At 37.5% G+C, this 55021-nt stretch carries 69 protein-coding genes and 1 other RNA gene (1 of these 70 only partly in view); 31 read left to right on the top strand and 39 right to left on the bottom strand.

Translation table 11 applies throughout. The annotated features are described in order from the left end of the window. The 16 genes from HMPREF9071_RS10130 to HMPREF9071_RS10060 form a co-directional block, all read right to left on the bottom strand. Positions 1-27, bottom strand: the beginning of a protein-coding gene (locus HMPREF9071_RS10130; protein WP_009746545.1) for a phage antirepressor KilAC domain-containing protein. It extends 738 nt beyond the left edge of the window; the window shows 27 of its 765 coding nt (coding positions 1-27); its start codon is at positions 25-27; the stop codon falls past the left edge of the window. A gap of 100 nt (positions 28-127) precedes the next feature. Further along, positions 128-511: a hypothetical protein gene (locus HMPREF9071_RS10125; RefSeq protein WP_009746544.1), complete on the bottom strand. Its 384-nt coding sequence runs from the start codon at positions 509-511 to the stop codon at positions 128-130. 87 nt (positions 512-598) lie between these two features. Further along, positions 599-748, bottom strand: coding sequence for a hypothetical protein (locus HMPREF9071_RS12270; RefSeq protein WP_009746543.1), 150 nt, complete (start codon positions 746-748; stop codon positions 599-601). Next, on the bottom strand, positions 745-1308 hold the full coding sequence (locus HMPREF9071_RS10120) for a hypothetical protein (protein WP_009746542.1): 564 nt from the start codon (positions 1306-1308) through the stop codon (positions 745-747). Before HMPREF9071_RS10120 ends, HMPREF9071_RS12270 begins: the two co-directional genes overlap by 4 nt. A gap of 5 nt (positions 1309-1313) precedes the next feature. After that, positions 1314-1550, bottom strand: a complete 237-nt coding sequence (locus HMPREF9071_RS10115; RefSeq protein WP_009746541.1) for a hypothetical protein — start codon at positions 1548-1550, stop codon at positions 1314-1316. A gap of 19 nt (positions 1551-1569) precedes the next feature. Next, the gene (locus HMPREF9071_RS10110) at positions 1570-2010 is read right to left on the bottom strand and encodes a DUF3127 domain-containing protein (protein WP_009746540.1); all 441 of its coding nucleotides are present in this window, start codon (positions 2008-2010) and stop codon (positions 1570-1572) included. Next, the gene (locus HMPREF9071_RS10105) at positions 1989-2378 is read right to left on the bottom strand and encodes a hypothetical protein (protein WP_009746539.1); all 390 of its coding nucleotides are present in this window, start codon (positions 2376-2378) and stop codon (positions 1989-1991) included. Before HMPREF9071_RS10105 ends, HMPREF9071_RS10110 begins: the two co-directional genes overlap by 22 nt. A gap of 11 nt (positions 2379-2389) precedes the next feature. Next, positions 2390-3055 (bottom strand): MBL fold metallo-hydrolase, encoded by a 666-nt coding sequence (locus tag HMPREF9071_RS10100; RefSeq protein WP_009746538.1) that lies wholly within the window; start codon positions 3053-3055, stop codon positions 2390-2392. Beyond that, positions 3046-3264, bottom strand: coding sequence for a hypothetical protein (locus HMPREF9071_RS10095; protein WP_009746537.1), 219 nt, complete (start codon positions 3262-3264; stop codon positions 3046-3048). Before HMPREF9071_RS10095 ends, HMPREF9071_RS10100 begins: the two co-directional genes overlap by 10 nt. Positions 3265-3266: 2 nt before the next feature. Beyond that, complete coding sequence (locus HMPREF9071_RS10090; RefSeq protein WP_009746536.1) at positions 3267-4112, bottom strand: recombinase RecT; 846 nt, start codon at positions 4110-4112, stop codon at positions 3267-3269. A gap of 2 nt (positions 4113-4114) precedes the next feature. Next, the gene (locus tag HMPREF9071_RS10085) at positions 4115-4984 is read right to left on the bottom strand and encodes a DUF1351 domain-containing protein (protein ID WP_009746535.1); all 870 of its coding nucleotides are present in this window, start codon (positions 4982-4984) and stop codon (positions 4115-4117) included. Positions 4985-5004: 20 nt separating this feature from the next. Beyond that, positions 5005-5262 carry a hypothetical protein gene (locus HMPREF9071_RS10080; RefSeq protein ID WP_009746534.1) on the bottom strand — a complete coding sequence of 86 codons (258 nt, stop codon included), beginning with the start codon at positions 5260-5262 and terminating at the stop codon, positions 5005-5007. Between the two features lie 77 nt (positions 5263-5339). Next, positions 5340-5669: a hypothetical protein gene (locus tag HMPREF9071_RS10075; protein ID WP_162859681.1), complete on the bottom strand. Its 330-nt coding sequence runs from the start codon at positions 5667-5669 to the stop codon at positions 5340-5342. A gap of 1 nt (position 5670) precedes the next feature. Further along, entirely contained in the window at positions 5671-5889 is a 219-nt protein-coding gene (locus HMPREF9071_RS10070) for a hypothetical protein (protein WP_009746532.1), read from the bottom strand. A gap of 58 nt (positions 5890-5947) precedes the next feature. Continuing rightward, positions 5948-6184 (bottom strand): hypothetical protein, encoded by a 237-nt coding sequence (locus HMPREF9071_RS10065; RefSeq protein ID WP_009746531.1) that lies wholly within the window; start codon positions 6182-6184, stop codon positions 5948-5950. A gap of 5 nt (positions 6185-6189) precedes the next feature. Then, positions 6190-6429, bottom strand: a complete 240-nt coding sequence (locus HMPREF9071_RS10060) for a hypothetical protein (protein WP_162859680.1) — start codon at positions 6427-6429, stop codon at positions 6190-6192. Between the two features lie 149 nt (positions 6430-6578). Between HMPREF9071_RS10060 and HMPREF9071_RS10055 the strand changes: the two genes are divergently transcribed. From HMPREF9071_RS10055 to HMPREF9071_RS12265, 3 genes are read left to right on the top strand one after another with little or no spacing between them, the layout of a single operon-like run. After that, positions 6579-7778 (top strand): hypothetical protein, encoded by a 1200-nt coding sequence (locus HMPREF9071_RS10055; protein ID WP_009746529.1) that lies wholly within the window; start codon positions 6579-6581, stop codon positions 7776-7778. A 17-nt stretch (positions 7779-7795) separates the two neighbouring features. Then, positions 7796-8158, top strand: a complete 363-nt coding sequence (locus tag HMPREF9071_RS10050) for a hypothetical protein (protein WP_009746528.1) — start codon at positions 7796-7798, stop codon at positions 8156-8158. A 46-nt stretch (positions 8159-8204) separates the two neighbouring features. After that, positions 8205-8369: a hypothetical protein gene (locus HMPREF9071_RS12265; RefSeq protein ID WP_009746527.1), complete on the top strand. Its 165-nt coding sequence runs from the start codon at positions 8205-8207 to the stop codon at positions 8367-8369. On the opposite strand, the gene HMPREF9071_RS10045 is transcribed toward HMPREF9071_RS12265, so the two are convergent. Continuing rightward, positions 8362-8667: a hypothetical protein gene (locus HMPREF9071_RS10045; RefSeq protein WP_009746526.1), complete on the bottom strand. Its 306-nt coding sequence runs from the start codon at positions 8665-8667 to the stop codon at positions 8362-8364. The genes HMPREF9071_RS12265 and HMPREF9071_RS10045 overlap by 8 nt on opposite strands. A 28-nt stretch (positions 8668-8695) precedes the next feature. Here HMPREF9071_RS10045 and HMPREF9071_RS12400 point away from each other — a divergent pair, with 28 nt between their 5' ends. The 11 genes from HMPREF9071_RS12400 (at position 8696) to HMPREF9071_RS09980 (ending at position 16969) form a co-directional block, all read left to right on the top strand. Then, entirely contained in the window at positions 8696-9742 is a 1047-nt protein-coding gene (locus HMPREF9071_RS12400) for a S24 family peptidase (RefSeq protein WP_009746525.1), read from the top strand. A gap of 18 nt (positions 9743-9760) precedes the next feature. Further along, entirely contained in the window at positions 9761-10849 is a 1089-nt protein-coding gene (locus HMPREF9071_RS10030; RefSeq protein ID WP_009746524.1) for a type I restriction enzyme HsdR N-terminal domain-containing protein, read from the top strand. 118 nt (positions 10850-10967) lie between these two features. Continuing rightward, entirely contained in the window at positions 10968-11168 is a 201-nt protein-coding gene (locus tag HMPREF9071_RS10025) for a hypothetical protein (protein WP_040358546.1), read from the top strand. After that, positions 11153-11479: a type II toxin-antitoxin system YoeB family toxin gene (locus HMPREF9071_RS10020; protein ID WP_009746522.1), complete on the top strand. Its 327-nt coding sequence runs from the start codon at positions 11153-11155 to the stop codon at positions 11477-11479. Before HMPREF9071_RS10025 ends, HMPREF9071_RS10020 begins: the two co-directional genes overlap by 16 nt. Before the next feature lie 369 nt (positions 11480-11848). Beyond that, positions 11849-12472, top strand: a complete 624-nt coding sequence (locus tag HMPREF9071_RS10015; RefSeq protein ID WP_009746521.1) for a hypothetical protein — start codon at positions 11849-11851, stop codon at positions 12470-12472. A gap of 4 nt (positions 12473-12476) precedes the next feature. Next, the gene (locus HMPREF9071_RS10010; RefSeq protein WP_009746520.1) at positions 12477-13226 is read left to right on the top strand and encodes a hypothetical protein; all 750 of its coding nucleotides are present in this window, start codon (positions 12477-12479) and stop codon (positions 13224-13226) included. 11 nt (positions 13227-13237) lie between these two features. After that, the gene (locus HMPREF9071_RS10005) at positions 13238-13702 is read left to right on the top strand and encodes a DUF3828 domain-containing protein (RefSeq protein WP_009746519.1); all 465 of its coding nucleotides are present in this window, start codon (positions 13238-13240) and stop codon (positions 13700-13702) included. A gap of 15 nt (positions 13703-13717) precedes the next feature. Next, the gene (locus HMPREF9071_RS10000; protein WP_009746518.1) at positions 13718-14035 is read left to right on the top strand and encodes a transcriptional regulator; all 318 of its coding nucleotides are present in this window, start codon (positions 13718-13720) and stop codon (positions 14033-14035) included. Between the two features lie 138 nt (positions 14036-14173). Further along, complete coding sequence (gene creD, locus HMPREF9071_RS09990; RefSeq protein ID WP_040358103.1) at positions 14174-15526, top strand: cell envelope integrity protein CreD; 1353 nt, start codon at positions 14174-14176, stop codon at positions 15524-15526. A gap of 383 nt (positions 15527-15909) precedes the next feature. After that, a complete protein-coding gene (gene surE, locus HMPREF9071_RS09985) occupies positions 15910-16692 on the top strand; it encodes a 5'/3'-nucleotidase SurE (protein ID WP_009746515.1) in 783 nt (260 codons plus the stop codon). Continuing rightward, entirely contained in the window at positions 16679-16969 is a 291-nt protein-coding gene (locus HMPREF9071_RS09980) for a hypothetical protein (protein WP_009746514.1), read from the top strand. The genes surE and HMPREF9071_RS09980 overlap by 14 nt, the downstream gene beginning before the upstream one ends. A 254-nt stretch (positions 16970-17223) precedes the next feature. Here HMPREF9071_RS09980 and HMPREF9071_RS09975 read toward each other — a convergent pair whose 3' ends face one another. The 6 genes from HMPREF9071_RS09975 to HMPREF9071_RS09950 form a co-directional block, all read right to left on the bottom strand. Beyond that, positions 17224-18858, bottom strand: coding sequence for a DUF4139 domain-containing protein (locus tag HMPREF9071_RS09975; RefSeq protein WP_009746513.1), 1635 nt, complete (start codon positions 18856-18858; stop codon positions 17224-17226). A gap of 47 nt (positions 18859-18905) precedes the next feature. Continuing rightward, a complete protein-coding gene (locus tag HMPREF9071_RS09970) occupies positions 18906-19328 on the bottom strand; it encodes an META domain-containing protein (protein WP_162859678.1) in 423 nt (140 codons plus the stop codon). Between the two features lie 11 nt (positions 19329-19339). Continuing rightward, complete coding sequence (locus HMPREF9071_RS09965; RefSeq protein WP_009746511.1) at positions 19340-19687, bottom strand: DUF4298 domain-containing protein; 348 nt, start codon at positions 19685-19687, stop codon at positions 19340-19342. A 57-nt stretch (positions 19688-19744) separates the two neighbouring features. Next, positions 19745-20389 (bottom strand): suppressor of fused domain protein, encoded by a 645-nt coding sequence (locus HMPREF9071_RS09960; protein WP_009746510.1) that lies wholly within the window; start codon positions 20387-20389, stop codon positions 19745-19747. Between the two features lie 61 nt (positions 20390-20450). Continuing rightward, a complete protein-coding gene (locus HMPREF9071_RS09955) occupies positions 20451-21671 on the bottom strand; it encodes an ABC transporter permease (RefSeq protein ID WP_009746509.1) in 1221 nt (406 codons plus the stop codon). A gap of 66 nt (positions 21672-21737) precedes the next feature. Next, entirely contained in the window at positions 21738-22898 is a 1161-nt protein-coding gene (locus HMPREF9071_RS09950) for a cysteine desulfurase family protein (RefSeq protein WP_009746508.1), read from the bottom strand. Between the two features lie 108 nt (positions 22899-23006). Between HMPREF9071_RS09950 and HMPREF9071_RS09945 the strand changes: the two genes are divergently transcribed. From HMPREF9071_RS09945 to HMPREF9071_RS09925, 5 genes are all read left to right on the top strand, one after another. Continuing rightward, positions 23007-23513, top strand: a complete 507-nt coding sequence (locus HMPREF9071_RS09945; protein WP_040358102.1) for a hypothetical protein — start codon at positions 23007-23009, stop codon at positions 23511-23513. 323 nt (positions 23514-23836) lie between these two features. Then, positions 23837-26200 carry a TonB-dependent receptor gene (locus HMPREF9071_RS09940; RefSeq protein ID WP_009746505.1) on the top strand — a complete coding sequence of 788 codons (2364 nt, stop codon included), beginning with the start codon at positions 23837-23839 and terminating at the stop codon, positions 26198-26200. A 1-nt stretch (position 26201) separates the two neighbouring features. Then, a complete protein-coding gene (locus HMPREF9071_RS09935) occupies positions 26202-27044 on the top strand; it encodes a DUF4249 domain-containing protein (protein ID WP_040358101.1) in 843 nt (280 codons plus the stop codon). Between the two features lie 75 nt (positions 27045-27119). Then, positions 27120-28385, top strand: coding sequence for an aminotransferase class I/II-fold pyridoxal phosphate-dependent enzyme (locus HMPREF9071_RS09930; protein WP_009746503.1), 1266 nt, complete (start codon positions 27120-27122; stop codon positions 28383-28385). Between the two features lie 8 nt (positions 28386-28393). Then, positions 28394-28939 (top strand): alpha/beta hydrolase, encoded by a 546-nt coding sequence (locus HMPREF9071_RS09925; RefSeq protein WP_009746502.1) that lies wholly within the window; start codon positions 28394-28396, stop codon positions 28937-28939. On the opposite strand, the gene HMPREF9071_RS09920 is transcribed toward HMPREF9071_RS09925, so the two are convergent. Next, positions 28929-29495, bottom strand: a complete 567-nt coding sequence (locus HMPREF9071_RS09920) for a methylated-DNA--[protein]-cysteine S-methyltransferase (RefSeq protein ID WP_050784935.1) — start codon at positions 29493-29495, stop codon at positions 28929-28931. The genes HMPREF9071_RS09925 and HMPREF9071_RS09920 overlap by 11 nt on opposite strands. A 38-nt stretch (positions 29496-29533) precedes the next feature. Here HMPREF9071_RS09920 and HMPREF9071_RS09915 point away from each other — a divergent pair, with 38 nt between their 5' ends. Further along, on the top strand, positions 29534-30820 hold the full coding sequence (locus HMPREF9071_RS09915) for a replication-associated recombination protein A (protein ID WP_009746500.1): 1287 nt from the start codon (positions 29534-29536) through the stop codon (positions 30818-30820). On the opposite strand, the gene HMPREF9071_RS09910 is transcribed toward HMPREF9071_RS09915, so the two are convergent. Together HMPREF9071_RS09910 and HMPREF9071_RS09905 are read right to left on the bottom strand one after the other, a co-directional pair. After that, on the bottom strand, positions 30814-31347 hold the full coding sequence (locus tag HMPREF9071_RS09910) for an acyl-CoA thioesterase (RefSeq protein ID WP_009746499.1): 534 nt from the start codon (positions 31345-31347) through the stop codon (positions 30814-30816). The two genes, HMPREF9071_RS09915 and HMPREF9071_RS09910, sit on opposite strands and share 7 nt — an antisense overlap. Positions 31348-31432: 85 nt before the next feature. Continuing rightward, positions 31433-32362: a hypothetical protein gene (locus tag HMPREF9071_RS09905; protein ID WP_009746498.1), complete on the bottom strand. Its 930-nt coding sequence runs from the start codon at positions 32360-32362 to the stop codon at positions 31433-31435. Between the two features lie 238 nt (positions 32363-32600). Between HMPREF9071_RS09905 and HMPREF9071_RS09900 the strand changes: the two genes are divergently transcribed. The 9 genes from HMPREF9071_RS09900 (at position 32601) to HMPREF9071_RS09865 (ending at position 40769) form a co-directional block, all read left to right on the top strand. After that, positions 32601-33569, top strand: coding sequence for an alpha/beta fold hydrolase (locus tag HMPREF9071_RS09900; RefSeq protein WP_009746497.1), 969 nt, complete (start codon positions 32601-32603; stop codon positions 33567-33569). 41 nt (positions 33570-33610) lie between these two features. Continuing rightward, positions 33611-34231 carry an outer membrane lipoprotein carrier protein LolA gene (locus HMPREF9071_RS09895; RefSeq protein ID WP_040358536.1) on the top strand — a complete coding sequence of 207 codons (621 nt, stop codon included), beginning with the start codon at positions 33611-33613 and terminating at the stop codon, positions 34229-34231. Beyond that, complete coding sequence (locus tag HMPREF9071_RS09890; protein ID WP_009746495.1) at positions 34209-34814, top strand: hypothetical protein; 606 nt, start codon at positions 34209-34211, stop codon at positions 34812-34814. Before HMPREF9071_RS09895 ends, HMPREF9071_RS09890 begins: the two co-directional genes overlap by 23 nt. An 18-nt stretch (positions 34815-34832) precedes the next feature. Then, positions 34833-35198, top strand: coding sequence for a 3-hydroxyacyl-ACP dehydratase (locus HMPREF9071_RS09885; protein ID WP_009746494.1), 366 nt, complete (start codon positions 34833-34835; stop codon positions 35196-35198). Further along, positions 35192-35671 carry a hypothetical protein gene (locus HMPREF9071_RS09880; protein WP_009746493.1) on the top strand — a complete coding sequence of 160 codons (480 nt, stop codon included), beginning with the start codon at positions 35192-35194 and terminating at the stop codon, positions 35669-35671. The genes HMPREF9071_RS09885 and HMPREF9071_RS09880 overlap by 7 nt, the downstream gene beginning before the upstream one ends. Before the next feature lie 124 nt (positions 35672-35795). Then, positions 35796-36911 carry a hypothetical protein gene (locus tag HMPREF9071_RS09875; protein ID WP_253908277.1) on the top strand — a complete coding sequence of 372 codons (1116 nt, stop codon included), beginning with the start codon at positions 35796-35798 and terminating at the stop codon, positions 36909-36911. Positions 36912-37161: 250 nt separating this feature from the next. After that, entirely contained in the window at positions 37162-38205 is a 1044-nt protein-coding gene (locus HMPREF9071_RS09870) for an endonuclease/exonuclease/phosphatase family protein (protein WP_009746491.1), read from the top strand. A 287-nt stretch (positions 38206-38492) separates the two neighbouring features. Continuing rightward, positions 38493-38591, top strand: an RNA gene (gene ffs, locus HMPREF9071_RS12035) — signal recognition particle sRNA small type. A 51-nt stretch (positions 38592-38642) separates the two neighbouring features. Next, entirely contained in the window at positions 38643-40769 is a 2127-nt protein-coding gene (locus tag HMPREF9071_RS09865) for a suppressor of fused domain protein (protein WP_009746489.1), read from the top strand. A 12-nt stretch (positions 40770-40781) separates the two neighbouring features. Here the strand turns inward: HMPREF9071_RS09865 and cls are convergent, their stop codons facing one another. The 13 genes from cls to HMPREF9071_RS09805 form a co-directional block, all read right to left on the bottom strand. After that, positions 40782-42233, bottom strand: a complete 1452-nt coding sequence (gene cls / locus HMPREF9071_RS09860; RefSeq protein WP_040358100.1) for a cardiolipin synthase — start codon at positions 42231-42233, stop codon at positions 40782-40784. Between the two features lie 148 nt (positions 42234-42381). After that, complete coding sequence (locus HMPREF9071_RS09855; protein ID WP_009746487.1) at positions 42382-43314, bottom strand: malate dehydrogenase; 933 nt, start codon at positions 43312-43314, stop codon at positions 42382-42384. Between the two features lie 162 nt (positions 43315-43476). After that, positions 43477-44832, bottom strand: coding sequence for a peptidylprolyl isomerase (locus HMPREF9071_RS09850; RefSeq protein WP_040358530.1), 1356 nt, complete (start codon positions 44830-44832; stop codon positions 43477-43479). Continuing rightward, positions 44819-45673 (bottom strand): hypothetical protein, encoded by an 855-nt coding sequence (locus HMPREF9071_RS09845; RefSeq protein ID WP_009746485.1) that lies wholly within the window; start codon positions 45671-45673, stop codon positions 44819-44821. Before HMPREF9071_RS09845 ends, HMPREF9071_RS09850 begins: the two co-directional genes overlap by 14 nt. Before the next feature lie 82 nt (positions 45674-45755). Next, positions 45756-46283 carry a CvpA family protein gene (locus tag HMPREF9071_RS09840; protein ID WP_009746484.1) on the bottom strand — a complete coding sequence of 176 codons (528 nt, stop codon included), beginning with the start codon at positions 46281-46283 and terminating at the stop codon, positions 45756-45758. A gap of 39 nt (positions 46284-46322) precedes the next feature. Beyond that, entirely contained in the window at positions 46323-46544 is a 222-nt protein-coding gene (locus HMPREF9071_RS09835) for a DUF2795 domain-containing protein (protein WP_009746483.1), read from the bottom strand. A 191-nt stretch (positions 46545-46735) separates the two neighbouring features. Beyond that, the gene (locus HMPREF9071_RS12610) at positions 46736-46870 is read right to left on the bottom strand and encodes a hypothetical protein (RefSeq protein ID WP_256378933.1); all 135 of its coding nucleotides are present in this window, start codon (positions 46868-46870) and stop codon (positions 46736-46738) included. A 135-nt stretch (positions 46871-47005) separates the two neighbouring features. After that, the gene (locus HMPREF9071_RS09830) at positions 47006-47605 is read right to left on the bottom strand and encodes an NUDIX hydrolase (protein ID WP_009746482.1); all 600 of its coding nucleotides are present in this window, start codon (positions 47603-47605) and stop codon (positions 47006-47008) included. Between the two features lie 144 nt (positions 47606-47749). Next, positions 47750-50386, bottom strand: coding sequence for a hypothetical protein (locus HMPREF9071_RS09825; RefSeq protein WP_009746481.1), 2637 nt, complete (start codon positions 50384-50386; stop codon positions 47750-47752). Between the two features lie 28 nt (positions 50387-50414). After that, entirely contained in the window at positions 50415-51152 is a 738-nt protein-coding gene (kdsB, locus tag HMPREF9071_RS09820; RefSeq protein ID WP_009746480.1) for a 3-deoxy-manno-octulosonate cytidylyltransferase, read from the bottom strand. Positions 51153-51162: 10 nt separating this feature from the next. Beyond that, entirely contained in the window at positions 51163-51495 is a 333-nt protein-coding gene (locus tag HMPREF9071_RS09815) for an iron-sulfur cluster assembly protein (RefSeq protein WP_009746479.1), read from the bottom strand. A 3-nt stretch (positions 51496-51498) separates the two neighbouring features. Continuing rightward, complete coding sequence (locus tag HMPREF9071_RS09810) at positions 51499-51921, bottom strand: SufE family protein (RefSeq protein WP_009746478.1); 423 nt, start codon at positions 51919-51921, stop codon at positions 51499-51501. Between the two features lie 96 nt (positions 51922-52017). Continuing rightward, entirely contained in the window at positions 52018-53871 is a 1854-nt protein-coding gene (locus HMPREF9071_RS09805; protein ID WP_009746477.1) for a M1 family metallopeptidase, read from the bottom strand. A 313-nt stretch (positions 53872-54184) separates the two neighbouring features. Between HMPREF9071_RS09805 and HMPREF9071_RS09800 the strand changes: the two genes are divergently transcribed. Together HMPREF9071_RS09800 and HMPREF9071_RS09795 are read left to right on the top strand one after the other, a co-directional pair. Further along, positions 54185-54436, top strand: coding sequence for a hypothetical protein (locus HMPREF9071_RS09800; protein WP_009746476.1), 252 nt, complete (start codon positions 54185-54187; stop codon positions 54434-54436). Between the two features lie 235 nt (positions 54437-54671). Beyond that, a partial coding sequence (locus HMPREF9071_RS09795) for a DUF6291 domain-containing protein (RefSeq protein WP_253908276.1) occupies positions 54672-55021 on the top strand: 350 nt, incomplete at its 3' end.

Here is a 55021-nt window from a genome sequence, read left to right as displayed (position 1 = left end):
GTTGTAGTTGTAAACTTGATTATTCATTACTTATTTTCTTTTAAAACTTGCTTATTTTCTTTTTTACGTTGGTTTTTAGGTTGTTAGGATTTAATTTTCACCTTGCTTAACGAATAACTAAACTTGCTTAATATCCCGTTTTTGTTATCCTTAAATTCTCTTTCTCATAACTTAGAAGACTTCTAAGTGCTTCTATCTGATGAGTACAAGCTCTGTTAATACGTTCCAACCAATCTACAAGAAACTGCTCCTCTTGAGCAATCCCCTTAACTAAGGCATTTTGAGCTGTTGCCGATAGATATTGCTCCTTTGCTATGGCTATGATAGTCTTTGTAATTTCAGCCGTTGTACGTTGGTTGTAGAGATACTTTGCCTTTGCCAACATCTCACCACTACGAGCCATATATACCGATAACTCTTTAATACGTTCAACCATTTCCTCTGGATTATCTGAACAACTAATCTCTAAGTAATCTTGAATATCTTTTGCTTCTTTTTTAAGTTCTTCCATTTTGTCTTTATTTTGAAAGCAAGGCAGGACTCGAACCTGCTACTATCCCGATTGATACTTGCTTTTTATATTACTAATTACCTAATATTACGGATTGTTATCTTCTTCATGGTCTCTGAGTAATAAATAAAGAAATATAGCTGTTACCATTGCATGAGTGGCTTTGGTATAGTCCCTTAGAATTATCAAGCTAAGGATGTTAATGGCTAACAACAGGACAATCATTACTTTTGTCATAATAAAGGTTTTGCTATTTCTAATAGTTCTCTTTGGTCTTCGAGGAATTTGTCTCTGATTTCTTCTGTTTTGAAAGAAACCACCCTTTGACATTCAATAGATTCAAAAGTGTGAAATTCTCCCTCACAAACTTGGATACTAAACTTTTCCTCTTCATCTTCCCAATCAGACTGCCAACCTTCATTGTAATAGTCTCTAAGAATAGTCAATTTTTTGAGCGCTTCAAAAGCTCTTTCATATTCTTCATTAATGTAGGCTTCATCTGCATAAATCACTCTATCTTTAGAGTTCTTTTCTAACCACTCTACAGCTTCCTTATAAGTTGGTACAGAAGCTTTTTGTTCAAATCCTTGAAATTCTATTTCATAAGGTTTTATAGAAAGAGTTGGAATTACACCTGCTCCAAATGCTCCATTTAATTTGTAATATAAATAAAAATTTTCTACTTTTACAATTAATGGACAAACTGTTCCTTTTCCTATTTCAGTTATAATACCTTTTTTGTTAGGAAAAACTATTTGGTCATAGACCTTCATTCCTACTTTAAATACTGTTTTCATTCTTTTTACTTTATTATTCCTAATTTTTTAAACATTTCTAATGCTTTATCTTTTGTCAAAGCGTCAAAGCATTCAATAGACGCTTCTTCAGTAGCAAATCCATAAGATAACATTGTTAATACTCCTCCGATAGATGTAGTTACTTTTATGTAGTAGTTCTCATCTTCTCCGTTGTATTCTTTCTGCACGAGTATCTGTCTATCTTCATACTCATACACTTTGCAAAATGTGTGTTTTTCCATTTTTCTTTATTTTAAGTTGTTAAAAAGGCAAATCATCATCTTCCTGATTGCCATATATTGCAGGGTTAGGCTCTTTGCCGTTGTTATCAAATATCTGCGGTTGTTGTACCTGCTGCTGTGCTCTCTGTGGTTGTGGCACAGGTACTGCTTGCGGGACTGGCTGCTGATAAGCTACATTAGTAGTCTGTATCACCTCAATTTTCCAACCTTCAATCGTGTTAAAGTACTTGGTCTCTCCTTGAGGGTTCGTCCATTCTCTACCACGGATATTAATATATACCTTTACATTTTGCCCCACTTGTAGATTATTGAGTAAGTCGCAACGCTGCTGTGTAAATTGAATAATAATCGTTTGCGGGTATTGCTCCTCCGTTACTATCACTAAATCCCTTTTCTCAAAGCCATTTTGTCCTATCACCTGAGAGGGAAATATCTGTTTTATTCGTCCTTGTATTTCCATGTCTTTTGATTTTGTTTCAATTCTTTTTTTAGTTGCTTATATTCCTTTTCAATCTGTTTTAGATATTTATACTCTTCATATAGGGTGAAAAAGTCTAAATTCTTATTTACTATGGGACATGCAATTCTTTTTGTAACATCTTTTACCTCTACAATTTTGAAAGTATTATATCCTATATTATTTATCAAATAACCATTAATTTTAGTTCTTGCTCCAGTTTCAGAACAAGCAATAACATAGGTTCTTATATCAACGCCATAGTAACCTTTGCTGTTTTCGTTTCCTAATAGATGAATTTCGTATAAACGTTCTTTTTTTTCCTCAACTAAGCGATATTTTTTGCCGTTTTTATATATATACTCACTCATTTTATTTAATTCTAATGATAAAAACTTCTACTTTTATGCAGCTCCAAAACCTCGCTGCTTTCCTTTCTGTTTTCCTCAATAAACGCCCTCGCTTGTTGTATGCTCAGGTGTGTATTGATATTGCCGTAAGCGTGGGTATATTCGCCATTGGCTCGTGCTTCCTCTATTGCCTGTTGTATGTACTCCTCGCAATAGTTATGCTCAATAGCATAGAGGTCGTAACCCTTAGCTGTGATACCTTCCAAATGTACTGTATCGGTAGCGTGGAATATTTTATACTCATAGTTACCCTTTATAAAGTCTATTATTGTAGGGTTTAAAAATATCCGCCAACCGAAATTAGGCATGTCGTGGTACAGCTTAACAGGTGATACCTTGAACGCTCCATAATCGTACAACATACCCACTTGTAGCACATCTATATTCTTGATACAAGGCAACTCCTCTAATAGAAAATCACCGCAAGCTACTCGCAAGGTTGGTCTTTCAGCTTGTAACCGCTGCAAGGTGCGTAATTTCAAATGATCTCCGTGCTTATGAGTGAGTAATACGATTTTCAAAGAACGTTTGACTGCTTCTAAGGCTTTGAGAGAAACACCGCAATCTACCATTATCTGATTATCATAAATCACAGCGTTTCCCTCGCTACCCGAACTAATGACTTGTGCTACTCCCATTTGTTCTCTGTTAGGTTATAAATACCTCGTGGGAAGTATTTCATTTCAGGGCATTTATCGTATTCAAAAGCCCACCCTAAGCCAAAATACTCAACCATTACATCTCTTGGATTTTCGGCTGTTATCTTAATCACACAATTGCAATCTAAGGATTGACCATTCAACCGGTATATGTGTGATTGTCCAAAGGTAAAATAACTCGTTTTCATAGTTACATCTGTTTAAAATCTACTTGTTTAATGCCTTTAGTAGGAGCTGGTGAAGGCTCTTCTTGACTTACTACCTCAGTAGGCTCGCTTTGTTCTATGATAACAGCGTCTTGTACATACCTACCTCCTTGAGGATTGTCTATATAGCGCCCCTCGCTGTCTGCTTGGTCTTTCTCTATGGCTTGCTGCATTTCTACTGAGAGCACTCCAAAACGGTTCAGTAGCAGCTTGAGAACTGTTTTCTTTGCCATAGTATCAAATTCGTTTCTCCATATCCCCTTAAATTCTTTAGTGTCCTTGTCTATACCGCTTTTGGAATACTTACTTACATGCTCTTGAACCTGTTCAAGGGTCATATATAGTGATTGCTGAAAGCCATTTTGTAACTCTATGTATGCCAAATAACCTATGACTTTGCCTTCAGGGTTTTCACCTAAAAATTCAGTATGCCCTGTGAACTTGTTACGCTTAATCTCTCCTTCTCGCACCTCGCAAGTGTTAATCGTTCTGTATTGACCGCTGCGAATTGCCAATTGCACAAAGCCCTTATAACCTATCTGAAATTGCGGGTGCACTTCTTGCGTCTTCCAATCCTTATAAGGAATAACGTATGCATACCCTAAATTCTTACTCAGTGGCAAATTCAGTGCTGTGGCATTCATCGCACACTTCATCACTTCAGAAGGATCACATTGTGAAAGATTCTTATCAGCGTCTGAAATGGCTAATAAGTTGGATACAAACTCCGATTTTCTTGCACCTAATGTTTTAGTCAAAAAGTCAGCTGTATTAGCTTGATTAAGAAAGTTCCCTAATCTTTTGTCCGTTGTTTGTGTTATTGCACTCATTTTTATAGGATTTTTATATTGTTACTAATGATATATGCTTTCAAGGCTTTGAGTTGCTCATAAGTCCCTTGTACTGTAAAACTGGTTTGTATTACTTCTTCAGTAGCTGGCTCTTCTTCTTTTTTCTCTATTCGTTCTTCTCTCTTCACTTCTTCAGGTGCTTGCAAGGGAGTTACTTCCTTTGCTTCAGCTGCTTCCTTCGCTTGCGCTGCTCGTGCCTTTTGCGCTTCAAGTCTCTGTAACTCATATTCTCGTTGTTGCTTACGATATTGTGCGTTACGCATGGCACTCGTTACATCAAGCGTTTGTTTGTACTCGGTGAGAATCTCCGCTTTGTACTCGGCTGTCTCGTTAAGGCTATCAATAAATTCAAGGCTTTTAACCACATTGTCTATATAGCCATTAGTAAGATCCTGCAGATTCTTATCTATGGTAGTAGTGTTTATCTTTAATCCAAGCCTTTCAAAGGGTAAGAAGTCAATATTATTCGCTTGGCAGAGCTCTGCAAAATATGCCTTGATACGTGCTTCTTTGTCCGCTTTAAGACGATTGTCAAATTCATCAATCTTAACCTTAAGAATGCCTTCCGCTTTCTCATACCTCTCTTTGATAAAGGTGTTATATGCCTTCTCAAAAGCCACATAAGGCGCTGCTACTTGCTCTTTAATCCGTTTGCGCTGCTCTTCAAAATCTTTTAGTTCTTTGTTGAGCATGGCTCTTGTCTCCTTAACGGATTTCTTTGTCTCCTCTGTTACAAGTTGTTTGTCTAACTCAAGCGCTGCAATACGCTTGTCAATCTCTTGCCCTACACTCTCTATCCTCTCATAAAGGATTACAGGCAACTGCTGCACGGTGATTAAATTCTCATTCATTTCTATATCTATTTTTAATGTTATTTATTCTTGAATTGATTATAAAGTCGCTGCTCATACTCATAAGCAACATTTTGCCTTGCTGTATCTATATATGCGATATAGTCATTGATGGGCACTTCACGGGTTATTTGGCTATCAATAGGGAAGGATACAAACCCTATCACCCTATCACTATCGGCACCAAAACCCCATATATAACACTCGTCTATTCTGTCAATTTGCAAAAGCCAATCGCCTATCTCATAGCATTTGCCCTTTTCTACTACTGTTTTCATTTTCTTTTACTTTTTAATTACCACTTATAAGACGTTGCATAATCAGGATGTAAGTCTTCATCATCATAGAATTCATACTATTCATTTGCCCGCTCTGTTAATGCCTTCACAAGCAACTCCTCTTGAAAAGAACTTATCTCTACTGTTTCAAAATTTACTTCCACACGAGTAATACTTACCTCGTGGTTACTAATATATTCACAATGCTTATATACATAATCAGGAGAAATTACATACTCAATCCTACAATACCAATCATCTTCATATTCTTTCTCAGTTTCAAAATCTCCTTCTATATCTCCCTGCCATTCAAGGTCTGTCCCTAACAAATCATAACCCCTATAATAAGGTCGCTCTTCCATTTCCAAGAGCACTCTCTTAAGTTCTAAGTGTGTTAACGCTCTCATCTTATACATATTTTAGTTGCGTCTTTCTAAGGATTACCCTGAAGGATTCTTCCAACTCAGGAGCAAAATAAGCGTTATAATCTTCTTTTTGACGCTGGTTACACTCACTATAACGGCGCTTTTGATAACATAAATAGCCGTTAATCACTTGTAGCTGTTTCTCTTGCACTTTTTTTGCCTTGCACTTGTGAGAAAATAATTTTTGTAGTATCTTTGCCATGTTTAATTATTTTTTAATGTTTTCATTATAAGCCTCGCCTTCGTGTGAGGCTTTTTTATTAACTATTCTGTCTTGCTTTTTCAAATTCAGCATAAAATTTGCTTGTGTAATCTGAAATATCAAAAGTTTTTTTAGCTTTTATTGAAGACTTGCCCCCTTCCACAAGGGCAAGTTCTTCATTCACACATATAATTTCATCTGTAAGACTTCTCACTGCTGATTGTAAGCATAATTTTAAAGTCTCTAACCGATGTAATTTCCTTTTTAGACTTCTTTTTGTTTTTTCGTTGTTCATTTTTTCTAAACTTCAAAACCATTCTCATTGTAGAATTCCTTAAGTTCACGAGTTAACAGTTTATTACTTCTTTTTCTTGCACTCTGTAAAACGCTAACTTGACGCTTCTTTGCCACTTTTGCAACATCTAAACTGAAGTCGTTATCGTCTAAAATCTTCTCAGCAATCTCATCAGGTAATATGCCTGTTATTGCCTCTCTGTACATTTTGTTCATTTTTTTGTTGGTTTTTCTTTTTTTTCTCATATTATAATTGTATTTTTGCATTGCGAAAATTACTTTAGTTTGACGCAGCAAAGATACGACTTTTTGTCGTAATAAAAAACATTTATACGAAAAAATGTCGTATTAAATAGTGTTAAAGTTTTTAAATAGTTGGTTTTTAAATATTTATAATGGTAAAATTTTTCTATTTGAGTGTATTGTTTGCTTTAACTTTAAATATTAAAGCACAAGAGTATAAGAGTACAATAACTATAGAGACAGATACTATTAGTTTAAAATCATTAGGATTGAAAGGGAAAGTATCATCTGTTTCAGACTTTTCTTTTGTAGCAGTTGAAAAAAACGGTTCTATAATTAAGGGGGAGGAAATAGAAAGTTATCCTGATGATAAAAAATTGAAGTGGAATAAATCTTTGTATTTAAACAGAAATATATTAAGTGATTATAGGACTATAAAATACAAATATTATTTTGATATAAACGGGAAAAATACACGAAAAGAAAATTACATGTCTATTTCTAAACTTCCCTATTGGATAATTAATTATATCTATGGTAATAATCATAGATTGTTGGAAGTTAAAGAAAAAATAATATTTACAGAAGAAACTATACCATTGAACAGTAAATATACCTATGAAAATAGAAAAGTAAAACAAATAGATAAGTATAGAAAAAATGAGATGTGGGAAAGAACGCTTTTTGAATATGAAAATGAAAATCTAAAAAGTATAAAGATATTTAATAATAAGGGAGACCTATCAGAGTCTTATGTATATGAATATAATAATAATATTCTATCTTCTGTAAGAATCATTAACATGGGGTATTATGAAGATGAAGAAAAAGGATATGTAAAAAGTGAGAAAATAGTAAAATTTGATAATAATGGAAGTGAAATATATAAATATTCAAAAGATTTAGATGGAGAAGATGATTACTATTTTATAGAGGAAAGTAATTGTGAGTATAATAGTTTAGGTAAGAAAATTAAGTGTATATCAGAGCGATATAAATATGAAAACAATAGTAAGCATGATGCTTTTGTAAATGTTTATAAATATATATATGATAGAGATAAGATAAAAGAAATATACTCTTGTAAAGAAGACGAAACCCCTTTCAATATAGAAAAATATAAATATTCTGAAGATACTACTATCATAGAAGATATATCAATCGAAGACAATGAAGTATCTAAGGAGATCTATTCAAAAGGATTATTAACAAAGATAGAAGAAATTAATGGAGACATTTTTGAATATAAATATACTTTTGATAATAAAGGAAATTGGATAAAAGTAGTAGAATATAAAAATACAATTCCTATAAAAATGAGAGTTAGAGAGATTAAATACTACTTAAACTAAGTAAATATAATAAAACAATGAAATTCTTTAAAAAGAACTGGTCAGGGCTGGTGGCTATCGTAATAAGTGTAGGTACTTGGCTGTCTTTTTGGGTAAGACTAAGCCCTTTTACATGGGATAGCTTCGGGGCTATGGCTACAACTATGGGAGTAATTGTTACCTTTTTAGTAGGCTTTCAGATTTGGGCTATTATAGGGGTAAGGAGTTTTGAGAAGAAAATAGAAGAGGAACAAAAGGAAATAAAGAATACTATACAGACAATTGATTTTCTTAGAACTCATAGTCTGTTTATAATAAATCACGAGCTTTCTATGGTGTATTATGAGATGAACAAGAACGCATTCCCTTATGTAAAATTCGCTTTACAAACATTGGAATAGAGTAGCTTGCAATCAAATATCAGCATGTAACTCTGTTATAAAAGCTATGGAGGAAGTACTTAGTAAAAACGACATCGTTTTTACTGAATTTGAAAAAGGACTCTTGCTAAGTATATACTATAGCATAAAAACCCCTGAATTGATAAAGGGGTTAGATGTGGATAGATTTAAACAAATAAGCAAATACCTAATAGAGGCAAGGATTAAGTAAAGAGCTTTGGATTGGTTATTACATATTTTAGAAATTCTTCAGCTATAATGTCTCTACATCTGTCCGCTTTTTCTAAAAGATCCATTATTTTTAATGCATTTTTAGTATATTCAGAGGTTTTTCCTTTTACAAAATCCATTCTTTCAAGGGTATCAATATGACAACCATTACAAACAGTTTTATAAAGCTCAATATCATCTTTGCTAAAGTCCTTTATAAGTTTATATATAATTTCAGCTTGATCTAAACTAAAATTAAGGATCAACCATTTTCTTAGTTCATAATGTCTATTATTCATAACAGCAAAATTTTTAAAGCACAAAGGTATGAAAAATAATTTAGATACGACAAAAAGTAGTATAAAAAAAATTGATGTCAATAGACTAAAAGAAGCCCTTAACTATATTCAGTATAAAACAGAGTATAAAACACAAACAGCTATTGCAGGGAAAATAGATTTTTCAAGAAACAATTTATCTTCTGCTGCAAGAGGGGAAGATAAGTATTTAACAGAGGGATTAGCAGATAAAATTGTCACTGCTTTTCCTGAAATCAGCAAGGATTGGCTTCTCACGGGCAACGGTTCCATGCTAAAAACCCCACCCCTAACTCTCGTCCAACAAAAAAGCATCCTCAAAAAGCTAAAAAAGCTCTTTATATCCCTAAGAAGTAGAATTACCAATGACCAGAAGCAGGATTTCAAGCAATATGAAGCGCTCCTATCACAAGGAGAGACCATTGTAACACATGAACTCATTGAGGAAATAGTCATAACCTTTCCAGACATAAATAAGGAATGGCTTACTGCTAACAAAGGGGCTATGTTCCTCTCTGATAATGACCTTATCAATGGAAAGGACATCAATCACACTATAAGCAAAATCAAATCAAAAAACGGCACTGAGGAAGTATCTCCTGTCCCTGAGTTAAAATATATGATGGTAGAATATGTTGACCTTTCTGTATCAGCGGGTATGCTCGGAGGTGATTTCTCCGCCTCTCTCCTTGAAAGCCTCCCCGATACTCACAAAAGGCTTGTACCTCGTGAGTACAAAGATGGGAATTACCTCGTCGTACGTATCAATGGCGATAGTATGGATGACGGCACCAAGCGTTCCATCTCTGATAATGATGAAGTTCTTATACGTTTATATACAGACACATTGGATACTTTACCCATGCATAATAAGTTATTTGTGATTACCACACGAAGCGGTTACATCATTAAGCAAATCACTAAAATAGACCAAAAAAAACAGCAAATCACTTGTCATTCATTCAATCCTTTATACCCCGATCAATTTGTCGATTTTGAAAATATATTACAAATATTTACTGTTGAAAAAATTGTAAATTCAAAAATTAGGTTTTAAGTAAATGTTATAAATACTATGGAAGAGATAGAAAAAGAGCTTAAAGCTAAGTTAGACCAGCTTTATAGTCGTGTTGAAACTCTCAAAGACCAAATCAGCACAGAAGAAGCAACCAAAAACGCATTTATTATGCCTTTTTTGCAGATATTAGGCTATGATGTGTTTAATCCTACGGAAGTTATTCCTGAATTTATTGCCGATATTGGGACTAAAAAAGGCGAAAAGGTTGATTACGTAATCAAGAAGGACGACCAAGTAATTCTTATTGTAGAATGCAAGCATTGGAAAGAGAATGTTGACGCTTACACCTCACAACTCCACCGTTACTATCACGTAACAGATACCCGCTTTGCTATCATAACTAACGGAATTATATACAATTTCTATACAGACCTTGAAAAGCCAAATGTGATGGATAACAATCCTTTCCTAACTGTTAATTTGGCAAATCTCAAAGATAGCACTATAAAAGAACTTGTAAAGTTCTCTAAAGCTACATTTAGCCTTGATAACATCTTAGAAAGTGCCGAAGCTCTCAAATATGTACGAGCTTTCAGGAATGAATTTGAAAGAGAAATGCAAGAGCCTTCCGATGACCTTATAAAATTGTTGGCACGTCGATTTTTTGAAAAACAAATCACAGCTAATCGTTTGGAAACTTTCCACGGATACCTCAAACGTGCAATGACTTCCTATTTTAATGACACTGTCAATGCCCGATTGAAAACAGCCCTTGACATTAACGAAGGTAAGGCTTCTCACCCCAAAGAAGAGCCTGCAACTCCTGAGATGGTAGAAGAGGAAGATGAAAATAGGATTATTACTACTGATGAAGAATTAGAGGGCTTTCAGATAGTTAAAGCAATTGTAAGAGAGAAAGTACCCGCTTCACGTATTGCCTACCGTGATACCATTTCGTACTTTGGCATATTGTTAGATGATAACAATCGTAAGCCTATTTGTCGCTTACATTTTAACGGAAACAAGAAATATATAGAGTTTTTTGATAATGGCAAGGGAAGTTCTGAAAAGGTTTTTATAGACGAGTTAGACGAAATATACAACTACAAAGAGAGGTTGTTGAATACATTGGTGATTTATGAATGAGAAAATAAAATACTTGGAGCCTCTATATAAAGAGTCCGTTCCCGTCTTTTCTACTTTTCAAGAGGGTGAAAAGTGGATTAAGATAAAGAATAAAAATAAATATAAAAACAGTTATGTCATGCAAACATTATTATTACAAGCAGAGATACAAGAAATAAATCTCCCTATAGTAGAAGAATTTCTAAAAAAAATAAAGGCTAAGAAAGTGAAGATAAGAAGTGTTGAAACCCTTAAAGAAGTGGTAGAGAAAGGGCGAAAGGATTACAAAGAAGGTAGAACTACTAAAATAAATCCACTTAACCTATGGGAGAACATTTAGAAGAAGAGCCGCTACCTATTATTCCCGTCTATAACATTGAACTTACAGAAGAAGCAATAGAGCAGTTAAAGAAAATAAAAAAAACTGCCACCCCCGCTACTAAAAAGAGATTAGAAAGAATATTTACTGAAATATCTCTAACTCCAATGGATAGTAATGGTTTTGCTTCTCCTGAAAGATTAAAACACTATCCCAATGAACAGGTTTGGAGTAGAGAGCTATCAAAAAAGGATAGGGTTACTTATGAAGTCTTTGAAGAAGCAAAAACGATTGTTGTTTTCCGATTATTGGGGCACTATAACGATAAATAGCTTTTTCTGAAAAACCTATGACTAAAAGCTAAAAGCTACTCAAAAGGCAAGGAAAGCTATAAGGAAAATCCTTGTAAAACACTATAAATCAAACCATTTCATCGTTTATTACCGACAAGGTAGAAAGTAGGGGATGGTGCTATTTCCCTATAATTGTTCGTTTAAAAGTTATTGATTTTAAAGAAGTTACAGGAAGTAAAAAATTATCCTTTCCGATTACGGCTCAGAAGGTTACAGGTTTGAATCCTGTCGAGGTCACTAAAGAAAAGAGGCTGTCCGAAAAGGGTAGCCTTTTCTTATTAAAAAAAATTGTAAACATTTGGTAGTTTCAATAATATTTCGTTACTTTGCACTTCAAAGTACTTTCTTATGGAGAAGCATAAATACTTAGATGATCTAAAGGAAATACGGCAGATGATGCGTAGATCATCTCTATTTCTATCTCTTAGTGGACTCTCAGGAGTTCTGGCAGGGGTGTATGCACTCATTGGTGCAGGTTTAGCTTTTGATATCTTGGAAGACCACTATCAGCATCAAGCCTATGTAACTATTGAGAGTTATACCTTCAAGCTTCTTATGGGGATTGCTTTAGCAGTTCTTTTAGCTTCCGTAGTTACTGCTTATTTGTTTTCAGTTTATAAGGCGAAGTGTAATGGTGATAAACTTATCAATATTACCTCCAAGCGTGCCTTATATAACTTTGCTCTTCCCTTGCTTACCGGAGGGATACTCTGTGTCCTACTCATTAAGAATGGTCACTATGGGTTACTTTCCCCTATGACGCTTATTTTCTACGGATTGGCGTGTGTGAATGTGAGTAAATACACCTTTGGTGATGTACATTATCTTGGTATTACCGAAATTGTATTGGGCTTGTTAGCTGTACAATTTTCAGGCTATGGATTGCTATTTTGGGTCTTGGGATTCGGAGTATGTCATATCCTTTATGGAGGTATTATGCACTTCAAATACGAACGTAATAGAAAGAAATAAAGTAATGACAGAAGTTTTAAAGCGCTATATTGATGCTTCTAATGCTTTTCGTAAAGCAGCGGACTATCATGAAGGAGCGATAGCTCTTTATGACTTATTGTACGACTTGCAAGCCAAAGAGGAACGCACCAAAGAAGAGGAGCATATCCTTACTGATACTTACACTTTATTAGGATACCATCTATCGGCTTATGAGACTTTCTTTCGCATTGCTGACCCAACCAATTATAAAGAGAAAAGCAAACTATTAGTTTTGGAAGATAAAGCCAAAACGCATAAAAATATTTTTTGTATCAAGGATATTCGCAAATTGAGAGTCAAACGAGAGCAAAAACCTTTTGAGAAAGAGGATTTTTCTCTAAAAGAAGAAACAACTTTCGGACATCAGTATAAGATGCAGCGTGAAAAAATACTCGTTTTCAATAAAGAGTTAGAAGGTAACAGATTTGAGTTATTTATCTATGCCAAAATTACCTTTGAAGAATGTTTTCCGAAAATAAAAGAATACTTAGAATGGTTCGCTACCGCTAAAGAAGTTATTATCAATAGCTTTAACAATGAATTTGAAGACTGTGATATTTTTCCTAAAGCCGACGATAATTGGTATGACACCCTAGAAGTATATCGTATGAGAGTAGAAGTAGGGGAAAAAGGTATCTTTACCAATGTAGAAGCAGCAGATATTTACACTGACCACTTGCTAATAATAGAATTTGAAGAGAAAGAAATCACTCATATGGGGTTAGACGGATAATACAATATACCATGAAGACAAAATTTTTTATCATAACACTATTATTCCTTATGGGAATAACTATGTTAAAAGCTCAAAATAAAGATAATGATACGCAAAAGGCTATCGTTACTTTAAAAGAGTTTTACAAAGTAATATATGATGAGGTCTTAGATGACAAAGAGCCTCTTTTTAAAAAATATCTCTCTAAAGAATTGTACCACAAAGTATTCCCTCCCTCCCCACCAGGTGAAGACAATTCACCAGGGTATGATCCTTTTATACAAGGACAGGACTATGAGGCAAAAACACTCAACAATAGCTTAAAAATCACTCACATAGAAGGCAATATCTATAAAGTGTGCTTCGTTCTATTTAGCGAAGATAAAAAGAAGACTTGTGTAGATCTTCAATTAAAGAAAAACGGTCAAGGAAAATACATGATTACCAATATCTTAAGTGATAAAAATTTCTATATCAAACCAAAAAGGAATTAGTTAAGACCCCATAAATTGAAGTCTCTTTTAGCACATATCAATAAGGCTTTTGATCATCGTATTCGCTTGGCAATCATGTCAGTACTGATGGTCAATGAGAGTGCTGATTTTAACACTCTCAAGGAGTTGCTTGGAGTTACCGATGGTAACTTGGCAAGTCATACCCGTGCTCTTGAGAATGAGGAATATATTGTTGTAGAAAAAATGTTCGTAGGTAGGAAAACGAATACTCGATATAAAGCTACCCAAAAAGGAAGAGAAGCTTTTCAAGCTCATCTGGATGCTCTTGAAAAAATTATTAGAAATCAAACCGAAGACAAAAAAGAAAAATAAAAGACTTCTTTTTTGTATAAATACTTTGAAACGCAAAGCACTTTTTGAAATAAATAGTAAGAAACTAATGACAAATCTTACTAAAAAACCTAAACAACTAAAACCCTATAACTCTGTAATTCTTAAATTTTTATAATAATGACAACACAGAAATCAACCTTTGCAACGCTGTTGCAATCCAATACCTTTCGGATGTTGCTGATAGGTGTACTGACATTACTTTTGCTTATTCCTTTGTTCTTTGTTAAGGAATTAGTTTCCGAACGGAAATACCGACAACGTGAAGTGATCCGAGAAATAGATAGCAAATGGGGAGGCTTTGTTTTTTTCTATGGTCCTGTGCTGAAGGTACCCTATAAGGAATACCATTCTGCAAAAAGAACATCTTTCAGTAGGAAGTATGCTTATTTCTTTCCTGAGGTACTTAAGAACACCTCTGAGGTAAAAACAGAGGTGAAAAAGCGTAATAATTATGAGTCAGTGGTATTTACCTCTACGATGGCTTTTACAGGTAAGTATGTAACTCCTGATTTTTCTCCTAAGGGAATCTTGGAGGATGATATAGAGTGGGAAAAAGCTACCATTATCATTCGTACCACCAATCTTTCTAGCATTAAGAATGGGGTTTTTATACATCTTGCGGGAAAGGATTATCCTTTTGAGCCTGTATATGAACAGAAGGTAGAGCAGGATTATATTTATGATGAAAAAGATGGCTATCAAGCCAATGAGATGGCTTCCTTGGAAACGGGTTTTATTAATCTGAAAGAAGTCCTCTCTGATTCCTCTTTCAGTCTTACTATTGAATATGATGGGAGTAAGAGAATAGCGATTGTTCCTATAGGGAAGACGACCGAAAGTACTATTTCCTCTAATTGGGCAAATCCGAGTTTTACGGGAGATTTTCTTCCTTATGATAAGCAGATTACGCCTGAGGGCTTTACCGCTTCATGGCGAGTATTGCATCTGAATCGTCCCTTTTCGCAACAATCCTTTGAAGGTTTACCTAATATAGGGGATTATACCTTTGATGTGAACTTTATCATTCCTGTAGATGAGTATCAACAGAATGAGCGAGCAGTAAAGTATGGCTTCTTAGTGATAGGACTTACCTTCTTGATATTCTTTTTGATACAGAGTATTAGTAAAATAAAAATTCATATCTTTCAATATACTATGATAGGTTTGGCGCTGGTGCTTTTCTATACTTTGCTTATCTCCATTACAGAGCACAGCAGTTTTAGTTTGGCTTATTTTATTTCTTCAGTGATGACGATAGGGCTTATTAGCTTGTATTCGGTGGCTATTCTAAAGAATAAGAAATTCCCCACTTTTATCTGTATTTCTTTAGCTGCCTTATATGGGTTTATTTATGTGATTATCCAGATGGAAAATTATGCTTTATTGGTAGGGAGTATAGGGCTCTTTGTTATTTTGGCAACTGTGATGTATGCTTCCAGAAAAATAGACTGGAACCAACAGAATGATTAATGAGCAATGGTTAATGACTAAATTTTAGCAAACTCTATAATACATTGGCACTAAAAACTCCTTCACTCTATTGAGCGAGGGAGTATTAGTTATTATAAAGATTCAATGAGTTATAGAAGAATTAGTCATCCGAATTACAGTTAATCACACTTAGCGTACGAATAAATATCAGAATACCTTAACCTTAATTTTTTCATTTTCAAGGATGAATAGCAATCCGACTTTATCTTACTAATGTTAATTTTTTTATAAACTATTTTTATTTGATTATAATAGACGACTTTTGTTTTTTGAATTTAAGAAAGAAAAGAAAAAAATAATCATTAATCATTGGGCATTAATCATTATTTTGTATTTTTGCACCACTGTTTTTAGAAAAATATATGCAAAAGCCCTTAATACTTATCACCAATGACGATGGTATCACCGCTCCTGGTATCCGTACACTTATACAGGTGATGAATGATTTAGGAGGAGAGGTAGTGGTGGTGGCTCCTGATGCTCCACAGAGTGGTATGGGACATGCTATTACTACCACTTCTTCCTTGTTTTGTGAGCGTGTACATACAGATAGTGGTGCACAAGTGGAATATCGTTGCAGTGGAACTCCTGTGGATTGTGTGAAAATTGCCAAGCATGAGATACTTAACCGCAAGCCTGACCTGTGTGTAAGTGGTATTAATCACGGTGCCAATTCTTCTATTAATGTCATTTATTCAGGTACTATGAGTGCCGCTGTGGAAGCAGGGATTGATGGGATTCCTGCTATAGGTTTTTCTTTGTTGGATGTAAATTGGGATGCAGATTTTTCCCAATGTACGAGTTTTGTAAAGGATATTGCCCTGAATGTACTTAGCAAGCGACTTCCACAAGGGGTAGTCCTGAATGTTAATATTCCCAAACTTCTTAAGAAGGATATTAAAGGAATAAGGGTATGTAGGCAGGCACGAGCTCACTGGGAAGAAGAATTTGACCATCGTACCAATCCGTATGGGCGTGATTACTATTGGCTTACAGGTAAGTTCATTAATGAAGATGAAGGTACTGATACCGATATTTGGGCACTAAATCACGGTTATATATCTGTAGTTCCTGTACATGCTGATCTTACTCATTATCCTACTGTAGAACACCTTAATTCATGGAATTTCAATGAGAAAATATAAATACAAAGAGACCGGTATTGGTTTTTTAGTGGGGCTTATAGCTAATGTTTTAGGTATATTTCTTTGGTGGTTGATTTTTTCTCCTGTTGATATAGAAACTACTTTTACTTTTGCCTTAGAAGAAAAAACTCTGGGAGCTATTATTGGTTTAGGGGCTATTCTGAACCTTGTGGCTTTTTTTGCTTTTATTCGCTTAGGGCATGACTTAAGAGCAAAGGGGGTTCTTTTGGCTACCTTCTTAAGTGCCTTTGTGATTCTCTTTCTGAAGTTCTGGTAAGAAGAGATTGTTAGGTTGTTATCTGTATAAAATAGAGAATTTTAGAGAGGTTTCTTGCTACTACTTCCTGGATAAGAAACTATAGGGAAGTGACTATAATAATTAAGTAAATCATGCAGGTATTCAGTAAGATGAATTGAAGAAGCTATCCTTGATACAAGGAAACCCTAATCAAAGGCTCTATAGATGTCTTAAAGAGGAAAAAATAAGGAATCCATATTAAATAGATTCCTTATTTTTTCTTTTACTTAGAATTAAAGATTTCCAATAAATCTGTCCTTGGGGTATTTCACTTTATAGCTTAGGCGAAAAGTTTTTGTCTCATTTGGCTTAAGAGATACCTCCCAAGTGAGGATATGTGTTTTCTCATCAACAGAAGCTTTGGAACTTTCTAAGAGTTCCACTTCTATTGATTTATCAGTGGAAATAGGATATTGGTCTTTGAGAACAAGTTCTGCTTTCTCTTTCTTATTATTGCGTAATATAATATCATAAGTGAATATCTGCTCTCTATTACCTGAGATAAATTTTGTTTGGGACTTATCCGTGATTTTCTCACGTTTTACACTAATTTTCCTATCGTTCCCCATGGTTACATTGAGTGTCTGATAAGTTTGGTTAGGATCTATATAGGTTTTCCCTACATATAAGCCTTCAAATACGATGTTTGCTTCTCCTACTAAGAGATTATACTTGGAATAATCCTCTATGGCAGCTACTAAATACACTTCCTTATCCACGCGAGGAGCAGTATAGTACTTATAGTTTGCCTTTAAGTCAAATTCCTGTAAGGAGACACTATGCGCCTTGCCATTGGAAGGAATATCATAGGGCGTATCTATATCAAAGGATACATTCAGTTGATTTTCAGCAATCTCTACATATTCAGAAACGGAGGATTCTGCCAAATCCATTTTTTCCACATCGGCTCTTTCCAAGCTTGTTACTTCAGCAACGTCTGATCTCACTTTTGCTAAAGGAGCTCTATTACTTGCCATGTTATCATCCTTATTAGCTCTTCCAAAGTATAAGTACCATGATTGGAGAATAGGGAATTGGTTACTCTTGTTTGGGTTTCCACTGGAGAGGGTGAGTTTCACTCCTTTCCAGTCTATTCCTGTTCTCTGAGATATTTGTCCTTTGTAAAGGAGATGAATAGGAGCTGAGAGTTTTTCAGCACGGAGTTCATAGAACGGATGCCAAGTGGCACGGTTGGAGATATAGCTTACTTGGAAATCTGCTTTTTGAGCTACAGGGGACATTAACTGAAGGATAATTTTTCCATTAGAAAGTTTCTCTTGCTTGGAGGTATTAATATCCAGCTTAGCATTGAGCTTAGTAATTGCCTTGGTAAGTTGCTCTTCTTTTTCCTTGATAACATCTATACTATTGAGTAATTCTATACGTTTGGTGGTATAATAGTCAGTTACTTTAGGAATATCAGCAATAGAGACACCATCTTGTTTTCCTTTGAGTGCATCATTATCATCCAAGAGTCGGATGGTTTTTTCCTCTGTATAACGTTGGTTATTCAGCTTTTTAAGTTGTTTTTCCAATAGAGCAAGGCTATCCTGTACACGCTTTAGAGCAGGAGTGTTTTTTTCATGCTCATATTCATCCAGATAGCGGGAAGTGAATTGTGCTGAGAGTACTGTTACATTGGAGGGAGCCATCACGCGTATAGTTTCTTCCGAGAGAGAATTGGCAACGTTTTTAATTACCAATTCACTAGTTCCCTTAGGAATATTTGCCGAAGCCGTATGGGTGAGGTCTACTCCTGTAAAATATACAGTAGCTTGTTTTATTTTAGCTTGGGTAAAAATAGGCTTCTCCTGTGCCATAATAGGCAAGGAGAGGACTATAAAAGCCGAAAAAAATAGAAATTTCATAATCGTTAATGTTAGTCAAAGGGTATGGGATTATGATTTTCTTGCTCCTATTGTTTGTCATTCTTTTTGAAGGATAGGAGTTTTTCTCCTTGTTGAGAGAACAAATGGAGTTCTCCTTCCTCTACTTTATAGGTAGCTACTTCCTTTAAAGCTTGATTAAAGGCATCAGCAACTTCTATGTGTTCACAATACATGAGTGTTCCCGCTACTCCTCCCAATAGAAAATCCTTATCAGTAATTTTCTGGATAGCTCCCATATAACCATTACAAGAGTCATTGCCAGATATTTTATGATCTTCTATATCAATATCAAGGGTTGGAGGGGTTACCTTATCAGAAATTGCATTTCCCTTGATCTGGGTAGCTTCCCAATGTCCATTTAAAACTTCTTCAGAAGTTTTAGAGAGTTGATTGCCACAGGATTGCATAAGAGTCATTCCTAGCATAAGTACAAATAATTTAAATTTCATTATATTTTGGTTTAAGATTTCCATTTTTTCTTTTCTATGGTTTGTAAAAGTTCTTGATAAGCATCAGCTATGTGGAATTGGTCGCCAATAGCATCAAAGATAGCATCCTGAGTAAGTACCCATTGGGGGACATCTTCAGGAATTTTTCCTGCATTGCTATCAAAATAATCATTTCGCCATAGTTCACTATCATAATAAGAGACTAAGGAGTCAAAGTCTGGCTGAAGCGCTTTCCATTCCTCTAGGAGTGCTTCTGCTTTGGAGAGTGTCTGCTCCACTTGGCTAAGGATTTCACCCATACGACGGATATTTTCATATCGTTCTTCGGGGTGTTGTTTGTAATAAGTAGCTAAATCCACTTCTTTTAATTATTAATTGTTTTTTAATATAGTTCATTAGTTGTTGATCACTCCTGATTACTTCCTATCCAAATCAGTGATGAGCAACGGGTTGTCTTTTCTGAGGTGTCCCATAAGCTCTTCTACTTTTCCTATGGAAAAATCCTTCTTAAGCATTTGGAATTCCTTCGAGGTAATACCTACCGCTTGTAGGAATTGTACAGTACCATGAGGAGTTTCTATTTCCCCTAATTCAGGGTCAAGGACAAAAGCTACTGCTATGAGCTCTGTATTATAGTCTAAGCGTATAGGACTATTGGCAGGGAATACATGATAAGGCTCAAAGTAATTTCCAGAAGTAAAGACATACTTGGCTATATTTTGTAAGAAATTTATTGCCCAAGTTACATTCTTATCGCCTGTTTTCTTTAGGCGGAAGGTAAGTTCAAAGCCAAAGCCACTATAGTCGCCTCCTGCAGATTTCTCATCATAATACAAATTGGAAAATCCATAAGTAACAAAATGGAAATGAGGTTCTTGCTTATCACTCTGATAGACACTTATCCCGTCCAAGTAAGAATCACCTCCCAGCGATGCAGGAAAGTCGGGGGCGTAGTGTGTGGGTTCCTGATTGGGGTAAAGGGCATCCACAACCTCATCAATGACATCCCAACCTACGGCATCTTCTTCTGAAAATATTTTTTTATAAGTATCTAAATCCACGTTTTTTATGGTTAATTATCAATAGTTAATCAATACTTAAGTCTTTTGTCATGAGTCATTATTATTCATATCTAAGGGCTGTAATTGGCTCTAAATCGGCAGCCTTACGAGCAGGATACCACCCGAAGAATATTCCTGTAATAGTACATACCAAGAACGAAATCACAATAGAATAAAAAGTAATACTTACAGGCCAGCCTATAAAAGTATTCACTATATAAGTAGCTAGTAATCCTATGAATACCCCTACGACCCCTCCTGTAATACTAATCAGTACAGACTCTATCAAAAACTGCGCCAAAATATCTTTTCCTTTGGCTCCTATTGCCATGCGCAAGCCTATTTCCTTGGTACGTTCCTTTACGGATACATACATAATATTCATAATGCCTATTCCTCCCACAATTAGGGAGATACTTGCGATAGCTACCAATAGCACTGTAAGCATTTCAGAGGTAGAGGAAAAGGTAGAAATTAACTCTTGTTGAGAGAATACGTTGAAATCATTTTCTTGGTCAGCGGCAATATTATGGGTACGTTCGAGGATTGTCTTGACTTCATTGACTGCATTTTCGGATTCAGATTCATTAATTACAGAAGCCACAATGGATTGCAAGTAAGTTTGTGCCAATACTCGCTTTTGTACTGTAGTATAAGGTGCTATAATAATATCATCTTGATCTTGTCCGAAGTTACTTTCTCCCTTAGGCGTTAAAATACCAATGATTTTGAAGGGGATATTCTTAAAACGAATGGTCTGACCGATGGGGGAATCTCCGTCGGGAAAGAGGTTTTTCTGGATAGTTTTTCCTATTATGGCTACTTTGGAAAGGTTATCTATTTCATCTTGACCAAACATAGCTCCTTCCGCCACACTCCATTCACGTATGGATAAGTATTCTGGATTCACTCCATAGATGGAGGTAGGCCAGTTATTGGCACCAGCAATAGATTGTCCGTTTCCGCTAACAACAGGGGTTATATACTTGAGGAGTTTTGCCTCATTCTTTAGAGCTAAGTAATCCGTCATTTTCAAGGATTGCATCTCACTCATGCTCATGCGCACTCCTCCAAACCTACCTGCTCCAGGTCGGATATTTAGCATATTAGTCCCCATTTTGGAGATGCTTTCTTTGATGCTTTTTTTTGAGCCTTCTCCTATGGCAAGCATTGTAATTACAGAGCCTACTCCAATGATAATACCTAACATAGTAAGTAAGGTGCGGGTTTTGTTCAGTAGAATAGCCCGCCATGCAATACGGAATAAGTTATTGAGATTCATGTCCTACTTGAGTAAAAAGATAAAAAATCAGTATATTTAGTTGTGAGTAAAAAAATTATTTTATTCTTAACTATTTAGAAATTCCTTAAGGACTTCTATGGTATAATCAATCTCTTCTATAGTATTAAAGATAGAAAAGGAAAAGCGGATATGAGCATGATTCCATTCTTTTTCAGGGAGTATTGCCCTGAGTACATGAGAACCCTGTGGACTACCACTTTGGCAAGCACTGCCCCTACTACAGGCAATGCCTCGCATATCCAAAAAAATGAGTAATACATCTGCCTTCTTTTCATCCACTGGAAGGGTAAGATTAACGATTGTATAGGCACTTTCTTGAAGGTTATCACTCTGCCCATTGAGCCGGATTGAAGGTATTTCCTGTCGGATTTTTTCTATAAAATACTTTTTAAGTCCTTCTATATAAGTACGTTCCTTGTCCAAATGTTGGTAAGCAAGCAAAAAAGCCTCTTCCATGCCTACGATGTTATGAATGCACTCTGTCCCTGCTCGCTTACCTCGCTCTTGTTCTCCACCAAAGAGGAAAGACTTGATAGGCAGTCCCTTACGTATGAAAGCAAATCCTACTCCCTTGGGTCCATAAAACTTATGAGCAGAGGCTGAAATGAAATCAATAGGGAGAGAGGATAAGTCAATAGGGTAATGTCCAACTGCCTGTACTGCATCACAATGGAAATAAGCCTTATATTTCTGGCATATTTCACATACTTTTGTCACTGGAAGTATATTTCCTATTTCATTATTTACCAGCATAAGGGATACCAAGACCTTCTCATCGGGGAGAAATTCAGAGAGGAGCCTATTTAGGTGTTCTATATCAGGTGTTCCTTTGCTATTGAGCCTTACTAAAGAAACACGAATACCGTATTCGTTTTCAATAGATTGGACAGTATTCAGTACAGCATGGTGCTCCGTCGGGGAGGTGATAATCTGGGTAATACCCAGATCACGTACCGCTCCTTTGAGGATCATATTAATGGCTTCTGTCCCACAGGAAGTGAAAATAATTTCAGGGGCAGTAACTCCTAATTCCTTAGCGATATTCTTACGAGCCTTCTCTATAAGAGCCTTTGAAGAACGTCCAAAGTTATGGGTAGAAGAAGGATTTCCAAAAAAAGAAAGAGCGTCACACATTGCTTGCTTTACTTCAGCACGCATAGGAGTGGTAGCAGCATTATCAAAATAGACTTTTTTGTCTAAGTTCATTCTATGAAAATTTTATGCGCAAATGTACGAATTAATTTTCAAAAATAATCATGATTCATAGAGGAAATAATCATTATTATTTGTATTTTTGCCCCATATTTTTTTGGTATGAAATCATATTTATTATTCTTAGGGCTGTGCATATCCTTACTCATGGCATGTAATGATGGTAACTATACGGTAGAGCGTATTACCTTTCAAGGAACAGAACTTTATTCCTGTACAGGGGATACTACCACGACTTTTGTATATAAAACTCAAGGAAAAGAAGCTCTCATCTTGAAATTTCCTAATGGAACACTTTCCAATAAAGTAGATTCTATTTCAGGTAACATAGGAAATGGTTATACCTTATTATATCGTACTTTTGATAATGCTCCTAATAATACTTATTTCTGTACATCTCCTCCATCGGTATCTCCTAAGGTGCTCTCTGAGGTACAGGCACAAGGAGGTACAGTGAGTATAGCCACTCGAAAGATTGTTGATACTGTAGCAGGAACGGTTAAGTATAAGCACTTAATACGTATTAAAGACTTGCTTATCACCAATGAGAATGGCGAGCGCCTCATAGAGCAGAACTTTAACTTAGGTTCTTATCAGACTTCCCGCTAATATTCTTACGCTCTGTCAGTGTTTTTTCTTGCCATTACAGGGTAACTCTATACTCTTACTATCTTGTATTCTTTTAAGTTCATTTGGGCTATGAAGGTACTCTCCTTGCATGTTTTTTATGTTAAATTTATTTTGTCTGCTGTGGTGGTAAGTCCTTTTTACTTTTCTTTTTGGAGCATTCGTATTCCTTTTAGGAATAACTTAAAAAGAGAGATTATAGAAATAGAATCTTCCTTAAAAATAGCAGACGAAAAAATATAGAAACTTCTTTTGTTTATTAAGTTTTGTTTATCTTTGCAGTCTCACACTAATAATATTTACTAATGTCAAGTCGCCTTTTATTTTTTTTGTGTATCTTAAACTTTTCTTCTTTATTGGGACAAGGAAAATATACACTGAGTGGCACTATTACCGATGCCAGTAGCGGGGAGAAGCTATTGGGTGTAAATCTTATCATAAAGGGCACCCAAATGGGAACAACCACGAATGCTTATGGATTTTATTCGCTTACGCTTCCAAAGGGTAATTATACGCTTTCTATAGAATACTTAGGCTTTAGGACTATAGAGGAGACCATTTCCTTAAAAGCCAACCAACGCCGAAACTATAAGCTTTCACAGGAGGATATCTCATTGGAAGGAATAGAGATTTCTGCACCGACCACCGCTAAAACAGAAATTCGCTCTCCTCAGATGAGTGTAGCAAGCATTCCTATACAAACTATTAAGAGGCTTCCTGTACTGGTAGGGGAGGTAGATATTATCAAATCCCTTCAACAACTTCCTGGGGTAAGTAATGCGGGAGAAGCCTCTTCAGGATTCAATGTACGAGGAGGTGCTGCAGACCAGAACCTTGTTATGCTGGATCAGGCGACCATTTTTAATGCTTCGCATCTCTTTGGCTTTTTAAGTATTTATAATGCAGATGCGATTCGTGATATGAAGCTCTACAAAGGAGGAATACCTGCCCGTTATGGTGGTCGCATCTCGTCCGTGTTGGATGTATATCAGAAAGATGGTAATAATACCCAATTCCATACTACAGGAGGAATAGGAGTACTCTCCTCTCGCTTACTTGCTGAAGGACCTATTGTAAAAGAACGAGCCTCTTTCCTTGTAGGAGGGCGAGCTTCCTATGCACATCTATTCTTGAAACTTACCGATAATAATAATTCTGCTTATTTCTATGACCTTAATACTAAACTCAATTATAAGATTGATGAACAGAATAGCCTATACCTTTCTGGATATTTTGGGAGGGATGTTTTTGATTTGGATCAGGTAATCAAGAATAATTATGGGAATGCGTTGGTGAATCTTAGGTGGAATCATCTTTTCTCTGACCAACTCTTTTCTAATCTTTCCTTGATATATAGTGATTACTATTATGGGCTCAATGTGGATATTTCAGGATTCCAATGGGACTCATGGATAAGGAACTTTAACCTTTTGTATGACTTTAAGCATTATCTATCGGATAGAATGAAGTTTAGTTATGGTGTTCAAGGGACTTATTATGACTTCAATCCAGGAAAGATTACTCCTATAGGGGATTCTACCATTCGCTATAATGCGCTTGCTCATAAGTATGCCTTAGAAATGGGTATTTATGGAGATGTGGAACACAAACTCAGTCATAATATGACCTTCTCCTATGGACTTAGGTGGAGTTCTTTTTATCATTTAGGGAAACGTACGGTGGATAAGTACATTAATGATGAAGCTGTTATCTTCAATGCACAACAACGTATATATGAACGAGCGACTCCTATAGGAAAAAGGACTTATAAGAGGGGTGAGATTATAGATGTATTTACCCACCTTGAACCCCGCATAAGTATGGCTTATGCCTTTGATGACAATCGTTCTATAAAAGCCAGTTATGCACGTATGGCACAGTATATACACCTGATATCCAACACTTCTTCACCTACCCCTTTGGATGTATGGGCGCCAAGTGATTCTTTCCTAAAACCTCAGTATTCTGACCAATTTGCCTTAGGTTATGCCACCAACTTCAAGAAGGGAGTCTATAGCTTAGAGACAGAAGTCTTTTACAAGACGGTCAAAAACCGGTTGGATTATATAGATGGAGCGAATCTTGTCGCTAATGAATCCATTGAACGAGAGGTACTTGCAGGTCATACTCGTGCTTATGGTTGGGAATTACTCTTAAGGAAGAATACAGGTAAGCTTACCGGTTGGCTCTCCTATACTTATTCAAGATCTGAACAACAGACCCCAGGAAGGAAGGCACAGGAAACAGGAATCAATAATGGTCAATGGTATGCTACCGCTTATGATAAGCCTCATAACTTATCCTTAACAGGGACTTATACCTTCAATAAGAAATGGAATGCCAGCGCTGTATTCACCTTACAATCGGGTATTCCTGGAAATTTTCCTGTAGGGAAATACAAATATTTTGGTGTCTATATCTCTAACTATAGTACGCGTAATGCTTATCGTTTGCCTGCATATCATCGGTTAGATGTATCCCTTTCTTATACGCCTCACCCTGAAAGGAAATGGAAATCAGAATGGGTATTTGGGGTGTATAACCTCTATAATCGCTATAATGCAGCCTCTATCTATTTCACAAATAACAGGGATACACACCAGAGCGAAGCCGTTAAGCTCTCCCTCTTTGGTATTGTTCCAAGTATCACATATAATTTTACTTTTTGATATGAAAAAACTTATTTTTACCTCTAAAATATTGCCTTTTCTTTTTATTTTTTCTTCCTGTGAGAAAGTAATAGAATTGGACTTGGATACTCAAGAAAAAGAGTTGGTTGTGGATGCCAATATTGATTGGGAAAAAGGAACTGAGGGTAAGATACAAACAATTAATCTCTCCTACACCTCACCTTATTATAGTAATCAAACTCCAGAAGGAGCAACAGGGGCGAGAGTTTCTGTCTCAGATGACCAAGGAAATACCTTTTCCTTTCCGGAAAGGGAGCAAGGAGTCTATCAGAATCGTAATTTTTCTCCTGTATTGGGAAGGAAGTATACCCTTTCCATCCTTTATGAAGGGAAACAATATGAATCCTCTGATATAATAAGAGAAGTCCCACAGCTCTCCAATAGTAATATAACGCAAACGAATGATGGAGGTTTTACCCATGATGAGATTATATTACACTTGCGCTTTGATGCCAATCCATTGGAAGAAAATAACTTTGTATTGCGTATAAAAGCCTCCTCCGATGGGGTAATTCGCTTATATGGCTTTGATGGGCGCTATTTTGCAGATGGGCACTTTTTTACCCAAATTGTCAGTAGAATCTCCAAAGGAGATGAAAAATTCAAGAAGGGGGACACGGTGGAAATTACCCTTTTTAGGGTTTCTAAAAGGTATAAGGATTTTATCCGCGTTCTTTCCAATAACTCAGCGGATAATGCGGGGCTCTTTACTATTCCTAATCGGGTAAGAGGGAATGTTGTAAATACAACAGATCCTAATAAGAATCCTTTGGGAGCTTTTCGAGTGGCTCAATACTCAAAGATCGTCTACACAATTCAATAATGAATGATAGGGAAATAAGCCTTGATAATTGATATTTATTTTGTACATTTGCATCGTTTTTAAAAAAGGAACATTATGAAAGATTTATTTGAACACATAAGGACTAACAAAGGAAACATCGGGAGATGGGCATCACATGCCGAAGGGTACTATGTATTCCCAAAATTAGAAGGGGAGTTAGGGCCTCACATGAAGTTTCAGGGGAAAGAAATCCTGAACTGGAGCCTTAATGACTACTTAGGACTGGCGAACCATCCTGAGGTGCGCAAGGTAGATGCTCAGACTGCAGCTGACTATGGAGCTGCTTATCCTATGGGAGCTCGTATGATGAGTGGTCATACTACCCTGCATGAGGAGTTAGAGGGCCGCTTGGCAAAATTTGTTCAAAAGGAAGCTTCTTATTTGCTTAATTTTGGTTACCAAGGAATGGTTTCTATCATTGATGCTTTGGTTACTAAGAATGATATTATTGTATATGATGTGGATTCACATGCCTGCATTATAGATGGGGTACGCTTGCATTTTGGAAAAAGATTTACTTATCAACATAATGATATAGAGAGCTTTGAGAAGAATATTATACGTGCTAAGCGCCTAGCTGAAACTACAGGAGGTGGGATTTTGGTTATCACTGAGGGCGTATTTGGAATGCGTGGTCAGCAAGGGAAACTGAAGGAAATCCTTTCTTATAAGGAGAAATATGGTTTTCGCCTCTTAGTGGATGATGCTCATGGGTTTGGTACACTTGGGAAGACAGGGGCAGGAACAGGAGAAGAACAGGGGGTACAGGATCAGATAGACCTATATTTCTCTACTTTTGCTAAATCCATGGCAGGTATTGGTGCTTTTGTAGCAGGCGATAAGGAAATTATAGAGTACCTTAAGTATAACTTACGTTCTCAAATGTTTGCTAAGTCTCTTCCTATGATTTATGTAAAAGGAGGACTTAAGCGCTTGGAAATGTTACAAACTATGCCTGAACTTAAGCAAAAGCTTTGGGATAATGTGCATGCTTTGCAGAATGGACTCAGATCAAGAGGTTTTAATATAGGAGATACCAATACTTGTGTAACTCCTGTATTCTTGGAAGGAAGTATTCCAGAGGCTATGGCAATGGTGAATGATTTACGTGAAAATTATGGCATTTTCCTTTCTATTGTGGTATATCCAGTAATTCCTAAAGGAATGATCCTCTTACGTATTATCCCTACAGCTTCTCATACTATGGAAGATATAGAGTGTACTTTGGAGGCTTTTTCTGCTATACGCAGCAAGCTTGAAGGTGGAATATATCGTGCACAGAATGCAGCCTTAGAAGCGGAAATGGGTGATGAAAAATAAGTTTGATTATGAAAGTATATATTATACATGGATTGAACTCAGCCCCTAATAAGCATTGGTTTGGCTGGCTTACAGAGGTATTGGCTAAGAAGAATGTTCCCTGTAAGTGCTTGGCAATGCCTTGTGCTACAAACCCTGATGCACAGCAATGGCTTGAGTTTCTAAAGAAAGAAATCCAAATGGATGAGCAAACAATCCTTATAGGACACAGTTTGGGCTGTGTAGCTACACTTACATTCTTAGCCAATACAGGAGCGCACGCTTATGCCACTATCCTTGTTTCTGGATTTGATGAACCTATGCAGCGATTACCTCAACTGAATCCTTTTATTGATTTGTACCGAGCACAACCTTCTATAGTTCCCTTGAAGAATTCTTATGTGTTTGCTGCCTTGGATGACAAGAATGTTCCTTATGAGCATATAGATACCCTTGCCCGACACTTGGAGAGTGTACTGATACGTTTTCCTCATGGAGGTCATTTTAAGGAAGAAGATGGATTTGTTACTTTTCCTCCTCTGCTTGAGAAGATAGAGAATATACTTAATATATAGGGGAAGCAGGCTTTGTCAATATTTCTTTTTGACAAAGTCTGTATTTTTCATCACAAGAGATATGTTCTATTTCTAGGAGTTTCTGTTTGCGCCATAGTCCACTGGAGTAACCTGTAAGAGTTCCATTGCTCCCCACTACCCTGTGACAAGGAATCAAAATGACAATTTTATTATGACCATTGGCACCTGCTACTGCTCTGACGGCTTTAGGCTGCCCCATTCTTTGAGCTTGCTCTTGATAAGAAATGTAATTGCCATAAGGGATTTTTAGAAGTTCTTGCCATACTCTTTTTTGAAAATCTGTTCCTATCAAATGCAGAGGGATGGAAAACTGCTGTAGGTCTCCCTGAAAGTATAAAGATAACTCTTCCTCCAAAAGAGGGAAAAGATTGCTCTCTCCCTGTACCAATAAACCTTTAGAGGAATTGATCACCTGCTTAATCTCGGCTGTTAGCCCCTTACTATCACTAAAATCCAAGAGGAATAATTCCCCTTGTGAGGCTAAGGCAATAAGGTTTCCCAAGGGGGTGGTGAGTTCTTTTTTATACAGTTTCATAAAAGTTTTGAGTTTTAAAATTTTCACTATTTAGTTCAATGATAGATTCACGACCTCTTGCTGAACGTATGCGTCCTGTACGGCTTTCCGATTATATTAGTCAATCTCACCTTGTGGGAGAGGGAGGGGCTTTGCGTATGCAAATAGAAAAGGGCATTACTCCTTCACTTATCTTCTGGGGACCTCCTGGAACAGGAAAGACCACCTTGGCATACATCATAGCAAAGGAGGGGCAGCGAACTTTTTTCTCCTTAAGTGCTATCAGCAGTGGCATTAAGGAGGTAAGGGATATTATTGAAAAATCCAAGCGAGAGCAAGGGCTTTTCACTCCTAAGAATCCAATTATCTTCATAGATGAAATACATCGGTTTAATAAGACTCAACAGGATTCTCTCTTAGAAGCAGTAGAGCGCGGTTGGGTAACATTGATAGGAGCCACTACAGAAAATCCAAGTTTTGAAGTGATTCCAGCACTTCTTTCACGCTGTCAGGTATATACCCTTCATCCATTTACCAAAGAGGATTTGCTTGCCTTGCTTCATCGTGCGATCTTAGAGGATATTCAGCTGAAAAACAGAAAAATAAATCTTAAGGAGACCGAAGCTCTTTTGCGCCTTTCGGACGGAGATGGTCGTAAGCTCCTCAATACCTTTGAACTTATTGTTAATACCTTTTCAGAAGGAGAGGAAATCCTTATTACCAATGAAAAAGTATTACAGATTGTACAACAGAATACAGTCCTTTATGATAAAGTAGGGGAGCAGCATTATGATATTATTTCAGCCTTTATTAAGTCCATACGAGGGAGTGACCCCAATGCAGCTGTTTACTGGTTAGCCCGTATGATTGAAGGAGGAGAGGATGTCAAGTTTATTGCTCGCAGGATGCTTATCTTAGCCAGTGAGGACATAGGGAATGCTAATCCTATGGCATTGGTAATGGCTAATAATACCTTTCAGGCAGTAACTGTTATAGGCTATCCTGAATCACGCATCATCCTAAGCCAATGTGCTATTTATCTGGCAAGTTCACCTAAGAGCAATGCTTCCTATAAGGCTATTAATATGGCTCAACAGTGGGTAAAACAACAAGGGAACCTTTCTGTTCCTTTGCATTTGCGTAATGCTCCTACTACTCTTATGAAAGAACTTTCCTATGGAAAGGATTATCAGTATGCACATGATTACCCTCACAACTTTGTTTTTCAGGATTTTATGCCCGAAGAATTGCAAGGGAAACGTTTGTATGAACCAGGTGATAATCCTAAGGAAAATGCTTTGCGCAGCTACCTTAAGTCGCTGTGGGGAGAGCGTTATGGTTATTGATGCTCTAAGTCTTGGAAAAAGTCCTGTAATTCACTTGCATCATGGGGCTTAAGTCGTCCTGCAAGGACAAGGCTCAGTTGCTTACGTCTTAAGGCTCCTTGGTAACGTTCTATTTCCAAAGAAGTTTCTGGGATTACTTGAGGTACTTCCACGGGTTGCCCTGCTTTATTGAGGGCTACGAATGTGTAAATTGCCTCATTGGATTTTACACGATTCCCATTTTCAGGATCCTCTACCCATACATCTATATATACTTCCATAGAGGAGGTGAAGGCGCGGGAAACCATAGCTTCCACAGTTACCATGCTCCCTTGTGGGATCGTTTTATTAAAGGAAACAGAATTCACTGCAGCAGTAACCACTACATTTCCTGAATGACGAACAGCAGCAATAGTCCCCACCCTGTCCATACGTGCTAAAAGTTCTCCCCCAAACATATTCCCATAATGGTTGGTCTCATTAGGTAATACTAAATCCGTGGAGACAGAGCGAGAGAAAGCTACAGTTTTTGGCTCTAAATTTTTCATTACTACATATTTTTAGGGCGCAAAGGTACAATATTTAGATGAAAAAATAAAAGTAAAAATAAATATGATCTTATAGAGTTATATCTTACATAGTAAGCCGTTCAAAGAAAGCGTAGGCAACTACTTGATAGAATTCAATCACGTAATCCATAGGAACTAACTCCATTTCATAAGGAGGATGATTATATTCAGGGAGAGGGTCAGGGATAAGCTCCAAGAATCCTTCTTTTTTACTTCTTTTAACAATCTTGACTGTTCGTAAGTTATTTTTGAGTACTACAGCATAGAGTTCGCTGGTGGGAAAGTACACTTGCCAGTCTTCTATTTTGCGAAGTCCGATAATAGACCCACTCCTAATGCGTCTGGAAATAGAATTTCCAACGAGGTTACAAGCGAATTCAGCCCGTGCAAAATCAGGAGAACTTATGATAAAGGAAGGTTTCACTTGTGAAAATAACTCCATAGAAGTCCATCCTCCTGCAAAATCCACATCATAATAAGGCACCTTCACCGAGGAGGTTATCTGTTCGGTTTGTAGTACAGGGATTTGGGAGTCAATATCCTCATTGCGATTTTCATATTCATATTCCACACGTTCAAAGAAGCGTTCTAACAGAGCTTGAACTTTCACAGGGATTCTTTTCTCATCATACTCGTAAGCCTTCAGGTTCTGCAGAGGAATCTTGGTATATTCGCTTATTTCGGCAAGAGAGAGCCCATATTTCTTGCGTTGGTCTCTTAGGTAATTTTCCTCTAATTCTTCATCAGGGGAGAGCATTTCTCCCTTTCCCTGTAGGAGCCAATCCTTACTTATCTCTGGGAAAGTATTGACTAACTTTCTTATTAATCCCTCTGTGATATATTTTTCATTGCCATTGAGGGCAGCAGAGAAATTACTTCTAGACTCTCCTATTTTCTGAGCTAAGAGGGTCTGGGACACATATTCAGTATGCTTACGCAAATATATATATACTTCATTAAGCCTTTTAGAGATGGCTTCTTTGTTTAATTCCATAGGACAAAAGTACATCAAAAAAGTGGTATAAACAAATAAAAAAGGAAAAATTATTTATTATTTCATAATATAATGATTTTTAAACATTTGTGTATAATAATTTATTATTTTATGGGGAATATAGGATTCTTAGAAAAAAACCTATAAGGATTTGTTTATTTTATTATAAAAGACTACTTTTGCGTTTAAAAGTAAAAAGAAAGATAAGTTATTTATTTTGATTATAGGTTATATTGCTATGAAGGAGCTTAAGTGTATAGAAATCAAAGACTTTGTTACTTTATCAGGAAGAAAATATCCTTTACTGAACCTTACCTATCAAACCTTTGGGAAGCCTTTAGGAGAAGCACCGGTAATAGTGGTTAATCACGCTCTTACAGGCAATTCACAAGTAATAGGTAAGGAAGGTTGGTGGAACCAGACAGTAGGGGAGGGAAAGGCTTTTGATACCACTACTCATACGGTTATTTGTTTTAATATACCAGGAAACGGTTATCACAGTAGGGAACACGAATTGATTAAGGATTATAAGGAATGGATAGCGAGGGATGTAGCGCGTATCTTTTTATTAGGTTTGGCGCAACTGCAGGTGAATCATCTGGAAATTCTCTCAGGTAGCTCTTTAGGCGGAGGGATTGCTTGGGAGATGATAGCCCTCGCTCCTGAATATGTTACTCATTTTTTCGCAGTAGCGACCGATTGGAAGACGACCGATTGGGTAATTGCTAACTGCCTTATCCAAGAGAGGCTTCTGGAAGGGAATAATCCCCTACACGATGCGCGTATGCATGCGATGCTTTGCTATCGTACCCCTGCTTCTCTCAAAGAAAAATTTGACCGTAGTGTAAATCCTGATAAGAATCTCTTCAATACGGAAACATGGCTTTTACATCATGGTGAGAAGCTCCAAAACCGGTTTACCTTACCTGCTTATAAGTTAATGAATCAATTGGTTAAAACGATTGATATAGGTAAGGATAGGGGAACGTTTGAGCAGGTAATGGCTCGGGTAACTACACAAATTCATATTATTGCTACCAATACTGACCTATATTTTGTCCCCGAAGAGAACCGTTTGACCTTTGAACGATTACAACAAATGGATAAGAGAGTAACCTATCATGAGATCATTTCTATTCATGGTCATGATGCGTTCTTGATAGAATATCAGCAGCTGGATGCCTTTATACGTCCTTGCCTTGTTTAGTATGGCATAGTTATTGTGAGTCTGTTATGAAAAACTATAGAATGAAGTACGGATACCTATTTTTTGGTCTTATAATGACCACCTTGCTATGGGGGCAGGAAAAGGCACTTACTCAAGCACAAATTACTGCTTTCAAGGCTAAGGTGATAGAGAAGAATGCGACTATTGAAACCTTACAGGCAGATTTTAAACAGAGAAAACATTTGGAATTCATGTCCAAAGATATAGAAACGAAGGGGAAAATGGCTTTTTTAAAGCCTGATCAGCTGAATTGGCAGTATACCACTCCTTATCGCTATCAAATTGTTTTCCAGAGAGATAATATCAAAGTGAATGACGAAGGGAAAGTCTCTCAGATGAAAGCTGATAATAAGATTTTTAAGAAGATAAATAAGCTGATTGTCAGTTCTGTGAGCGGTAACATGTTTGATGATAAGGAGTTTGCGATAATTCTGTATACATCAGGGAATGAGACCTTGGCAAAGTTCTCTCCTAAGGATAGGACTTTGCAAAAGTATATTAAGGAAATCCATTTATTCTTTTCCTCAGATGCTACTGTGGGGCGCGTTAAGCTTATAGAACCTACAGAGGATTATACTGAAATTATTTTTATGAACAAAAAACTCAATACTCCTATTGATGCATCGGTTTTTAATATATAGTATTTTTTTCTTTTTCTTAGGTTGTGGGACTCCCTTTTATGTACCGAAGGATTCTCAGCGAGAAAAGATAGAGGAAAGGATTGAGAATCCTTATTTTAAATCCGGAGAAGAATACCTCTTTCGTGCTACGATAGAGGCTTATGGGCATACTTTTAATGGAATTTTAGCGATAAAGACAACCTCTCTTTCCTATAGGGTAGCACTTACGACTGATTTTGGAAATACACTCTTGGATTTTTCTTATAATAAGGAAGACCAATGGAGGGTCAATTATATTAATGAGGACTTAGATAGGAAGATTTTGATTAGGCTCCTCCAGCGTGATTTTTCGGACTTGCTTAGGACATTCCACAGTACGGAAAAGTATGTAACCTCCCGGGAGGTTATCTATTTATCTGAAGAAGGTAAAGAGAAAAGCTATTTGTTTGTAAATCAAGATAAAAATGTATATCAACAGATAAATACTAAGGGTTCAAATAAATATACAACTTTTAAATTCTCCTGTGAAGGAAAAGGAGAGCTAAGGCAAGTTATAATAGAACACCATACTTTACAAGTGAAAATTACCTTGAATTTATTATGATCTATAACTAAAGAGACTATGTTAGAAGATTTTTATACACTTAATGAAATACAATCTTTAGGAGAAGGAAAATATACTTGTTATATTTCTCTTAATCCGCTACATCCTATTTTCAAAGGGCATTTCCCGAATAACCCTATTACGCCTGGTGTGTGTATGTTGCAGATTATCAAAGATATCACAGAGGGGATTACCCATAAGGAGCTTTTTCTGAGCAAGACTGCCAATGTCAAGTTCATGGCACTGATTAATCCTAACACTTCTTCAGAACTAACATTACAGTTGGAACTTACAGAACAACCGGATGCTATTGTTGTAAAGAATATAACTTCTTTTGGGGATACGGTAGCACTGAAACTAACGAATACTTATAAGCTATGTTAAGAATATGTTTGTTGTTTTTTATAGTTTGCCTTCCCCTTCAGGCACAATCTGTAGAGGAAATACAGAAGGAATATATTAAAGCCTCCGATAGCAAAGAAAGTACGGAAAAATTCTATACCTTCATGGAATCTGTAGCCTTAGATACTCCCGTAAAGAAAGCTTATAAGGGAGCTTCTTTGATGATGTATTCCAAGCAATCAGGGAAGTTAAGACAAATGCTTAAGGAGGGCAAAAAACTTATAGAGGAAGCTGTAAAGGAAGCACCTACCGATATAGAGGTTCATTTTATTCGCCTTAGTGTGCAGGAGCATTTGCCTAAGATAGTCCCTTATCGTAGTAATATTGTGGAGGATAAGGATTTTATATTACAAAATCTTGGAAATGAGTCTGAAAAAATAAGAAAATACATAAAAGGTTATATTAGTAAGTCAAAAGTATTTACTCAAGGAGATAAAGAAAGAATAGGGATTTAGGAAGATAAGATTATTTTTTGTAGAAATTAGGTTTGTATTAAGTTTTTTTGTATGTTTGCACCCTGAAAAGTTTTTTAATCAAGAATTTTATATTACTAAACAAATGAGAATAAAGTATTTTTTGATGACTTTGAGCTTTTGTTTGTCTTTTTTTGTCTTTGCTCAACCTAAATTGGAGGAGACATGGAAGGACAATCATCTGAACGAAACCTTGGAGACACCTTTGGGATTCCTTAGGAAGGAGAAGACAACAGTGAATAAGGTGGATTACTCTCTTGGGGTGGATAAGAATAACAAGATTAAGTATATAGAAACGAATAGTCCTACTTTTAAGGTAGAGGGATATAGCTTAGCCACTAAGCTATTTGGGTTTAAGAACTATACATATACTCGTTTTTTTGAAGGATGGGGATATTACTTACGTGTAAATGCTTCATGGTGTGCTTTCTTTGGGAAAGCAAAACCTACGAAAGATACACGCCCTATTTTCTTCTTTAATTATAACTTTGGAAAGGCTGAAGGGAAACCTGTTTTTGACTCTGCTTATGAGGATGTATTGGCTGCTCAAGTGAAAGCTGAGAGGGAAAAAGCAGAGAAAAAAGCCAAAGAAAAGGAAGAGCAAGCCAAAAGAAGGGCTGAATATGAGAGAGAGACAGAACGCTTAGAGAAAGAGAAAGCGGCTAAGGAAAAAGCAGAATTAGAACGTAAACAGGCTATTCAGAGAGAAGTAGAAAAGCGTAGAGCAGAAGAGGAAGCCAAAAAGAAGGCAAAGGAGGAAGCCAAGCAGCAATATGCTAAAGAAGTAGCTGAATACAATGCTAAGAAGGAAGCAGAAAAGAAAGCTAAGGAAGAAGAAAGGAAGCGAAAGTCAGAAGAGTTCCGTACCGGTCAAAGGGTCATTAATACAGAATTGGCACAAGGAAGTTCCTCCACAACGGCAACTTTTACAGAGTCCTTACAAGGAGGAGAAAAAATCCTAAATGAGACTTTTAAGCTAAAACTAAAGAAATCCCTTCGAGATTATCAGAATTATATCAATAAGAACCAGAAAAGAACAGAAGCTTATCCTTTGGTACTGGTTAATTATAAGGATATAATGGAGTATTCACAGAGTGAACTTTCCAAAATCACTAAGATTACTTCCACTACGGTTTTCAAGAAAGGAACTAAGCGTACAGAGGATTTCAAAGAAAAAGGAATGAATGGAGTCGTAATTATTAAGGTAGAATTCTCAAAGTAAAGTTACATTAGTTATTTTATAAAGGGAAAGGGCATTGCTCATTTAGGCAATACCCTTTCCCTTTTTCTTTGAGTGTTATGGCAAGGTGCAGATAGTTACGATTACCTTCTTTGTACGGAAATTCAATGAGAAAAGTAGAAAAAGGAAAGTTAAAAAACCATAGAAATTTGTGATAATTGATGAGGGAATATTTTAGGTTTTATTTGTTTTTTAAAGGAGAAAATCGTATTTTTGTCAAAAATTACTTTAGATGAAAAAATTCTGTTTACCTTTTTGTATTCTATTGACGTTAAATAGTTTGTTTGTGGAAGCACAATCTAAGACTTATAAGGTTCGTACTGTAGCGTTCTATAATGTGGAGAACCTCTTTGATACGATAAATGACCCCAAGAAATTTGATGATGATCGCACTCCTACTGGGAAAGATCATTGGACAAGTGAGCATTATTTTGACCACATCAATAAACTTAGTACTACAATTGCTAAGATAGGGAAAGATGTTACAGGACAAGCCCCTGATTTTGTAGGATTAGCGGAGGTAGAGAATCGTGATGTAGTGGAGGATTTGATAAATTCTGAAGCATTGAAGGGTAACTATTATGGGATTGTTCATTATAATTCTCCTGATGCTCGTGGGATAGATGTAGCCTTTCTGTATAAGCAGGGAGTATTCAAGCCTACAAAGACCTCTAAACATTTCTTAGATATCAAGGATGCTGCGGGGAAGCGCCGTTACACACGTGATCAGATTCTTATTTCAGGAGAGATGGACGGGGAGGAAATACATTTTATTGTTAATCACTGGCCCTCACGTTCAGGAGGGGAAGCTGCAAGCCGTCCTTTAAGAGAAGCTGCTGCTGCCTTAAATAAAAGAATCTTTGATTCCTTAACTACGATTAATCCTATGGCTAAGGTGATTAGTATGGGGGATTTCAATGATGATCCTACCAATTCAGGGTTTAAGAAAGTGCTTAAAACAAAAGCGGACAAGAATAAAGTACGACAAGGAGAGCTATACAATCCTATGGAAAGCATGTATAAGAAAGGGATAGGGACTTTGGCATATCGTGATAGTTGGAGTTTATTTGACCAGTTTATAATTACTTATGGATATCTTGCTCCAGAGGGGAAAGGCTATAAATATTGGAAAGCGGGTGTGTTCAACAGCCCAGAATTGGCCAATCCATCAGGGAGGTATGCAGGTTATCCTTTCCGTAGTTATGCTAATGGAAGCTATACAGGGGGTTATTCCGATCACTTTCCCGTATATTTGTTTTTGATAAAAGAACAATAATAGCACTAGATCTTTTTAATAGAGATGATTTACACGTCCAAAGAATTAAAAACTTTTTCTTTGGACGTTTTTGCTCCCCGTATGAGCCGTTATAGTGTTTCCTTTTAGCGTATGAGTTTTTGTAATGAAAGAACCCTAGAGCGTTACTATGTAATTATCTTTTCTTTTAGATTAATATATAGTGGATTATGATTTTTCAAGAGAGGTAAGTAGAGGTGCTCAGAGAAGTTACAAAAAAAAGATTGAAAATAATTTGTATTATTTCATTTTTTTTGTACCTTTGCACTCGGCAAGTCCTACACGACCAGCTCCCTTAGAATCCTCCAGGGTGGGAACGCAGCAAAGGTATAAGGTTGTAGCGGTGCGATGTAGGTAGCTTGCCATTTTTTGTATAAAAAAGGCACGAAAAATTTTGTAAACAAATAAGAATCAATACTATGACAGAACAACAGATCTTAAAAAAAATTGATAAGTGGAATGAAGACGACCATATTCAGGCGATCATTGACTTTATAGAGAATCTCCCTCATGAGGATAAGACTACAGCGGTGCTCAGTGAATTGGGGCGTGCCTATAATAACTTATATTGGTTAGATTCATCTGAGGGAAATGAGAAATATCTGCGTAGAGCTGTGGAGATTTTCAAATATCTTGAAGCTGAAATAGGTGATACAGAGGTGTGGAATTATCGTATAGGGTATTCTTACTTCTACCTTAATGATATAGAGAATGCTAAAAAACATCTTGAAAGAGCCGCTTCTCTTTCAGGAGCACAGGAGTTATTACATTATGTAACTATTGCTCAGGAGAAAGGAATTACACTATTGGATGCTGTAGAAGGAGGCAAAGGAGGTGTGGAGTATATATTAGAAGATTTTGTAAAGACAATTCGGAAGTATGCTCCACAGATGGAACAGCGTTTAGGGAAGCCAGCTACGGAAGAGAAAATAGAAGCCTTTGAGAGACGATTAGGCTTTACCCTCCCTGAGGATTTCAAACAACTACATAGAACTTTTGATGGACAGAGAGAAAAGAAACCTTTCTTTGGCTCAGAACAACGTTTTGTAGGGCTTGATGAAATAGAAGAATGCCAACAAAAAATATCAGATTTTCTTAAAGACACCTTTGGTGAAAACTGGCAGAAATTACAAATTCCAGAACAGAACTTTGAGGAAGAAGGCTATATAAAGAACCAGCTCTTCAATTATAAATGGGTGCCTTTTATGATACATGAGGTAGGAGGAGAGATAGATAGCTACCTATGTTTTGACCTTGATAATGACCCACAGGAAGGTATTTATGGTCAGCTTATAGGAGTAACTCCCTCCAAGGAATTGGAAGAATATGATATCTCTTTTGTATTTTCAGGGCTTTTTCAGTGGCTTACTAAAACAATAGAAGGGATAGAGACAGGGCGATTGGCTTATTCTGAGGAGAAAGATTCCATGGAGTTCCTTTCAAAGAATGGTCAGCCCGCTTATTATGAAGAAGAGGAAAGAGAGGCTTTGGAGGATTATATAGAGGAGAATTTTGGAAAATTTGATGAAGTATTCCATGAGATAGTATCTCCGGATATTCATTGTGATATTTACATTGTCAAGCCTACTAAAGAGCGCAATTATTATACTTTGGTAACAGGAGGAATGGGTGCTTATGCAATGAATGTACCTGAAGGGTTTGGAGGAAGTCCTTTTGCTGAAATGGTTATTAACCTGCCTGCTCATTGGGATATTAAGAGTAATGAAGAAAAGGATTATTGGCCTATTCGCTGGCTAAAGATTCTCGCTCGCCTCCCTATTGAACAGGATACTTTCTTAGCTTGGGGACATACTATCCCTACAGGCGATCCTTTGGAAGGAACTGACTTCACTTGTATGCTACTCATTACAGCCGATGATAAAGATGGAGAAAATGCCATAGCACAACTTCCTACAGGAAAAGAGGTACATTTTTATAGTATAGTACCCCTTTATGAACAGGAGATGCTCTACAAATTGGAGAATGATAGTAGTGCTCTGTTAGAGCGCTTCAGCGAAAGGGATATTCCTTATCCTCCAGTGGTGGATGTAAATCGTCCTAATGTATGTGCGGATTTCTCTCCTACTCAGAATACAGGACTTTTGGACAATATAGCCTGGGCATTCACTCAGGAGCATTACCCTGGACTGATGATTTTCTGGGAGAGTGTAAAGGCTTATAATGCAGATATAGAGAATGATATAGAGGATTTTAATCCTTTTGGAACCATTTTCCGTTCGCCTAAGGTGAAGATAATGTATCGGGCATGGATCAAGAGTAGAAAAGAGCTACATGACTTTGAAATTCTTGCCAATGAGAATCTCTTTGAAGAAGCCCCCGATGAAAGAGGCTTGTATGATGCTCTTATTGTTGCGGAACTCTACTCAGGGGACGGAACTGCTTTTGGAGCATTAGAACTATTATGGCTTATTCATAACACGTTGGCAAATAAAGATTTGGGTGACCATATTTTCTTTGAAGGCTTTGATATAGAGGGCTATGAAGAGGATGGTACTCCAGTAATTTTTATCAACTGTGGTTCTTAAGAACGATGTTGACTACAAGAAAGGTGAGAGAAGCCGTGCCATGCGCTCTAAGAGCTGTTTGAGTCGGCTGCGCTTTTTCCATTGGTCAATGGAAAGTAGAGCGGCTTCTTTTATATCTTCGTAGAAAATAAGGCGGAGTTCAGTGGCTACCTTTTTGTTATAGACTATAGCACTTACTTCAAAATTAAGATCAAAGCTACGAGCATCAAGATTAGCAGTCCCTACGGAGGCTACTTCGCTATCAATTACGAAAGTTTTGGCATGTACAAAACCTTTCTCATAACGATAAATCTGTACCCCTGCTCTGAGGAGTTCTTCAAAGAAGGATTCGCTGGCGGTATGTACAAACACGGAATCCCCCTCCTTAGGGAGGAGTAATTTCACCTCTACACCACTTAGAGCAGCTATTATTAAGGCTTCTTGCAGAGAGGTATCTGGGACAAAGTAGGGCGTGGTAAGGAGTATTTCTCGCTTGGCGGCATAGATAAGTTGTACTGTAGCATAAAGGATATTAGGTAAGTCAGAATCAGCCCCGCTGGATACTATTTGGGTAAAATAATTCGTGGGATAGGGAGTAATATCTACAGGGAAGTAGAGAGCATTGATATTAACATTTTCCCCACTACAAAAGTTCCAATCCTGTAAGAAAATAGCTTGTAAGGTGTAGACAGAATAACCGCGTATCATCAAGTGGGTATCACGCCAGTAGAGGGGATTCTTTTCTGCATTGTTATATTTGTCACTGATATTGATTCCCCCTACAAAAGCCGTATAGCCATCAATAACTACTATTTTTCGGTGGTTGCGGTAGTTCATGCGGTTGGCGAGCTTAATGAAGGTGATTTTGTAGAAAGGGAAAGCCTGTACGCCATGCACTTTTAATTCCTTTACAATATTTTTACGAATATCCTGACTGCCAAAGTCATCATAGATAAAGCGTACCTCTACCCCCTCTTTTACTTTCTGAATAAGAATATCCTTGATAGCATTCCCTATATGGTCGTTTTCATAGATATAGAACTCAATATGGATGTGGTGTGTTGCTTTTTTAAGAGCTTCAAGCAGTTGTGGGAAGAAATTTTCGCCATTACAGATTATCTTTACCTCTTCGTTAGGAATAATAGAAGGGCGCTGTTCAATATGTGATAAAAAGCGTAGGCTTTTCTTATAAGAGGAAGTTACATAGGGTGCTAATGAGCGGAGATGATTGCGCAATTGAGGAAAATGTTCTTGCAAGGTTTTTCGGAAGCGTTGGTCAATGGTTAGTTTCCTATAGTATATTTTGTGTTTGCGGTAGTTAATACCAAAAGAGAAATAGAAAATAGCCCCCACGATAGGAGCAAAGATTACCAAGAGCAGGTAGGCTAAGGCTTTGCTTACTGAGCGGGTATCCCATATAATGCGTAAACACACCATGATGATAAGTAGGACGTAGAGAATCTGAACAATAAGGATGGGTTTCATCTGATATGAGGGGAAAAGTAAGGCTAACACGGACAGCAGTTGGGGATATGTGTATATAGAAGGTTGTATTTAGTGTTTTTAGGGAGTACTTTTAGAAAATAAGGAGGCTGTCCTAAAAGATAGCCTCCCATTCTTTTTGTTTAAGGGCTTATAAAACGCCTTCTAAGGCTTTATTTACCTCACGTACAGCTTGAGTACTTTCACTGAATTTAGCTTTTTCAGCATCATTGAGTTTTATTTCTACAATTTTCTCAATACCATCACGACCGATGATAGCAGGGACTCCTACGCACACGTCCTTTTGTCCGTATTCTCCTTCAAGGAGTGCTGAACAAGGGAAGAGTTTTTTCTGGTCACAAGCGATTGCTTGTACTAAGGCGGAAACGGCAGCACCTGGAGCATACCAGGCGGAAGTTCCCAAAAGTTTGGTAAGAGTAGCTCCTCCTACTTTGGTATCTTGAGCAACTTGGCTGAGACGTTCTTCAGATAAGAACTCAGTAACAGGCACTCCGCGATAACTTGCCAATCGGGTAAGGGGGAGCATGCCACTATCACTGTGAGCAGCAATTACCATTCCTTCTACATCGGAGATAGGGCTGTTTAGGGCTTCTGCTAAGCGATATCTGAAACGAGCACTATCCAAAGCACCTCCCATACCAATGATGTGATTTTTAGGTAATTTGGTAGCTTTATGTGCCAGATAGGTCATAGTATCCATAGGGTTACTTACCACAATTACAATGATATTGGGAGAATACTTAACCAGTTGTTCCACTACAGACTTAACAATATTTGCATTAGTACCAATGAGTTCCTCACGGGTCATGCCTGGCTTGCGAGGAATACCGGAGGTGATCACAGCTACATCACTTCCTGCCGTTCTGGAATAGTCATTAGTTACTCCTATAATACGGGTATCAAACCCGTTCAAGGAGGCTGTTTGCATAAGGTCCATTGCCTTTCCTTCGGCAAAACCTTCTTTGATATCAATTAAAACAACTTCAGCAGTAAAATTCTTCAGTGCGATGTATTCCGCACAACTTGCGCCAACTGCTCCAGCGCCTACTACGGTTACTTTCATAAAAATCTTCTTTAAAATGTTATTGTATGTGCTGTCAAAGGTATAAAGAAAAAATCAAATAAACAATATTTTTCTGATTTTTATTTGTAATCAGTAAAAAAATAAGGCAACCTGCATTATTTGCAGATAGCCTTATTCTACGAAAAATTAACTAAGAAAATTCTATTTTTTTAACCAATTATTTGAAAAAGAACACTTTTTGTATTCTCCTTTTACAGAAATAAAGGTTTTTTTGATAGCCTCATTCATCCATTTACCCACAGCTTCTAGTTGTTTTTCTTTCAATGCCAGATCACGGATTCGTGTATAATCATTGATAAAATCAGCGGTATGTTCGCCTATACGGTTGGTAATACGGTATATTTTGTACATTTTTCTTCCTGTTCTGTCCTCATCCATGATAGGGGAGGATATTTCATCATCCTTCAAGGAAGATACTTGTGAATAGAGGAGAGGTTCCATACGAGTTAGTTCAAACTTGGTAGAATAGTTCTCAGGATTTAGCAGTTGCCCTCCGTCCTCCTTAGTTTCCTTTTCATCGGAGAAATTCTTAGCGGCTTCTGCGAAAGTGAATTCCTTATTGATAATTTTATTGCGGATATCATTAATTTTCTTTTTTGCTTCTTCCAATGAGTTTTGTGGGATTTGTGGTACCATCAGAATGTGCCGTACGGAGACTTCCTTCCCCCGTATCTTGACCACCTGTAGGATATGCCAACCGAAATCTGTTTTGAAGGGGTCAGATATTTCGCCTTCTTGTAGGGAGAAAGCCACATCCTTGAATTCTTTAGCAAAACTGGATTTTCTATTGAAAGTTAGTTCCTTACCTCCTGTAGCTCTGTCGGCAGAATAAAGGATTGCCTTGGTGGGGAAGCTAGCCCCATTCTCCTGTACATCTTTCTTGATTTCCTTGAGTTGTTCAATGACCTTATTCACCTCACTTTGAGGTGCTTTAGGTTCTATCACTATTTGTGCGATTTCTAATTCTGTACCAATGGTAGGGAGTTCATCCTTAGGTATTTTGTTAAAGAACTGTTTTACTTCCTCAGGAGTAACCTCAATATTCTCTACGATTTTAGCTTTCATACGGGAGCTAAGTTCGTTTTGGCGAAGGATATCAAAGAGCTCATCGCGGAGGGACTGCTCATCATCCTTGTGATAGAACTGAATGACCTTTTGTATATCTCCCAACTGATCTGTTAAGAACTCAATACGGCGATTCACTCCATCACGGATATCTGTATCGGAAACCTTGATACTATCTTGGATGGCTTGGTTCACATAGAGCTTATCCTCCATGAGCTTACCCAAGAGTTGGCAACGAGTTACATTCTTGGTATCCACATTTTGAGAGCGGAGTTCTATTAAAGCACGGTCAATATCGGTCTCTAAGATAAGATAATCTCCTACGACGGCGGCAACCCCATCTATTTTCGTTTTAGAAGATTGCGCCCAAAGGCATGGGATACAGAGGAAAAAGGATAAAAATAATGTACCCAAATAGTTAATTCTGTTCATAGATTTCAAATTGTTTCTTTTCAATTGCATTATTGATGATTTCTTTTTCTAAGTCATTGATATAATTGCTCCTGCGCTTATTTAGGATAATTTGTTGCAGGGTTGGATATACATAATTCAAGGGAGCATAGTCGGTATTGTCCAAGAAGTTATTTATTTTTAATAGGTACACATTGGTGGAATCCCTATCCTCAAGGAACTGATGTGAGAATCGCTTATTGAGCCTTGAGGCGAGCATAGGCAACTTCTCACGGACTTCACTTGCCCTTACCCACATACTATCATTGAGGAAAGAGGAGGTGAAGTGAGGGGCTAAAGAATCAATATATTGCTTATCCTTAGGAGAAAAATTTTTGAAAGCGTTGATGATTTTAGGACTTAAGCTACTGGGAGATAGCTGTATATACCGAAGTTGTATCAATTCCTCATTAAGCTTAAAGATATCCTTATTTTCTTGGTAGAATAACTCTCTTTCTTGTTTGCTAATTGCGGTATCCACCTGTCGAGAGAGTAAGTCTAAGTAGGATTGGGTATACAAATCGGTTCGGTATTGGCTTACTAAATGTTCAAATTCTTCTTTTTTGGCATTGGAGATATTCTCCTCTGCTTTGAGTAAGAGGAGTTTTTTTAGTGCCCAATTATCAATATAAGGGGTTACAATTTGTAGGCTATCCTCCAGCGTATAGTCCTTAGGGAGCAGTTTTCGGATATCCTCCTCATATAGGTAATAATCGCCTACTCGAGCCACTGCATGACTGTTTTTCTTAGGGGTGTCCAGCCAATAGCAACTGCTAAGGAGAACAGCGAGTAAGGAGTAAGTGGTTATTATTTTCAAGTTCATTTTAACTTTTCTTAAGAGAGTTGCGCAAAAACATCGCAAGTTACAGTAATTTGAAAAATAAAACTAATCAATTAAAATATTTTTAACTTTCATGCGGGGAGGAAGGCAATTGGGAGAGAGAGCTAAAGGTATCCTTATATTGGAAAATATAGGTACGTATCCAGCTACTTGTCTTGATGATAGGGTGATAGAGAGCGGATTGCTGGGTAGTTTCTTTAGGAATAAGCTCAATGGCACCTTGGTTTAGGTACATTAGTGCCGTTCCTATAATGAGTGACCACTTAAGCATTCCAAAGGCAGCTCCTGCCACTCGGTTTACTGATCCTAAGGCAGCACTTTCTAAAATCTTCGTTAAGAGCTTTCCTGCCAGCCCTACTAAGATAAGGGCAAGCAAGAAGGTGATGATAAAAGAAAGTACCTGATTGGCTTTTGCAGAGAAGGAAAAAAGGTCGCTTACAAAAGGAGCTACTCTGGCAGAGAAGTGAATGGAGATCCATAAGGCAACAAATACAGATATAAGAGAGGCTACCTCCCAGATGAACCCCTTGAGGAACCCTTGTACAATGCCTATGGCTAAGAAAATACCTAAAATAATGTCAATATGAGTCATACTATGAAAAAAGAGATGGAAGCCATCTCTTTAAGAATTTTAATATTCATCTTCGTTCCAAAGATAATCCTCTTCAGTGGGATAGTCAGGCCAGATTTCCTCAATAGATTCATATACTTCCCCTTCATCTTCAAGAGCTTCAAGGTTCTCCACCACTTCCATGGGGGCACCTGTACGAAGGGCATAATCAATGATTTCTTCTTTGGTAGCAGGCCAAGGGGCATCACTTAAGTAGGAAGCAAGTTCTAATGTCCAATACATATAAACTGAATTTATTTGTAAATAATCATTCTCAAGTAAGGTGCAAAAGTATAAAAAATATTGATATCCAAGACATTTTTTACTATCTTTTTTAAGAATATTGTTTATCCTAATGATAATCAATTATTTGTAAGTAAAAAGTAAAGTTGCATGAGCGAGTATATGGTTCGCCCCAGCGAGAGATTCATTTTTCACTTTTCATCCACATACCCAGCTGTGGGCACTCGCTGGCTATACTTTTCACTAATGAGGTAGGCACAAGCTAAAATCGCTGAATACCTGCAGGCGAGTATATGGCTCGCCCCAGCGAGAGATTCATTTTTCACTATTTGTTTTTCACTTTTGCATAATAGGGTAGGCACAAGCTAAAATCGCTAAATACCTGCAGGCGAGTATATGGTTCGCCCCAGCGAGAAATTCATTTTTCACTATTCGTTTTTCACTTTTCACTTTTCACTAACTTAGTATTCCCCTTTGAACACTTCATGGATGCTTGAGAATGAATTCTTCAGAAGTTTTTTGAGCTTCTTAGGTTTTTTCCAAGTACATATTTCTATCTCTTCTTCCTTTTGAGGGTGTAATTCTTTAGGGTAATCGCTATACATATTATACCAATGTGTTTCCTTAAGGTAGTACTGGTGCTCTCGCTTATAAATATGATAGGTGATGGTTCTTAGTCCTAAGAGCTCTAAGGGGGAGACATCTGTCTCTTCTTGTACTTCTCTAAGGGCGCAATCCTCTAAGAGTTCTCCTTCCTCTAATTTTCCTTTGGGTAAGTCCCATTTCCCTTTTCGTTTGATAAATAGGATTTTCCCTTTATGGTCACGCACAAGACCTCCTGCGGCTTCTATTTGGACAAAAAAAGAGGCAAAATCATCAAAGTAATTCTCTTTTTTATCTATATAAAAAACAAATTTGCCATATCTGTAACCTTCTATTTTTTTGATAAAATCCTTCACTGAGACCGATTCACTGAGGAAAATGCGGTATTTTTTCTTATAGGATTTCTTAAGCTTATTGGTTACTAATATCTTTTTATCATCAAAGAAAACTTTATACATCTGGTTCAGATTTTTCCGTAAAGATACAATTTTCTTAGCGAATAAGGAATATTTTATATGGTTTTAACATTTTATGATGTATAATAACAGAAGCTCCTTTTTGGGGAGCTTCTAAATACAAAAACTAAATATGAAAAACACAATTTATTCGATAACAAGGGTACGTTCTTCATCAAAGGCATCACTATCAAAGATAATTCTGTAAGTACCCTTAGGGAGGTAATACTTACCATTGCTTGCCTTCTTGAACGTTGTTAAGAGTTTCTTTTCATAGGCAACACGTCCTTCTTCGTTAAAGACCAAATCAAAAGGGATAAAGTTAAGTCCTATTTTGGTTTGGTAAGTGAACTTAGAAAGGGTAATTTTGTCCTTAACAATACTTATTTTAATATTGCTACCTGCCTTTGAGGCAAAAGATTCCAAGTATAAGGTAGGCACTTCAGGTTCTTGCCAAGGGCTAGGGGCATTTCCCCATTTTGGAGAGTACGGAATGGAATAGGTTTCCTTCAGTGGGTAGAAGAGTTGATCTTGTACAGCGGCACGTATTTCCTTGAGAGCGGCTACATTGGCAGTGAAAAAGCCATGTCCCTTAGTACCTACATATAGCTGATTGGTTTGGGTATTTATCACAATAGCGCTTACAGAGGTACGAGGGAGATTTTCCTTAAAGATATGCCATTTCTCGCCCATATCAAAGGAAACATAGAGTCCGTTTTCGGTACCTAAATAGAGGACTTGTTCGTTGGTGGGGTCCTCTACGATAACATTAACGGTTTCCTCAGGAAGGTTTGCCTTAAGGTTATCCCAACTTTTCCCCATATTATTACTACGAAAGATAAGGGCTTGGTGGTTATCATTCTGTAGGATAGCATATACACGATCTTGGTTATGCTTGGAGGCAAGCAGTGAAACTACTCGGTTAGGAGAGGGAAATGAGGAATAAATCATTTGCCAAGAAACGCCTCCATTCTGGGTAGTATAAATCATTCCATCATCACTTCCTGTATAGATGAGTCCGAACTGAAAAGGGGACTCAGCGATAGCGGATATAGTACCATAGGAGAGGATCCCACCCTTATCTCCATTGGTAAGGTCTGTGGAGATAGCACTCCACTGTCTGCCTTCGTTAAGGGATTGGAATAGCACATTGCTCCCCGCATAGAGAATGGTATTGTTTTGAGGGGAAAGAGAAAGTGCTGTCTGCAAAGGGTAACGTTGTTTGGTTTTTCTATCATAAGGAAGGGTGATTTTGCTTTGCCTTAAGGGGAGGATACTTCCTAATGATTGGGCAAGGTAAAGCTTATTTTCAGGGGTAACGACTAAGCGTCCGTTTTCATTGCTGGAGAGAAACCATTGGTTGGAGGTATACTTGAGTACCCCACCGTTAAGGATGCTTGCATAGAGGGTAGCATCTTTAGGATTTCCGATAGAGAGGGAGGTTACATAAACCGTTTGTGGCATTTCTTGTCTTGCCCAAGTGCGACCTTGGTCAAGGGATTGAAACATTCCTTGATTGGTTACCAAGATGATTTGTCTCTCATCGGCAAAGAGCTGATACACCTTTTGACTTTTGTCATTGTCCTTGATGAGTGTCCAGGTAATACCTCCATTGTTGGATTTGAGTGTAGGAATTCCTGAGAGGTATAGTTCATTCTCTTGCTTAGGATTTACACATAGAGCTCCTACTTCATATCCTTTGCTGTAGAACACATTGGTCAGAGGGGAGTTATTTTTTTTCACCCAGGATTTTCCTCCATCGGCGGAGTGATACACCTCAGCGCCGATAACCCTTGGGAGGGCTCCGGTGAACTTAGGAATATCACTGGCTTTGACGGCTCCTGAGCGTACTATTTCACGGAGATTATTGGCAGAGAATTTGTTCTGTAAGGAATGATTGTAGAGGTATTGTTCAATCCTCTCATCCTCTAAGGCAAGGAAATCCTTATTGGAAAGGTTATGGAAAAGCACATCGTCTCCCTCATCCTTGGCACGTTCGCGGTTATCTACCAATGCATAAAGGGAAGTAGGGCTGAATACCGCTAAGGATATTTTCCCGATATTCCCTTGAGGGAAGCCAGAGCCTGCCCCAGTCATAAGTTCCCAAGTAGTTCCTGAGTTGCTACTCTTATAGATTCCTGATTTCTTACCTGCGGGAATGATGTTGGAAGGGGTTTGTTCCATATCCCAAGCAGCGAGGAAGAGTGTTTCAGGAGCAGAAGGTACCTTCTTTAGCTCATTAACGCCTACCTGACCGAAGGTTTGGTTCCAGGATTTTCCCTTATCGGTAGTACAGAATACGCCCTTATCTCCAGAGATATCTCCTAAGGCACTAAGGCAAACAGAAGTATCGGAAAGGAGGGTAATTTGGCGAATATTCACATTACCTGTCCAAGAGGTTGTTTGCCAATCTTTGGTATATTCCTTGAAAAAGACCCCCTGATGATTAGCTACCCAAAGGGTACGCGTATCCCAATTGACTGCCATAGCGGTAGTTTGTGGGGACATGGCATCGGTAAAAGTAGGAGTAAAGCTGGCGCCATTGTTATCACTATACCATACCCCTGAATGGGATAAAGCTACATAGAGTTCATAAGGATTCTTAGGATTTCTATCTACTTGGATAATCTCTCCTGCTCCTCTGCTAAGGGGGAGGGCTTGGAAGGGAATATTTTTAACCCAGGATTTTTGCAAATTTTGTAAACGAATGGCTTCCTGCCTGTTCTGAGCAGTACCTATACCCATTACAGAGAGGATTGCGGTTAAGAATAGTATTTTTTTCATAATCTGTAGAGATTAATAGGATATTAATTTAAAAAGTATTTTTCCATAATTGCCGTGCCTTCTCCAAATCCTCAGGAGTATCTATTCCTATGTTTTCCACAGGAGAGAGTACCATTCTGATGCGTTTGCCATTTTCTAAATATCGCAATTGCTCGAGCTTTTCTATTTCCTCTAAAGGAGTAGGAGCAAGGCGATAGAATTCCATTAAGGCTTCTTTGCGAAAGGCATAAACGCCTATATGTTTCTTATAGGTGTATTCCTTATTGGGGTCTCTTAGGAAAGGAATTGGGCTACGAGAGAAATAGAGGGCGAATAGTTCATGGTCTACTACCACCTTTACATTATTAGGGTTTAGGATCTCCTCTTGCTCAAGCAGAGGCATCATCAGGGAGGCAAGGTCAATCCGCTTATGTGGGTCATGGTCAAAGACCTCTAAGAGGCTCTGTAGGCTCTTTTTTTGGATAAAAGGTTCATCCCCTTGCACATTCACAATGATATCGGCAGGGAGGTTCGCTACGGCTTCAGCAATGCGATTACTACCACAGCTATGAGCTACTTTGCTCAAGAATACCCTTCCTCCTATAGTGGTGATTCTTTGAGCAATTTCCACGCTGTCGGTAGCCACCCACACCTGGTCAAAAAGGCAGGTTCGTTCGGTGGCAAGATAGGTCTGCTCAATAACACTTCTTCCCCCTAAGTCCTGTAAGAGTTTCTTAGGAAAGCGTGTTGCCTCAAGGCGGGCAGGAATAACAGCTATCTTTCTCATCGGCTTTAGGTTAAAGGAAACCAAGTTCTAATTTAGCTTCTTCACTCATCATCTCCTGTCCCCAAGGAGGGTCAAAGGTAAGTTCTACTTCTACTTCGTTAATTTCATCAATACTACTTATTTTCTCATAGACTTCTTGAGGGAGTACTTCCGCCACGGGGCAGTTGGGGGAGGTGAGGGTCATGAGAATCTTTACATCGTGATTCTCATTAATGAATACATCATAGATAAGCCCTAATTCGTAGATATCTACAGGGATTTCAGGGTCATAGATGGTATGGAGTACCTCAACGATTTTCTCTCCAATAAGGTCGGTATTGATAGGTGCTTTTTCTTCTGGCATGGTTTAATGGTTCTTTAAGGTAATTGCTTTGGCATAGAGTTTCATCTGTTCTATCATGCTCACCAGCCCGTTGGCACGGGTAGGAGAGAGGTGTTCCTTAAGCCCTATTTTATCAATAAAACTCATATCAGCCGCAAGAATGTCGGTCGCCTTCTGACCGGAGAGGACTTTAACCAAGATGGCAATAATTCCTTTGGTGATGATGGCATCACTATCGGCAGTAAAGGTAAGGAGATCTCCTTGGCTCTCGGCATGTAGCCATACTTGGCTTTGACAACCCTTGATCAGATATTCCTCTGTTTTGTACTTAGGGTCAATTAGCGGTAGGTTCTTGCCAAGGTCAATCATATATTCATAGCGATCCTCCCAGCTTTCTAAAAAAGAGAAATCCTCAATAATAGCATTTTGTATTTCAGTGATGGTCATTCTTTTTTTGGGGCAAAAGTACGAAAAATAATGATTAATGGTTAATGATTAAGGATTAAATTTTCATCCACATACTCGCTCACGCGACTTTACTTTTCATTTTTCACTTTTTAAGTGATGGCATTCAGGGTTAGGGTCTGCCATGAACTCTTGAGGGTCTATACTGATGTTTCTTACCTGAGAAGAAGGGAGGTTGAGTTCAAACTGGTAAGTGTTTTCAGCCCAGTTCCATACAGGAAGGACAATGCGCTCCATATTGATGAACGGATTGGGCTTTTCCCCAAAGGTAAGATCGGTAGGGACATATACGGAGAATGGTTTTTGTCCATTAGGAATGATGATAATATCCAAAGGCATGGGGATGCGTCCCTTTTTGACAAGGGTTACTAAGGTCTTGTTGCCTTTGGCTTCCAACTTCTCAATGCAATAGCTAATGTGATGGGTGGTGTGCATGAACTCCTTGAGGAACCAAAAGAGCTGCATACCGGATTCCTTTTCGGCACAGCGTACAAAGTTTTCAGGGGTAGGATGGGTGAAGGCATACTCCTTATAAAAGCGCTTGAAGGTACGCTCCATCGCTTTACGTCCGATGATATAATCCAGATGAGAGGCGAACATGGTGCCTTTGGCATAGGCAGTACTAAAATAAGAACGACTTCGTTCGAAGAAGTCCGCCCGTATGGAAGGATCTTCTTCATGGTTTTCACTCATATACTTAAGGAAAGCCTTATGGCGAAAGTCGGAGAAATTGGCTACAGGGTCTTTCCTGACTACCTCGGCATCTGCCCATAGTTGTAGGAAACAGGTGAACCCTTCGTCAAACCAAGGGTATTGTTGTTCATCTATAGCGAAAATATGTTGGAACCAAGTGTGCGCCAGCTCGTGGCAGGCAGTTTTCACAAGGGCATTGGGGTCTTTTCCTCCTTCTATAAAGGTACACATTGCATATTCCATAGCTCCTTGTCCAGCTTGGATAAAGGAGTAATGGCTCCAAGGATAAGCGCCTACCTTTTCCTCGTAGAAGTCCAGTACCTGGGGCATAATTTGCTGTAGTTTCTTCCAGTTTTCAGGAAAATTCTTATAGAAGAAATGGAGTTCTACTCCACGCTTGGTCTTTACCACATCATGCTGAAAAGAAGGGTCAGCCGCCCAAGAGAAGTCAATTACTCGCTCGGCTTTGAAGTGCCAGGTGCGAGTCTTCTGGTGGGTTTTCACAGGCTTGATGCCCTGATAGCCGAAGCCTATTTGCTGAGCATTTTGCAGGTCTCCAGTGCCGGCAACAAGGTAATTCTTGTCTATGGTAATCTTTACATCAAAGTTAGCCCAATCCCCATAGAACTCGCCGAATATATATTGGTAAGGGTGCCAACCTTGGCTGTCATACGCACAGATACGAGGGTACCACTGGGAGAGGGATAGGGCGACGCCATCGGAGTTATTGCGCCCCATACGCATTGCAAAAGTGGGGATTTGTGCAGTGTAGTCCATAGCAAGGGTTGCCTTCCCATGAGGAAGGATAGGCTCGGGGAGGGTTACCTGTAGGATAGTTCCTACTACCTGATAAGGGGCAACTTTGCCATTTTGAGTGAGGGTACGTATGTGAATGAATCCTTGTTCGTTCTCCTTCAGATGAGCTAATTTGCTTTCGTATTTAGGAGATTCTTCAGAGCCTACATTCTGCATGAAGCGAGCGGGCATATCGGGTACCTGACGCATATTCATATCCATTTGGCTCTTGGGCTGAAAAGCGTTTAGGTATAAGTGGTAAAAAACAGTACGCAGCGTATCGGGTGAGTGGTTCTCATAGATGGCTACCTGCTTGCCTTTGTACTGGAAGGATTTTACGTCCATCTGAACATCCATTTGATAGTCAATGTGCTGTTGCCATTGAGCGAAGCTATACAAAGAACCTATTAAGGTAAGAAGTGAAGAAAGAACAAATTTAATCATTTTGAGTTTTTGGTTTTTTGATTCATCTATGTGGCAAAAGTACAAAAAAAAGTGGACAATGAAAAATGAAAAGTAAAAAATATAACTGGCGAGTACCCAAAGCTGGGTATGTGAATGAACAGTGAACAGTGAACAGTGAACAGTGAACAGTGAAAAATGAAAAATTAATCATTAATCATTGTTTGTTGTTTTTACTTATTCAAAATATATATAACTGAAAATGAGTAATTTATTTTGTTTCTAAAGAAGGGTTGTCGTATCTTTGCACCCAGAAAATAGAAATAAATATTATTAACATTAAAAACAAATAGTTATGGCTATCAGACTTGTAAATGGCTGTGTGAATTGTGAGAATCTCACAGCGGAAAATGTATGCAGACTCTATAATACCAAAGTAGAGGTAAAACACACTTGTGACGATTTCAATATGCGTCCCAGTTTGAAGGATGAAGTAGATTGTCTTTCCTGTGCAAAGTACAACACTTCCCTTTGTGAGAACCAATCCCATGCAGCAGAAGGAATGCTTTGTAATGAATGGACTCCAGAGACCACTGCAGAAGCATAGTTAACGAAGGAATGTTTTACTACTGTTAAAACTCTAAAAATAGAGAACTTTTTCATTTCGTAGAGGCAATAAGTTGAGAATACTTATTGCCTTTTTTAGGATTCTCTTCTTTTGTTATTAACAAAACTTTAGTAATGAATTCTCTTGACATTACCGCAAAAAAGATGTATTTTTGTAGTCAAATAATACAAATATATTGTAAAACGTTTTCTATTGATTATTAAATCGTATGCAAATGAAAAGAGATTCTTTTATTTTCTATCGTAGCTTCTATCAAGCGCTCCTTCCTTTAAGCAAGAGAACACAGATGGAAGCCCTTTTAGCTTTACTTCGTTATGCCCTTGATGGAGAGGAAAGTGAACACCTCTCACCAGTAGCGCAGTCTGTTTTTACCCTCATCAAGCCTCAGTTAGATGCCAATAACCAACGTTTCGAGAATGGTAGAAAAGGAGGTGCCCCTAAAGGAAATAGAAATGCTTTGAAAAAACAACCCAATCAAAACCTAAAACAACCTAATGTGAATGATAATGCAAATGATAATATAAATAACAATGCAAATATAAATGATAATATAAATACAAATAC

This window comes from Capnocytophaga sp. oral taxon 338 str. F0234 (assembly GCF_000192225.1).
Taxonomy (GTDB): domain Bacteria; phylum Bacteroidota; class Bacteroidia; order Flavobacteriales; family Flavobacteriaceae; genus Capnocytophaga.
This window is presented reverse-complemented; position numbering and strand designations above follow the sequence as displayed.

Coding starts and splice junctions, on each gene's coding strand:
- HMPREF9071_RS09855 (WP_009746487.1), bottom strand. CDS start 43,314: ATGAAAGTAACCGTAGTAGGCGCTGGAGCAGTTGGCGCAAGTTGTGCG.
- HMPREF9071_RS09825 (WP_009746481.1), bottom strand. CDS start 50,386: ATGAAAAAAATACTATTCTTAACCGCAATCCTCTCTGTAATGGGTATA.
- HMPREF9071_RS09955 (WP_009746509.1), bottom strand. CDS start 21,671: ATGAATCTCAATAACTTATTCCGTATTGCATGGCGGGCTATTCTACTG.
- HMPREF9071_RS09945 (WP_040358102.1), top strand. CDS start 23,007: ATGAAATCATATTTATTATTCTTAGGGCTGTGCATATCCTTACTCATG.
- HMPREF9071_RS09810 (WP_009746478.1), bottom strand. CDS start 51,921: ATGACCATCACTGAAATACAAAATGCTATTATTGAGGATTTCTCTTTT.
- HMPREF9071_RS09850 (WP_040358530.1), bottom strand. CDS start 44,832: ATGAACAGAATTAACTATTTGGGTACATTATTTTTATCCTTTTTCCTC.
- HMPREF9071_RS09925 (WP_009746502.1), top strand. CDS start 28,394: ATGAAAGTATATATTATACATGGATTGAACTCAGCCCCTAATAAGCAT.
- HMPREF9071_RS12265 (WP_009746527.1), top strand. CDS start 8,205: ATGGAGGAAGTACTTAGTAAAAACGACATCGTTTTTACTGAATTTGAA.
- HMPREF9071_RS10060 (WP_162859680.1), bottom strand. CDS start 6,429: ATGAGAAAAAAAAGAAAAACCAACAAAAAAATGAACAAAATGTACAGA.
- HMPREF9071_RS09870 (WP_009746491.1), top strand. CDS start 37,162: ATGAAAAAATTCTGTTTACCTTTTTGTATTCTATTGACGTTAAATAGT.
- HMPREF9071_RS10030 (WP_009746524.1), top strand. CDS start 9,761: ATGGAAGAGATAGAAAAAGAGCTTAAAGCTAAGTTAGACCAGCTTTAT.
- HMPREF9071_RS09815 (WP_009746479.1), bottom strand. CDS start 51,495: ATGCCAGAAGAAAAAGCACCTATCAATACCGACCTTATTGGAGAGAAA.
- HMPREF9071_RS10075 (WP_162859681.1), bottom strand. CDS start 5,669: ATGAGAGCGTTAACACACTTAGAACTTAAGAGAGTGCTCTTGGAAATG.
- HMPREF9071_RS10065 (WP_009746531.1), bottom strand. CDS start 6,184: ATGAACAACGAAAAAACAAAAAGAAGTCTAAAAAGGAAATTACATCGG.
- HMPREF9071_RS10055 (WP_009746529.1), top strand. CDS start 6,579: ATGGTAAAATTTTTCTATTTGAGTGTATTGTTTGCTTTAACTTTAAAT.
- HMPREF9071_RS10050 (WP_009746528.1), top strand. CDS start 7,796: ATGAAATTCTTTAAAAAGAACTGGTCAGGGCTGGTGGCTATCGTAATA.
- HMPREF9071_RS09845 (WP_009746485.1), bottom strand. CDS start 45,673: ATGAACTTGAAAATAATAACCACTTACTCCTTACTCGCTGTTCTCCTT.
- HMPREF9071_RS09835 (WP_009746483.1), bottom strand. CDS start 46,544: ATGTATTGGACATTAGAACTTGCTTCCTACTTAAGTGATGCCCCTTGG.
- HMPREF9071_RS10080 (WP_009746534.1), bottom strand. CDS start 5,262: ATGAAAACAGTAGTAGAAAAGGGCAAATGCTATGAGATAGGCGATTGG.
- HMPREF9071_RS10005 (WP_009746519.1), top strand. CDS start 13,238: ATGAAGACAAAATTTTTTATCATAACACTATTATTCCTTATGGGAATA.
- HMPREF9071_RS10085 (WP_009746535.1), bottom strand. CDS start 4,984: ATGAATGAGAATTTAATCACCGTGCAGCAGTTGCCTGTAATCCTTTAT.
- HMPREF9071_RS10100 (WP_009746538.1), bottom strand. CDS start 3,055: ATGGGAGTAGCACAAGTCATTAGTTCGGGTAGCGAGGGAAACGCTGTG.
- HMPREF9071_RS10015 (WP_009746521.1), top strand. CDS start 11,849: ATGGAGAAGCATAAATACTTAGATGATCTAAAGGAAATACGGCAGATG.
- HMPREF9071_RS10045 (WP_009746526.1), bottom strand. CDS start 8,667: ATGAATAATAGACATTATGAACTAAGAAAATGGTTGATCCTTAATTTT.
- HMPREF9071_RS09930 (WP_009746503.1), top strand. CDS start 27,120: ATGAAAGATTTATTTGAACACATAAGGACTAACAAAGGAAACATCGGG.
- HMPREF9071_RS09970 (WP_162859678.1), bottom strand. CDS start 19,328: ATGAAATTTAAATTATTTGTACTTATGCTAGGAATGACTCTTATGCAA.
- HMPREF9071_RS10070 (WP_009746532.1), bottom strand. CDS start 5,889: ATGGCAAAGATACTACAAAAATTATTTTCTCACAAGTGCAAGGCAAAA.
- HMPREF9071_RS09840 (WP_009746484.1), bottom strand. CDS start 46,283: ATGACTCATATTGACATTATTTTAGGTATTTTCTTAGCCATAGGCATT.
- HMPREF9071_RS09920 (WP_050784935.1), bottom strand. CDS start 29,495: ATGAAACTGTATAAAAAAGAACTCACCACCCCCTTGGGAAACCTTATT.
- HMPREF9071_RS10105 (WP_009746539.1), bottom strand. CDS start 2,378: ATGAGTGAGTATATATATAAAAACGGCAAAAAATATCGCTTAGTTGAG.
- HMPREF9071_RS09940 (WP_009746505.1), top strand. CDS start 23,837: ATGTCAAGTCGCCTTTTATTTTTTTTGTGTATCTTAAACTTTTCTTCT.
- HMPREF9071_RS09935 (WP_040358101.1), top strand. CDS start 26,202: ATGAAAAAACTTATTTTTACCTCTAAAATATTGCCTTTTCTTTTTATT.
- HMPREF9071_RS09880 (WP_009746493.1), top strand. CDS start 35,192: ATGTTAAGAATATGTTTGTTGTTTTTTATAGTTTGCCTTCCCCTTCAG.
- HMPREF9071_RS09905 (WP_009746498.1), bottom strand. CDS start 32,362: ATGGAATTAAACAAAGAAGCCATCTCTAAAAGGCTTAATGAAGTATAT.
- HMPREF9071_RS09950 (WP_009746508.1), bottom strand. CDS start 22,898: ATGAACTTAGACAAAAAAGTCTATTTTGATAATGCTGCTACCACTCCT.
- HMPREF9071_RS09910 (WP_009746499.1), bottom strand. CDS start 31,347: ATGAAAAATTTAGAGCCAAAAACTGTAGCTTTCTCTCGCTCTGTCTCC.
- HMPREF9071_RS09890 (WP_009746495.1), top strand. CDS start 34,209: ATGCATCGGTTTTTAATATATAGTATTTTTTTCTTTTTCTTAGGTTGT.
- HMPREF9071_RS10120 (WP_009746542.1), bottom strand. CDS start 1,308: ATGAAAACAGTATTTAAAGTAGGAATGAAGGTCTATGACCAAATAGTT.
- HMPREF9071_RS09885 (WP_009746494.1), top strand. CDS start 34,833: ATGTTAGAAGATTTTTATACACTTAATGAAATACAATCTTTAGGAGAA.
- HMPREF9071_RS09915 (WP_009746500.1), top strand. CDS start 29,534: ATGATAGATTCACGACCTCTTGCTGAACGTATGCGTCCTGTACGGCTT.
- HMPREF9071_RS09895 (WP_040358536.1), top strand. CDS start 33,611: ATGAAGTACGGATACCTATTTTTTGGTCTTATAATGACCACCTTGCTA.
- HMPREF9071_RS09975 (WP_009746513.1), bottom strand. CDS start 18,858: ATGAAATTTCTATTTTTTTCGGCTTTTATAGTCCTCTCCTTGCCTATT.
- HMPREF9071_RS09830 (WP_009746482.1), bottom strand. CDS start 47,605: ATGTATAAAGTTTTCTTTGATGATAAAAAGATATTAGTAACCAATAAG.
- HMPREF9071_RS10115 (WP_009746541.1), bottom strand. CDS start 1,550: ATGGAAAAACACACATTTTGCAAAGTGTATGAGTATGAAGATAGACAG.
- HMPREF9071_RS12270 (WP_009746543.1), bottom strand. CDS start 748: ATGACAAAAGTAATGATTGTCCTGTTGTTAGCCATTAACATCCTTAGC.
- HMPREF9071_RS10095 (WP_009746537.1), bottom strand. CDS start 3,264: ATGAAAACGAGTTATTTTACCTTTGGACAATCACACATATACCGGTTG.
- HMPREF9071_RS10110 (WP_009746540.1), bottom strand. CDS start 2,010: ATGGAAATACAAGGACGAATAAAACAGATATTTCCCTCTCAGGTGATA.
- kdsB (WP_009746480.1), bottom strand. CDS start 51,152: ATGAGAAAGATAGCTGTTATTCCTGCCCGCCTTGAGGCAACACGCTTT.
- HMPREF9071_RS09980 (WP_009746514.1), top strand. CDS start 16,679: ATGAGAAAATATAAATACAAAGAGACCGGTATTGGTTTTTTAGTGGGG.
- HMPREF9071_RS09800 (WP_009746476.1), top strand. CDS start 54,185: ATGGCTATCAGACTTGTAAATGGCTGTGTGAATTGTGAGAATCTCACA.
- HMPREF9071_RS12400 (WP_009746525.1), top strand. CDS start 8,696: ATGAAAAATAATTTAGATACGACAAAAAGTAGTATAAAAAAAATTGAT.
- HMPREF9071_RS09875 (WP_253908277.1), top strand. CDS start 35,796: ATGACTTTGAGCTTTTGTTTGTCTTTTTTTGTCTTTGCTCAACCTAAA.
- surE (WP_009746515.1), top strand. CDS start 15,910: ATGCAAAAGCCCTTAATACTTATCACCAATGACGATGGTATCACCGCT.
- HMPREF9071_RS09900 (WP_009746497.1), top strand. CDS start 32,601: ATGAAGGAGCTTAAGTGTATAGAAATCAAAGACTTTGTTACTTTATCA.
- HMPREF9071_RS09865 (WP_009746489.1), top strand. CDS start 38,643: ATGACAGAACAACAGATCTTAAAAAAAATTGATAAGTGGAATGAAGAC.
- creD (WP_040358103.1), top strand. CDS start 14,174: ATGACAACACAGAAATCAACCTTTGCAACGCTGTTGCAATCCAATACC.
- HMPREF9071_RS10010 (WP_009746520.1), top strand. CDS start 12,477: ATGACAGAAGTTTTAAAGCGCTATATTGATGCTTCTAATGCTTTTCGT.
- cls (WP_040358100.1), bottom strand. CDS start 42,233: ATGAAACCCATCCTTATTGTTCAGATTCTCTACGTCCTACTTATCATC.
- HMPREF9071_RS09805 (WP_009746477.1), bottom strand. CDS start 53,871: ATGATTAAATTTGTTCTTTCTTCACTTCTTACCTTAATAGGTTCTTTG.
- HMPREF9071_RS10090 (WP_009746536.1), bottom strand. CDS start 4,112: ATGAGTGCAATAACACAAACAACGGACAAAAGATTAGGGAACTTTCTT.
- HMPREF9071_RS10125 (WP_009746544.1), bottom strand. CDS start 511: ATGGAAGAACTTAAAAAAGAAGCAAAAGATATTCAAGATTACTTAGAG.
- HMPREF9071_RS10025 (WP_040358546.1), top strand. CDS start 10,968: ATGCAAACATTATTATTACAAGCAGAGATACAAGAAATAAATCTCCCT.
- HMPREF9071_RS10020 (WP_009746522.1), top strand. CDS start 11,153: ATGGGAGAACATTTAGAAGAAGAGCCGCTACCTATTATTCCCGTCTAT.